This is a genomic window from Nocardioides sp. NPDC004968 (genome assembly GCF_040608935.1).
Taxonomy (GTDB): domain Bacteria; phylum Actinomycetota; class Actinomycetes; order Propionibacteriales; family Nocardioidaceae; genus Nocardioides.
Genome location: NZ_JBEXJF010000044.1, coordinates 1 through 44,970, shown reverse-complemented (window position 1 = coordinate 44,970; position 44,970 = coordinate 1). Strand labels below are relative to the sequence as shown.

Sequence of the window (44,970 nt, the reverse complement as noted above, 5' to 3'; positions counted from 1 at the left end):
GTCCGGGCCTTCGTTTCGGAGTAGCGGGGACAGGATTTGAACCTGTGACCTCTGGGTTATGAGCCCAGCGAGCTACCGAGCTGCTCCACCCCGCGTCGCAAGAACAACACTACCCGCGAACTGACCCGAACCCCAATCTCGGGCGCCTGGCTCTCGTCGAGCCCGAAATCACGAAGGCCCGGACCTTTCGGTCCGGGCCTTCGTCTTGGAGTAGCGGGGACAGGATTTGAACCTGTGACCTCTGGGTTATGAGCCCAGCGAGCTACCGAGCTGCTCCACCCCGCGTCGCAAGAAGAACATTACACGGGAGGGGAAACGAACCCCTAATCGGAGAGGTCCTCAGCCTCCGGAGATGAGGTCGGCGGCCTGGTCGACCTTGTCCTGAGCCTCGGCGATGAGGCGCTCGCGCTCGGCGTAGTCGCCGGACTTGCCGGCCTCGTCGGCCTGGGCGAACAGAGCACGCGCGTCCTCGAGGAGCTGGCCGACCTCGCCCGGTGAGTCACCGGAGGGAGGTGGGTTGGTCTCGGCTGGTTCCTCGTCGGGATCGGAGGCCGTCGGAGGCGTCGGCGCGGCGCCGGTCAGCGCGACCTCGAGGGCCTCGTTCAGCGTCGTACCGTAGCCGACCCGTCCGTCGTAGGAGACCAGCACGAAGGCCAGCTGGGCATACCCCGAGGTCGAGGCGGTCGCTCGGCGGGCGTAGATCGGCTCGACGTACAGGAGGCCGTTCTTCGCCGTCGGATAGGTGATGACCTGGCCCCACACCGGCGCAGATCCGGAGCGGTTGAACGAGGCGACCTCGTCGGCGATCGCCTTGTCCGTACGGAACTCGTTGGAGACCATGCCCGGACCCTGGGTGTCCTCGGGGAAGCCGGTGGTGATCCGGATCTTCCCGTAGTTCTCCGAGGTGGCGTCCGAGTCCACCGACATCATCGCCGCCAGGTTGGGACGGTTGTAGGGCACGAAGGCCGACGTCAGCGACCACCGAGCGGCCTCCGAGCCGTCGGAGAGGAACATCCGGTAGGGCGTCTGCTGGTGGTTGTCGTCGTTCGGGTCCTCGGGTACGGCCCAGCGCTCGTTACCGGAGAAGAAGACGTCCGGGTCGGAGACGTGGTAGCGCGCCAGCTGGTAGCGCTGCACCTTGTAGAGGTCCTCGGGGTAGCGAAGGTGCTCCATCAGCTCCTTCGGGACCGACGACTTCGGCATCACGGTGCCGGGGAAGGCCGCCTCCCACGTCTGCAGGATCGGGTCCGCCTCGTCCCACTCGTAGAGGGTGACCGTGCCGTCGTACGCATCCACGGTCGCCTTCACCGCGTTGCGCATGTAGTTGATCTCGTCGGTCGGCAGCGTCTGCACCCCGGTCGAGGTCTGGGTGGCGTCGTCGGTCATCGAGGCGAACGAGTCACGCGCGGCCTGCGGGTAGCGGTCGGTGGTCGTGTAGCCGTCGACCACCCACTGGATCCGCCCACCGACGACGACCGGGTAGACGTCGTCGTCGAGGGTCAGCCACGGCGCCACCTTCTGCACCCGCTCCTTCGGGGAGCGGTCGTAGAGGATCTCGGAGTTCTCGTTCACGCGCGAGGAGAGCAGGAAGTTCGTGGAGCCGAACTGGATGGCGTACATCAGCTGCCGGAAGTTGGAGCCGATCGGGACACCGCCGGCACCCTCGTACGTCGTCCTGGTCTCGCCGTCCTCGGAGTTGTAGTCGAGCTCGACCGGGTTGCCCTTGCCGGCCTTTCCGACGATCGAGTACTCCGGCGAGTCCTCGCCGAAGTAGACCTTGTCCTGGAACTTGCCCTGGCCCGAGGTCAGGTCGTGCTGGCCGGTGCGGTCGCCCTCGGCCCACTGCATCTGGTTCGACTCGGTCTTGTCGTCGGCTCCGCGCATGTTGGCGTAGGAGGCGATCACTCCGTTGGAGTGGGTGTAGACCGTGTGCAGGTTGGTCCAGGTGCGGTCGGAGTCGGAGATGCCGGCCTGGTTGAGCTCGCGTACGCCGAGCACGACCGCCCGCTCCTTGCCGCCGACCTCGTAGGTGGAGATGTCCAGCGGCTCGTGCACGGAGTAGTAGGAGCGACCCTGCTGGACCTGCTCGAACTCGCGGTGGACCACCGCGGGGTCGACGATCGGCAGCGAGGAAGCGGTCTCGTCGAGCTGCTCGGGCGAGGCGCCGTCGGCCTCAGCCTGCGAGGTGTACTCGGTCACCTCGAGGTCGTCCTTGGCGATGCCGTAAGCGTCCTGGGTGGCCTTGATGTTGGCGGCCAGGTAGGGCTTCTCCTTGTCCTGCTCGCTCGGCCGGACCTGGAAGCCCTGCACGACCGCGGGCCAGATCATCCCGATCAGCAGCACCGAGATCGCGAACAGTGAGATCGCGATCGACGGCAGCTGCCAGCTGCGCCGCCACATGTTGAGGATGAACAGCACCCCACAGATCACCGCGATGCCGAGCAGGATCTGGTTTGCCGGGAGCACCGCGTGCTCGTCGGTGTAGGTCATTCCGTCCAGGCGGGGCCCGGAGCCGTTGACCAGGTCGTAGCGGTCGACCCAGTAGTCGAGCCCCTTGACCAGCAGGATCATCCCGAGCATGGCGCTGAGCTGGATCTGCGCGGAGCGGGTGAACCGATCGCGCTGCGCGGTGAGCCGGATCCCGCCGTAGACGTAGTGCACGATCATCGCGCCGATGGTGCCGAGGATCAGCCCGGTCAGCGCGAAGTTGACCAGGTAGTGCCACCACGGCAGGTCGAAGACGTAGAAGCCGATGTCCTTGCCGAAGAACTCATCGGTCTTGTCGAAGTCGTGCCCGTGGCGCCACATCAGATACGTACGCCACTGGCCGGCGCCCGAGAAGCCGGCGAAGATCCCCGAGACCCCAGCGACGCCGACCAGGAGCCAGGTGCGGATCGGGGCGATCGCGTCGCGGTAGCGGTCCAGGCCACCGATGTCGTCGGCCGGGTGGAAGTAGGGACGGGTGCGGTATGCGAGCGCCGCGGGCAGCCCGATCATGATCGCCATCAGCACGAAGAAGATGACGAAGAGTGCCGTACGCGTCCAGAAGACCGTGCCGAAGACGCTGCTGAAGTCGATCGCGTCGTACCACAGCGCGTCGGTGTAGATCGCCGCGAACGCGCTGATGCCGAAGAAGAGCACGATGACCGAGACGGCCGAGATCGCCAGCCATCGGTTGCGGCCGGTGCTCTGTGTGCGCGCCGGCGCCTGTGCCGGGTCGTCGTCGTCGAACAGACTCATGCGTCAGCCTCGCTGTCTGGGTTCTCCTCAAGAGTGACACGCAGCAGTTCGAGGAGCTCGGGGACCAGGTCGACGCCGCCGATGACCGACTGGTCGTCGTCGTGCGCCTTCAACCGCAGAGCACAGTACGTAGCACCAGCACGTGTCGCGCCGGCCACGATGCGTACCTCTTGCCGGTCGGGGTGCGCCTTGGCGAACTCCGCGGCCGCCTCGGCGTCGTCGGGGATCTTGCCGTCGGCGTCGGGCGGCAGCACGAGGCGCTCGACCACCGCTGCGCAGCCGGTGACCCCGGCGGGCCAGGCGGTCGTCTGGAGGACCTCCTCCAGCTGGGTCGTCACCGGCACCTGGTCCTGCTCGATCGGGGTCAGCGACCCGTCCTGATCGGGAGCATCCAGGCCCATCATCGTGGCGAGCGCGGGCTCGGCCTCGACCAGCGCGGCGGTGTCGACGAGCGCGAAGAGCCTCGCCGGTCCGTCCCAGCCTTCGCCGGCGACGTGGGCCTCGATCTCGAGGACGGCCGTGGCCAGGGCAGGGTCGGTCTCCAGGTCGAGACCGCGGCTGAGCTCGGGCGTGGGCTCAGGGGTGTCGTTCACTTCGTGCTCCCACAGGTCGGCAGCTTGGCATTCGGGTCCTCGGTCCAGGTCTCGATCGCCTTGACGGCGTCGTCGAGAGTCTCTACACGGGTCAGGCGCATGTCACCGTTCTCGGCGCCCTCGACGTCTTGGCAGTTGCCGGCAGGCACCAGGAAGAGCTCGGCTCCGTCCGAGGCCGCACCCGGGATCTTCTGCTGGATCCCGCCGATCGGGCCGACGTTGCCGTCACCGTCGATGGTGCCGGTGCCGGCGATCTTCTTCTCGCCGGTCAGCGGCCCCTCGGTGAGGGTGTCGTAGACCGAGAGCGCCATCATCAGCCCGGCGCTCGGTCCGCCGATGGCCGGGTCGAGGGTGATCTTGACGTCGTAGGGGAACTCGTAGGTCGCTCCCAGCGAGACGCCGATGAAGGCCTTGCCGTCCTTCTCGCCGGTCTTGATGGTCTCGGTGAGCGTCTTGCCCTTGCGCTCGATGGTCAGCTCGACCGTGTCACCGGGCTCGACCTTCTGCACCTCCGCGACGACCTCCTCGGGGGTGTCGACCGCCTTGTCGCCGACCTTGGTGACCACGTCGTCGGCCTTCAGCTTGCCGGCGGCCGGCGCGTCCTCGGTCACCTCGGCGACCGAGACCTCGTCGACGTCCTCACCGAGCTTGGTGAACGCCGCGGCGATCGCCGCGTCCTGGGCGCTGGCCATCTGCACCTGCCCGGCCTCACGGTCGTCCTCGACGGTGCCCTGGTCGGGGTAGGCGACCTCGCGCGGGTAGACCGCTTCGGTGTCGCTCATCCATGCGCCGAGCAGGGTCCAGAGCCCGAGCCTTGCCTCGCGGGTGGTCTCGGAGACCGTGGTCATCCGCAGCTGCCCCTCGTCGCGGTAGCTCTTGTGGCCCTCGACCTGGACGATGTCCTTGCCGTCGAACTCGCCCAGGACGTTCACCGTCGGCCCGGGGCTGTAGATCGTGAAAGGCAGCGGAACGACCCAGGCGATCACGATCAGGGCAACCACGAGCGGCAGGGCGACAAGGCCGGCCAGGGTGCGCTGTGTCATAGCGTCACCTTCTCATTCAAGACCAAGTGCACACTAAGAGGCATCGCGGTTGACACGGACCGCGACTCCGGTCGACCTGTCGGGCGGCGGCTGAGGCGCTGCGTACCTTCTCGAGCGCTCGCGCGTCTTCTCCTTCTCGAGCGCGATCCCGAGGCGGCGTACGACCTCTTCGCGGTCCTGCTCTCGCCCCTCACGTCCGAGGAACGCGACCCAGGCCATCGCCAGCACGGTGATGACCGCAGACGGTACGAGCCAGAGCAGGATGTCCACGTACGCAGCCTATTTGGTCGTGCCAACGCCGCGCATCAGGGCGCGCCGACCCACTCGTCGGTGCCGTCGGTGAAGACCTGGTGCTTCCAGATCGGCACCTCGGCCTTGAGGGTGTCGATGAGGTCGCGGGAGGCGGCGAAGGCCTCGCCGCGGTGGCCGGAGGCGGTGGCCACGATGACGGCGATGTCGCCGATGTCGAGGTGACCGGTGCGGTGGACGGCGGCGAGACCCGCGACGCCGTGGTCGGCGGCCACCTTCTCGGCGACATCCGCGAGGCGGGCGAGGGCACTCGGATGGGCCTGGTAGTCGAGGCCGGTCACGCCCTTGCCCCCGTCGTGGTCACGTACGCGGCCGACGAAGAGCGTCACCCCGCCGGAAGCGTCGTCGTCGAGTGCGGCCAGCACCTCGGTGACATCGAGAGGGGTCTCCCTGATGTCGAGAAGCTTGACGGCGCCATTCTTCGGTTCAGCCATGGAAACAGCCTAGTGCTTGCTGACAGCGGGCTTCCGTAACCGCGTAGGCTGGACACATGAGTCAGACCCCAGGTGGCCCCGACGAGCCGGAGGAGCCGGAGAACCCCTTCAAGGGCACGCCCTTTGAAGCGTTCTTCGGTGGTTTTCCCATCGGCGGCGTTGGCGGAGGCCCCGGCGGCATGCCTGACCTGAGCCAGATCTTCGGTCAGATCCAGTCGCTGCTACAGCCCTATGACGGCCCGCTGAACTGGGACGTCGCGATGGACCTCGCCCGCAAGGTAGCCGCGTCCTCGCCCGACCCGACGCCTTCACAGAAGCAGAAGGACGCGGTCGCCGACGCGATCCAGCTGGCCGACCACTGGTTGGAGGAGACCACGTCGTTCCCCTCCGGCGTGAAGTCGGCCACCGCCTGGTCGAAGGCCGAGTGGCTGGTCAACACGCTGGACGCGTGGAAGCCACTGATCGAGCCGGTCGCGGCCTCGACCGCGGCCGCCATGAGCGGCCAGCTCCCCGAGGACATGAAGGCCCAGATGGGCCCGATGATCGGGTTCGTCGGCAAGGCGATGGGCGCGTTGTACGCGAACCAGGCCGGCACCGGCCTCGGCCATCTCGCCGGCGAGGTCATCTCCGTCTCCGACATCGGCATCCCGCTGACCGAGCCCGGTCAGGCCGCGCTGCTGCCGGTCAACGTCGAGCCCTTCGCCGAGGGCCTGGGCGTCAGCACCGACGACGTGCTGCTCTTCCTGGCCCTGCGCGAGGCCGCCCACCAGCGGCTCTTCGCCGGTGTGCCGTGGCTGCGTGACCACGTGGTCTCGGCCGTGACCGACTACGCGCGCGGCGTCGAGCTCAACATGGAGGCCATGCAGCAGCGCATCGAGGAGCAGATGCGCGGCCTGGACCTCTCCGCGATGCAGGACCCGTCCCAGCTGCAGAACATGTTCGAGGAAGGCATGTTCGAGGTTCCGGACTCGCCCGCGCAGAAGGCGGCGCTGGAGCGGCTCGAGATCGTGCTGGCGCTCGTGGAGGGCTGGGTCGACGAGGTCGTCGCCCTGGCCACCGCCGAGAGGATGCCGGTCGCGGCGCAGCTGCAGGAGGCCGTACGCCGACGCCGCGCTGCCGGCGGTCCGGCCGAGCAGACCTTCGCGACCTTGGTCGGCCTCGACCTCCGGCCGCGGCGACTGCGGGACGCGGCTGCCCTGTGGGGCTCGCTGCGCACCCGTCAGGGCATCGAGGCGCGCGACGGCGTCTGGATGTCCCCGGCGCTGCTGCCCACCTCGGCCGACCTCGACGACCCGCTCGGCTTCCGTGAGGGCGCCGAGGCGCCTGATGTCGACTCGATCGACTTCGACGAGGAGCTCAAGAAGCTGCTCGGCGGAGACGCTGACGAGTGAGTCTGCACGCTGACGCGGTCGCGATCCTGCGGGCGTGGGACGCTCCGTCCGCTCCCCAGGAGACCTTGCGGCAGCGCTACGTCTCCCATCTCGAGGCCGAGCCCACCGGGGTCTTCAAGTCGTGCGTCCCCGACCACCTGACGGCCTCGTGCGTGGTGCTCTCCGACGACGGCTCCTCGGTGCTGCTGACCCACCACCGCAAGGCGCGGCGCTGGTTCCAGTTCGGTGGTCATCTCGAGCAGGACGACGCGACCCTGTGGGCGGCCGCCGCCCGTGAGCTGCGTGAGGAGTCCGGCGTGCCGGACCTGGTGCCGCTGCCCGGGCTGGTGCAGCTCTCCGAGCACCCGGTCCCGTTCTGTGCGCCGTCCGGCGACGTCCACCACCTCGACGTACGCTTCATGGCCGTCGCTCCCGCCGGTGCGGTTCCGGAGGTGAGCGAGGAATCGCTGGACGTACGTTGGTGGCCGGTCGACGCGATCCCCGAGCCCGAGGACAACCTGCTCGAGCTCATCAAGCTCGCCCAGGCTCGCCTCTAGCGCCGACCTCCCGGGGTCGTGCCGAGCGCCGTGTGGGCGGTCGGACGGCGGCTGACGGCTAGCGCGGAGGGCGGTTCACCGGCGTACCTGACGACGTCGCGGGTCAGATGGCTCTGGTCGGCGTAGCCGTGACGGGCGGCGACCTCGGCGACCGGCAGCGTGCCGAGGCGATGTATCGAGCTTGTCGAGATGTCTGCGGCGGCTCGCTCGAAACGTATGACACCGGCAGCTGCCTTCGGGGTGAGCCCGACGGCGCGCTGGAAGCAGGTCGTGACGTACCGGTGGCTCCATCCGGTCTCGGTCACGAGGTCCCGGATGCGCGCCTGACCTCCGGATTCGGTGATCCGGTCCCACAGCCACGACACCAGCGGATCGACCGGATCGCCAGCCACACCACCGGCCCTTGCCAGCAGCGCGGACTGGACCAGGTCGAGCCTCGGTCGCCAGGTGCCGGCCGCTGCGAGCCGCTCCGAGAGAGACGGCCCGAGCTGCGGAATCAGGTCTTCGGCCGCGATCACCCTGCCGGCCACCTCCTGACCCGGGACACCGAGCAGCCGGGAGACACCGAGCGGCGTCAGATAGACCTGCACGCACGCATGACTGCGCCCGGACCGGGTCGAGACCGGCCCGGGCATGAAGCCGGAGAGGAACGACCCGTACGTCCCAACGCCCTCCCCCGCGGCGACCTCGACGATCTCGAACGGGTCTCCGAAGGAGAGGACCAGCGGCAGCAGGGTCCCGGCGGGCTGGCGCCGCTCGAGCGGCACGGCCGACTGCTCGCGGAAGCCCACGATGCCCGCCACCAGACCCTGCAGCCGAGGGTGGGTGGGCAGTCGTACGACCTCGGGAGTCACGCCCGTCATGTATCGATGATCGCCGGTCGATTTCGTTCAAGCCAGCCGATTCGAGCAGGGCGCAGGCTGTCGTCATGCGAAAACTGGCGATCGTGGAGTTCTTGAGCGTCGACGGAGTCATGCAGGGACTGGGCTCCCCCGACGAGGACCGGGAGGGTGGCTTCGAGCACGGCGGGTGGGGCGCGGCGTACGGCGCGGCACTCGGGGAGGTCCTCTCCCCCGACATCGGCGCCCAGACCTCGGCGTACGTCATGGGCCGGCGGACCTACCAGAAGATGGCGGAGTTCTGGCCGACCCAGCCCGACACGAACCCGATGGCGGCGAGCCTCAACTCCGCCCCGAAGTACGTCGCGACCCGCACGCTCGACGACCTGGCCTGGAGCGGTGCGAGCGTGCTCGAGGGAGACGTCGTCGATGCGGTCGCCGGCCTCAAGACCGAGGGGCAGGGGACCATCGTCACGCTCGGGAGCGGTGATCTCGTCCGTCAGCTGATGAGTGCCGGGCTCATCGACGAGCTACGGCTGTTCGTGCATCCGTTGCTGCTCGGCACCGGCAAGCGACTCTTCGGCGATCTGCCGTTTCCGTGCTCGCTCCGGCTCGAGGACATCGCCTCGACGAGTCTCGGCACGGTCGCGCTCACCTACGCCGTGGGTCAGTCGATCTCTTCGGCCCCTTCGACATCGTCGTCCTCCTCGCCCGGAGGGGCGGGGAGCTTGGCGGCTGCGGACCAGCCGGCCAGGTAGCCCTTGGCACGCTCGGCCTGGGGATAACGGTCGACCCACGCCCAGAACGCCTCGTTGTGCTTGGCCTCGAAGAGGTGGGCGAGCTCGTGGACGAGGACGTAGTCGACGACCCAGCTCGGCATGCCACGGAGCCGGTCGCTGAGCCGGATCGAGCGGTCACCCGGGGTGCACGAGCCCCAGCGGCTGTTCTGGTTGTCGACCCAGCGTACGGAGTCGGGCTTGGCCAGGCCGCCGAAGTACTGGTCGCTCAGCGCGGCGGATCGCCGCATCAGATCATCGTCACTGGGCTTGCGACGCTTTTCGGCCTTCTCCAGGCGGGCGACCATCTGTTCGACCCACTCGGCCTCCTCGCGCTGGGACATCGCAGCCGGGATCATCACGATGATGCGGTCGCCGTCACGGTAGGCAGAGACCGTACGCCGACGCCGCTTGCTGCGTCGCACCTCGATCTCCGGGCCGTCCATAGGTCAAGAAACTACCTGTTCGCCCAGGCCAGCAGGCGATCCCGAGGCCAGGTGTTGATGATCCGTTCCTCTTCGATACCCGCCGTTTCGGCTCGTTCGCACCCCAGGACGAGGAAGTCGAGCTGCCCCGGAGCGTGTGCGTCCGAGTCGATCGAGAAGAGGCAACCGGCGTCGCGGGCGAGCTCGAGGAGCTTGGTCGGCGGGTCTCTCCGCTCGGGCCGGGAGTTGATCTCGACCGCGACCTCGTGCTCGGCGCACGCCTCGAAGACCTTGCGGGCGTCGAACTGGCTGCCGGGCCGGGTGCCGCGGTTGCCGGTGACCAGCCGGCCGGTGCAGTGACCGAGCACGTTCATCCGAGTCGTGGAGACCGCCGTGACCATCCGCTTCGTCATCTGCTCCTTCTCCATCTTGAGCTTGGAGTGGACGCTGGCGACCCGCAGCTGGAGCTTGGCGAGCATCTCGTCGCTCTGGTCGAGGCTGCCGTCGTCGAGGATGTCGACCTCGATCCCCTTCAGCAGGGTGAACCCGTGTCCGGCGAGGTGGTCGTTGACCGCGTCGACGACGCCGAGCTGGCGCTCCAGGCGGGCGGCGCTGAGACCGTTGGCGATCGTCAGCCGCGGGCTGTGATCGGTGAGCACGAGGTACTCATGGCCCAGCTCGATCGCGGTGAAGGCCATCTCCTCGATCGGCGACCCGCCGTCGGACCAGTCGGAGTGGCTGTGCAGGTCGCCGCGGAGTCTGCTCCGCAGCTTCTCGCCCGCTCCGGCAGCGGTCAGCGGACCACCGTGGACGCGCTCGGTCTCCTGCAGCCGCTGCGGAATCTCGCCGCGCGCGGCCTCGGTGATGACCTTGGCCGTGCTGGCCCCGACCCCGCTCAGCTCGGTCAGCGTGCCCTCGGCCGCCCGGCGGCGTACGTCCTCCTCGGAGAGGGGCAGGATCGCTGCCGCCGCGGCTCGGAACGCCTTCACCTTGTAGGTGTCCTCGCGCCCGCGCTCGAGCAGGAATGCGATCCGACGCAGGGCTGCGACGGGGGACAACGGCTCGCCTACCAAATCTTCCTCCAACTATTTTTGCCTTCATAACCGGTGGAGAATGCTTTTCCCAGGTCAAGGTCCTGATTCAACCGAATATTCTCCTTCCGGTCACTTGGTTACTCACAGGAAAGCGCTTGTCTTCCACCGGCTGTCCCCAAGCAAAGCGGGGTTGTCCACATCTTGTCCACAAGCAACGCGGAGTGGCACGTTGACGCGCTCCCACATCCTCTTTAAGTTCGATGTCAGTGGGACCCCCGGCGCCGCCGGACGGCCTTCGCAAGGGGAAGGCGAAGGACGATCCAGGCACCGGGGGTCCCTCCAGTTTTGGGTGGCCTCCGCGACCTCGGCGAGCGCCTTCGACAGACCTTCGATGCTTCCTCGAAAGCCCCGAATCCCCCGGTATGACGCCAACACGCCGACACTCGCTTGATAGCCCGTGTTGCCGCAGGAAGCGCCGCGTGTCGTAGGGTCGAGTTGGCTCGTCATGACGAGCTTCCGACGGGCTTCCCTGACAACCCCGTCGCGACGACCAGTTACATATAGGCAAGGAGGCCGTCATGGCGGAGACCTGGAGCGGCGAGTTCTACTGCGTGAAGTGCAAGGAGAAGCGCGAGGCAACCGGTGAGATCCGGGTGAACGACAAGGGCACCAAGATGGCCAAGGCCGTCTGCCCCGTCTGCAGCACCAACCTCAACCGCATCTTGGGCAAGGCCTGATCACTGAGCTCATCCTGAGCCCACGCGGCGGCGTCCCCGGCATGTCCGGCGGCGCCGCTGCCACGTTTTGCCGAAGCGTCAGCCCCGTCGGCCGAAGCGTCACCCGAGTGCCGACTCGGCCGACGCAGGTGACGCCTCGGCAGGTTATCCACAGGCATTGTGGATTGTCGGTGCAGGAATTCCAGCGTGGTGTGAGACTCCCCGGCATGAGCACGCGCTACCGGATTCGGCCGGGGTATGTGGCCGTACGACGTGATGAGACCCGACTCCAGATCGGCATCGACCCGCCACGGCGGGCGATCGTGCAGGACGGCGTGGAGGTACGCCGCCTGCTTACCGACCTCGCCGCCGGCCGGGCGGTCGAGCCCGACCACCTGCCCGGGCGGCACGCGATGCAGCAGCTCGGCAACGCCGGTCTGCTCATCGACGCGGACGGCGGCGACCGGCCACCACCGGTGGGCTTCGACGGTCCGCCCGCCCCGCTCTCGGCGGCACGGGCGCTGATCGGACCTGCGCCGGCAACGCCGAGCATCCCGGACATCGTCGTGCTCCTCTCCGAGGGACCGCTCGACCGCGAACGAGCGGACGAGCTGGTGCGCGAGGGCCGGGCACACCTCGTCGTCGAGAGCGGACCCGACACCTGGACGGTGGGCCCGCTGGTCGTCCCCGGGGTCACCGCGTGCCTACGCTGCGTAGACGCGGCCCTCGCCGAGGAGGACGAGCGGAGGGCCGTGGTCGTGAGCCAGCTCGTCGGCAACGAGGTGCCGAGCGACGCGCTGCTGCAGTCGCTCGCGCTCTCCTGGGCCGTACGCGACGCCCGCACCTACCTCGCCGGACGCACCCCGGCCTCGTGGTCGGCGTCGGTGGTCCTCGCCCGTGACGACGCGCCCACCGTCCGGCCCTGGCTGCGGCATCCCTACTGCGGATGTGCCTGGGACCTGATCGCCTCTGCCGGCACGGCGGCGGGCGAACCGGCTTGACCTGCGCCGACGCCTCCGGCACCCTTGCGGACATGGTCACGAAGAGCGCGCTGCGACGACGAGGCATGGGTCTCTGACCCCGCCCTCGCGTCAGCCTGCCCTCTTCACCTCCTAGGACCACTCTCGTGCACGAGCACACTCTTGCCCTGTCCGCATACCTGCAGGACGCCGTCGTCGCCTGCTTCGGCGACGCCTACGCCGGTATCGATCCCGAGCTGCGGCCGGCCACCCGGCCCGAGTTCGGCCACCTCCAGTCCAACCTGCCGCTGCGGCTGGCAGGTCCGCTCGGCCTGCCGCCGCGGGAGATCGGCGCCCGCCTCATCGACGCCGTCGATCTGGGCGCCATCTCGACCAGCTCGATACATCGCCTCGGCACCCTCGACTTGGCCGGCGCCGGGTTCCTCAACATCACCTGGTCCCCGGCCGTGCTCGGCGCGGTCGTCGGCGACCTGCTGACCGACCCCCACCTGGGCGTACCCACCCCGGAGAGCCTGAATCGGGTCGTCGTCGACTACTCCTCCCCCAACGTCGCCAAGCCGATGCACGTCGGCCACCTGCGCTCCACGGTCATCGGCGACTCCCTGGCCAGTGTGCTGGCCTACGCCGGCCACGACGTCGTGCGGCAGAACCACCTCGGCGACTGGGGCACTCAGTTCGGCATGCTGGTCGAGGAGCTGCTCGGCGAGGGTCTCACCGACCCGGCGACGGTGGCCGACCTGGGCATGACCGAGCTGCTCGCGCTCTACCAGCGGGCCAAGGCGCGCTTCGACGACGATCAGGGTTTCGCCGGCGCCGCCCGGCAGCGGGTGGTCGCGCTCCAGTCCGGCGAGCCGACCACCCTCGCGCTCTGGCATGCGCTCGTCGACGCCTCGATGGCCGAGTTCGAGGCCACCTACAGCCGGCTCGGCGTACTCCTCACCGATGACGACTTCGACGGCGAGAGCCGCTACAACCCGCAGCTTCCGGGCGTCGTCGAGGACCTTCGGGCATCGGGTCTGCTGACCGAGTCGGCCGGTGCCCAGGTCGTCTACCCCGACGGCTTCACCGGCCGTGACGGCGCCCCGCTGCCGCTGATCGTGCGGAAGGCCGACGGTGGGTTCGGGTACGCCGCCACCGACCTCGCCACGATCCGGCACCGCGTCGACGACCTGGCCGTGGACCGGGTCGTCTACATCGTCGACCACCGGCAGAGCCAGCACTTCGAGATGGTCTTCGCCGTCGCCCGCGCCGCCGGCTGGCTGCCCGACTCGGTGGAGGTCCAGCACATCGGCTTCGGCACCGTGCTCGGCCCCGACGGCCGGCCGTTCAAGACCCGCTCGGGCGAGACGGTCTCGCTGACCGCCCTGCTGGACGCCGCCGAGGAGGCCGCCGCGGCCAGCTACGCCGGCCCCGGGGTCGTACGCGCCGTGGCCAACGCCGCGGTGAAGTACGCCGACCTCTCCAACAATCTGGCCCGCGACTACGTCTTCGACCTCGCCCGGATGTCGGCCACCACCGGCGAGACCGGCCCGTATCTGCAGTACGCCCACGCCCGGGTGTGCAGCATCCTCGCGCAGGCTCCGCAGCAGACGTACGCCATCAACACCCTGTTCCACCCGGCCGAGCAGCGGCTGGCGCTGGAGCTGACCGGCTTCGCGACGGTGGTTGCCAAGGTCGCCGACACCTTGGAACCGCATCACCTGACCGCGTACCTCTATGGCCTGGCGACCGCCCTGACGGCGTTCTACGAGAACTGTCCGGTGCTCAAGGCGGAGGGTGAGGTCAGGCAGACCCGGCTCGCATTGTGCGAGGCGACCCGGCGAGTGCTGTCAGAGGGACTCAGGCTCCTCGGGATCGAGGCGCCGCAGAGGATGTGAAGTGGGGTCAGGCCCACCAGTCGGAGTCGAGCTTGGCTTCCATGGAGCGCACGTGACGTCGCGAGCAGGCCTCGCAGAACGACTTCGAACGCCCACGCTCAACCGCGGTGGTCCACGCGAGGAGGCGGTTGGGGTCGGCCTCGTAGCATCCGCAGAAATCGCAGGTCTTCATGGCTCAACGATAGGTCGAAATCCTGCGCTTCAGAGGGTGCAACACCGAAATTCTGCATCACCTGAATGTCAGCGCCGTGTTACCTCCGGGAAGGCAGGACACAGGCGGTGTCGAGGCCCAGAACGTGGTTGAGGCGGCCGAACGCCAGCCACGATCCGAGGCACATGCTCAGCTCGACGATCTCGGCATCGGTGTAGTGGGCCGACATCCGGTCCCAGAAGTCCTGGTCGATGCCGTGGTGGTCGATCGCGTAGCGTTCGGCGAACTCGGCGGCGAGCCGGGTGCGGTCGTCGAAGGCGTCCGTCGTACGCCACTCCTCGACCGCCTCCGCGAACGACTCCTCGACCATCTCGCCGTCTCGCTCGGTGCGCCAGTCGAGGCAGAAGACGCAGCCGTTGATCTGCGCGATCCGCAACCGGGCGGCCTCGAACTCGCGGAGCCCGAGCGTGGTGTGCTCGTAGACCGCGAGCGAGAGGCCGGCGGCAGCCGGACCGATTCCGGGGACCATCTCGCCCCAGACGTACTCGATCGGATCCCGCCCGTCGGGAACGTCGACGATCATGCGGTCACACCTTCCTGGGCGGCCTTGGCCGCGCCGAGCTTGCCGGTCGCCGGACGCAGCGGTACGTCGAGCGCGTCGTAGAGGCCGGGGGCCGAGTCGACGAGCCACTCGATCGCGCCGACGAGCCGTCCGACCGCGGTGGCGTTGCCGCCCGCCGCCCGGTTGCCGGCCTTGTCGGTCGCCTCGACCGTCACCTCGATGCGTGGGTCCCCCTCGATGATCACCCGGTGGGCGCCGTCGCCGTCGGGTGGCGTCGGCCAGTGCGGGGCGCATGAGGGATGGATGCGGGTGACGTGCTCGACGACGATGAGCGGCTCCCCGGCGACGATCCCCTGGACCTCGAAGCGCACCGCACCCTGGGTGCCCTTCTCGAAGTCGCCCATCGACGCGGTGGTCACCGTCTCGTCCAGCGGCAGCCGCTCGACGGTCTCCCGGATCTCGTCGAGCTCGACCTCGAGGCCACGGGCCAGCAGCCTGACCTGGCCGCCCCACACCATCGTCGGGACGGTCTCAGCGAGCATCGGGGCGTCGTAGTCGATCGGCTGGCCCATCCCGACGAGATAGCGGACGGAGTCGGGCTGGTCGTAGGTGGAGTAGTCGAAGATCTCCTGGCAGCGGACGACGTCCACGGTGCTGCCCAGGCCGCTGACGAGCAGCGGCAGTACGTCGTTGCCCCACCCCGGGTCGACACCGGAGACGAAGAGCGACCCGCCGCCCTCGGCGATCGCGGCCAGCACCGGCTCACGCATCTCCGGCGGAGCGTTGCGCTGGTCGTAGAGCGCGTAGAGGGCGGGCGTGACCACCACGGCCCCGGTCCCGAGCGCACGCACGATGTCGGCGAGAGCCTCGTCCGGGCGGATGTCGCCCGATGCGGCGTACACCACCGCCTGCGGACGTGTCGCGAGCACCGAGTCGATGTCGTCGGTGGCGGCGACGCCGAGATCACGGCCGAGCTCCGCGAGGTCGCCCGCGTCCCGGCCGACCTTCTCGGGGTCGTGGACGAGAACGCTCGTCAGCTCGAGTCGTGGATGTGCGTCGACCGCGCGGATGGCGAGTCGACCGATGTTTCCCGTGCCCCAAACGCATGCGCTGACCATGCGATCTCCCTTGCCGGTTGCCCTGTTGGTTTGCGTTGCCCGATTGCGTGAATGTTGCGAATCTGTGACACCCCCACCGGCATACTAGAACATGTTCTAGCAATCAGTGATGAAGATCAGTGATGAAAAGGGAGGTCATCTTGAGCAACACACCACGAGAGGACAGGTCGCGGGGCCTGTCACGCCGAGGGTTCGTGCTCGGCGCGGGCTCACTGGCTGGTGTCGGGATGCTGGGAGGAGCATTCGGAGCCAGCCCGACATGGGCATCAGCTGCGGCGTCGTCGATCGGCAACGGCGCACAGGTCCCGGTGCTGGTCATCGGCACCGGCTACGGCGGCTCGGTCGCGGCCCTGCGCCTGGCCCAGGCCGGCATCAACGTCCACATGGTCGAGATGGGGCAGGACTGGGCCACAGTCGCACCAGGGAGCGACGGCAAGATCCATCCGAAGATCACCAGCCCAGATCACCGCGCCTTCTGGATGCGCACCCGAACCAAGCAGCCGCTCAGCAACTTCCTCGGGTTCCCCATCGACACGAACATCACCAAGCATGCCGGCATCCTGGACGCCGAGGACTTCGCCGGAATCTCCGTCTACCAGGGACGCGGCGTCGGCGGCGGCTCGCTCGTCAACGGAGGCATGGCCGTCACCCCGAAGCGGGAGAACTTCGGAGCCGTCCTCCCCTCGGTCGATGCCGCGGAGATGTACTCCACCTACTACCCGCGGGCCAATGCCGCCCTCGGCGTCGGATCCGTCGACCCCGACTGGTTCGAACGGACCTCCTACTACCAGTACTCACGCGTCGGCCGGAAGCACGCTCAGCGCTCAGGCTTCGCGTGGACGTTCGTCCCGGACGTGTACGACTGGAACTACATGATGGCCGAGGACAACGGCAGCGTCCCGAAGTCGGCGCTGGCCCAGGAGGTCATCTACGGAAACAACCACGGCAAGAGGACGCTGCCGAAGACGTACCTTGCTCAGGCGGCCGCCACCGGGAAGGTCACCATCTCCTCTCTGCACCGGGCCACCTCGGTCCGGCCCGCGGCAGCCGGTGGGTACGACGTCGTCCTGGAGCAGATCAACACCGCCGGCGACGTGGTGGCGACGAAGACGGTCAACGCGGGCAAGGTGTTCTTCGCGGCCGGCAGCGTCGGCACGAGCAAGCTGCTGGTGAAGATGAAGGCGACCGGCGCGCTGCCCGCACTGAACGGCGACGTCGGCCAGGGATGGGGCGACAACGGCAACGTGATGGTCGGGCGGGCGAACCACATGTGGGACCCGACCGGTGACGTGCAGTCGACGATCCCGTGCTCCGGCATCGACAACTGGGACGCCGGCGGCGCCTTCGCCGAGGTCGCGCCACTGCCTGCCGGTCTCGAGACGTTCGCGTCCTTCTATCTCGCGATCACCAAGACCCAGCGCCGGGCAGCGTTCAGCTACAACTCGGCCAGCGGCAACGTCGACCTGTCCTGGCAGACCGCGTGGAAGCAGGACTCGATCACGATGGCGAAGACCATCTTCGACAAGATCAACAAGAAGGAGGGGACGATCTACCGCACCGATCTGTTCGGCACCAACAAGATCTGGGGCGACCACCTGACCTACCACCCGCTGGGCGGCGCCGTCCTGAACAAGGCGACCGACAACTACGGCCGGCTGCACGGCTACGACGGTCTCTACGTCATCGACGGAGCGCTCATCCCAGGCAACACCAGCGTCAACCCGTTCGTCACGATCACCGCCCTCGCGGAGCGGAACATCGAGAGGATCATCGCTACCGACCTCTGACCCGAATGGGGACAGAAACATAGGACCGGCCAGTCCGAGGGTTTCTCGGACTGGCCGGTCATCTTCCACACCCGCGATCAGAGGGGTGAGGTCTGGGGTCCCATGGGGGACTTACAGCGCGCGGGCAAGAGCCAGCTTCGCCTGGACGGCGGCTCGCTCGGCCTTGCGGCCCAGGCGAGCGGCCTTGACGAGGGCATGGCCTCGCCGCAGTTCACGCGCCTCTCCCAGGCGCGCGGACATTTGCGCGCGCGCCAGGTCTTCGTAAAGCAAGTTCATCTGAGTGCTCCGTACTCGGTTGGTGTTCATGTCTGTTTGCTTCTCCTGCTGGTCAGCGGGCTCCGGCGCCCATGGTCATCACGATCGGGTTCATGGCTGTTGGCCTTTCGTCGTTGAAACGGCTGCTGGTGTTGAGGTGCTCGGTCGTTCAGGCGGCGTCCTTGCGGGGCCGGCCACGGGGCCGCTTGCGGGGGATCACCTTCCCCTGCAGGAGCAGCTGGCCGCCCCAGACGCCCCAGGGCTCACGCCGGTCGAGGGCGCTGGCGAGGCAGAGCGGCTGCACGGGGCAGGTCGCGCAGAGCGTCTTGGCGAACTCGACGTCGGCGGGAGACTCGGCGAACCACAGCTCCGGGTTGTTGACCCGGCAGGGCAGCTGGTCCTCGTCGTAGCGGTTGGCGCGGTCGTGGAGAACGCCGAGAGTGACCTCGGGCTCGAGAATGCTGGTCATATGTACACCTCCTTTGTGACTGATCGCGGGTTTTGAGAAACAGAAAGGCCGCGGATCCCGGGTTTCGGGTTCCGCGGCCTGGAGGCTGCTGTGACTACGTGGTTCTACGTAGTCGGACAGCTCCAGGCTCGAATCCCGTGGGACTTGACCTTGATGGCATCCGCCTGCGGGGACACGAGTCCCTCGAAGCGCGTGCCGTAACCGGCGCCCATAAAGGCACCGGCAGCCGGGGTGGCCCAGGTCGGGCTGGACAGCTCGGGGTGGCCGCACGCGGACATGGCGATGCCATTGATCGGCGTCTGAATCATGTTGAGCTTCATCGGGGCCACCTCCTTCGGGGCTGTCGGGCGCGCCTCATCGGCGCGCGGCTTTACTTGATGAAAGAACAGTAACCGGCCGGACAGGTCGGCCGCAAACGATTAAACCCGTTGATTTCGACGAATTTCCGTGAAGGACTTTTAGGCCTCGGCGGAGATCACCTGAAGGACTTCCGAGCCGTACGTCTCCACCTTGCTGCGGCCGATGCCAGCGATGCGCTGCAGATCCTGGAGCGTGCCCGGCTTCTGTTCGGCGATCTGCTCCAGGGTCGCGTCGGTGAAGACCACGAACGCCGGCTTGCGGATCTCCTCGGCGGTCTCCTTGCGCCACTGCTTCAGCCGGGCGTAGAGCTCCTCGTCGTAAGGCGCGTCGCAGCCCTCGTGACGGCCAATCCGCTTCTCGGCCGCCGAGCCGAGCGGGCCGCCGCAGGCCTTGCACATCCGCGCCTTCCCGGAGCCGGGGCGACGGGTCGGCGCCGCGGACCGAGCCGGTCGCAGCGGGTCGAGGAACCGCGACGGCCTGCGCCGCGCGGCCTGGCCCGGCTGGCGTGCCAGCGCCCAGGACAGGGTCAGGTCCACCCGCGCCCGGGTGAGGCCGACGTAGAGCAGCCGACGCTCCTCCTCGATCTCGGCCGGGGTCGGCTCCTCGCCACGGAGGATGAACGGCATCGTGCCGTCCTGGAGGCCGACCAGGAACACCGAGTCCCACTCCAGGCCCTTGGCGGCGTGGAAGGTCGCCAGGGTCACTCCCGACGGGACCGGTGCGTGCTGTTCGGCCGCACGGCGGTCGAGCTCGGCGACGAGCCCGGCCAGGTCGCCGCCGGCCGCGGAGAAGGTGCGCGCCTGGTCGATCAGCGCCTGCCATGACTCCCAGCGGTCGCGGGTCTGCCCCCGGCCCTCGGGCGGCTCGGAGGTCCAGCCCATCCCGGCGAGGATCCCGTGGACCGACTCCAGCAGCTCGTCGCCGATCACGGCACCCTGGCCGCCTCGCGCCGCACCGCGGATCCGGGTCACCGCCTCGCGGACCTCGGGCCGGTCGAAGAATCTGGCGGCCCCGCGCAGGACGTACGGGATCCGGCGCGCGGTGAGCGCGTCCTCGTAGGCCTCCGACTGGGCGTTGATCCGGAACAGGATCGCCATCTCGTTGTAGGGCTTGCCGGACTGGTGCAGACGCAGGATCTCGGCGGCGACGCCCTCGGCCTCGGCGACCTCATCTGGCTGCTCGACGTGCTCGACGGCCGGCCCGGAGTCGCGCTGGGCCTGCAGCTGGACACCGGCGCTCGGCGTACCTTCCAGGATCTTGTTGGCGGCCTTCACGACCTGCGGCGAGGAGCGGTAGTTGCGGACCAGCTCGACCGATGTGGCGCCGGGGTGCTTCTTCGGGAAGTCACGCAGGTAGGCGGCGTCGGCTCCGGCGAAGGTGTAGATCGTCTGCGCCGGGTCGCCGACGACGCAGAGCTCGCTGCGCCCGCCCAGCCACAGGTCGAGCAGCGCCGACTGGAGCGGCGAGACGTCCTGGAACTCGTCGACGGTGAACCATTTGTACTGTCGCCTGACCTGCGCCGCGACGCGCTCGTCATGCTCCAGGAGGCCGGCGGTCAGGAGCAGCACGTCCTCCATGTCCATGCGCGCCTGGGTGCGTTTGACGTCCTCGTAGGCCGCATAGATGTGTCCGACCATCGCCGGCGTCAGCCCGCCGACCTCCCGGCCCCGAGCCTCGGCCGACTTCGGGTAGTCGTCGGGGTGGACGTTGGAGACCTTCGACCACTCGATCTCCGAGGCCAGGTCGCGCGCCTGGGCCTGGTCGACGTTGATCCGCTGGCGCTGCGCGGCCGCGCGGATGAGCGGGATCTTCGACTCGGTCAGGTTGGGCAGCTCGGTGCCGTAGACCTTCGGCCAGAAGAACCGCAGCTGGCGCAGGGCCGCGGAGTGGAAGGTGCGCGCCTGGACCGCGCCGGCGCCCATCGCCCTCAGCCGCTGCCGCATCTCCCCCGCCGCCCGGGTGGTGAAGGTGACCGCGAGGACCTCCGGGGGCGCGTAGACGCCGGTGGCGACGCCGTAGGCGATCCGGTGGGTGATCGCCCGTGTCTTGCCGGTCCCCGCACCCGCCAGCACCCGGACCGGACCCCGCAGTGCCTCCGCCACCCGGCGTTGCTCAGGGTCGAGGGCGGCGAGGAGGGACTCGGGGGTCATGGGCGGGGCAGGGTTCAATTGGGAATGGCTCCTCGGGGTGGGAACGTTATGCCTTGCAGGCCAAGACTATTGGCTCGCACCGACAGTTCTGAATGAGGAGAGCCCCCGATGAGCAGCTTCACGATGTACACCACACCCTGGTGTGGATACTGCCAGCGACTCAAGGGTCAGCTCGGCCGTGAAGACATCACCTTCGACGAGGTCGACATCGAGCAGGTCCCGGAGGCCGCGCAGATCGTCGAGCAGGTCAACGGCGGCAACCAGACCGTCCCGACCCTCGTCTACTCCGACGGCACCGCGATGACCAACCCGTCGATCGCTCAGGTCAAGGCGAAGCTCGCCGAGCTGGTCTGACGCCGGTCACCACGAGCCGGGCAGCTCCCCGCCGTACCACTCCTCGACCAGCGAGCGGCTGATCGAGATGCCGCTGGGCAGCTTGATCTCACCGCTCTTCGCGACCGCGGCGAGATCCGCGCGGGTGAACCAGCGCGCCTCGCGGATCTCGTCCTCGTCGACCGTGATCTCGGTCGACGCCGCGTGCGCGAAGAAGCCGAGCATCAGGCTGGCCGGCAGCGGCCAGGGCTGGTTGCCGAAGTAGTCGACCTGCCCGACACGTACGCCGACCTCCTCGGCGACCTCGCGGCGGACCGCGTCCTCGAGCGACTCCCCCGGCTCGACGAAGCCGGCGAGGGTGGAGAAGTTGGGCGCGGGCCAGCGGGTGTGGTTGCCGAGCAGGCAACGCTCCTCATCGCTCCCGGGCTCCCCTGACGTCACCAGCATGATCACCGCCGGGTCGGTGCGCGGGAAGATCACGTGTCCCTCCGCGCAGGCCAGCTCGTGACCGGCTGAGCGCGGTTCGAGGCTGCCGCCGCACCGGGAGCAGAACCGGGTCGCCCGGTGCCACTCGGCCAGTCCGATCGCGTGCATCAGGAAGCTCGCCTCGGTCGTGTCGGCGAGCAGTGCGGGGAAGAGCCCGCGCAGATCACGCCACGTCTCGCCGGCCTCCTCGCGACCGGTGAGCACCGCGAACCGGGCACCTTCGGCGGTGTCGCCGAGGAGCAGCCGGATCCCCTCCGGCGAGTCCCCCGGCGTACGCCACCTCACGCCGGTCCTGCCTGACGGCTCGACCCTGTTGCCGGCGACCACGAGGACCCTCGTGGTCTCGTCCGACCAAGCCTTGTCGACCCAGCCGTCGTCGGCGCGCAAGTGGCCGGAGCGGTCGTGGGGATCCTGAATGATTCGCAGATGGATGGGCAGCTTCGGGGAGTCCACCCGTCAGAGCCTATGAGGTGGGTATATGTTCCGCCGCGTGGATCGGTTCTGGCGCATCGCCGCTGTCGTCTCCGTCGTGGTCGCTCTGGCGATCAACGTCTACATCGCCTGGGGCTCCAACCTCTCGTTCATGTACGACGAGATCGGCACCGTCATCCACGGACGGACCGTCCTCGGACTCGACTCGCCGCAGCTGAACACCCCCGGTTACTACCCCGGGTGGGGCGTGCTGCTGGCGCCGTTGTGGCTGGTCACCTCCAACGTCTTCACGTTCTACCAGCTGGCGATCGTCGTCGGTCTGGTGATCAGCATGCTCACGATCTGGCCGCTGGCTCGGGTCGCGGTGCGGCTCAGCGGGGTCACGCCGGCGCAGGGTGTGGTCGCCGGCGCCATCGTGATGGCCCTACCGCCGCGCGCGATCCAGGCCGACTACATCCTCTCCGAGCGGCTGGTCACGCTGCTCGTCGTCCTGGCGACCCTGGCCGCGTTCCGGCTATGGGAGAAACCGACCTACCGCGGCGTACTCCTGCTCAGCCTGCTCACCGGGCTCGCGCTCTTCTCCCATGCCCGGATGCAGGTCTTCGTCGCGGCGGTCGCGCTGTGGTTGATCTTCTTTCTTGTACGCAGGTGGCAGATCGCCCTCGTCGGACTGGTCGCCACTGGCGTGCTCGCCGTGATTGCCAACAAGGCCGCGCTCTGGTTCCACGCGCAACTGGTGCCGTGGAAGTTCATCCAGGCGCAGGGCTTCTTCGAGAAGGTCACCCAGGCCAACCCCCGGTACTGGGTCGACACCTTCGCCGGCGAGGCCTGGACCCAGATGATCGGCAGCTTCGGCGTCGTGGTCGTCGGCCTGGTCGTGGTGACCGCCCTGTTCTGGAAGGAGCTCCGCTCACGACAGGTGGGGCCGGCCGGGTTCGTGCTGATCGCGGCCGGGTCGATGTACGTCCTCAGCTGCCTGAACTGGGGCAACGAGTACTCGCTGTTCACCATGGAGTGGCGGCGCTTCGACTACTGGATCTACGGACGCTACATCGACCCGGTCTTCGCGGTCCTCGTGCTGGCCGGGGTCTGCGCGGCGATCCAGGCCGTACGCTCCCGTGCGGTCCTCGTCTGGACCTGGGTGATCGTCGCCGGGATCTCGCTGGTGACCATCCTCGTGGTCGCCCCCGACGCACCCACCTGGGCCTACACCACCCCGGCACACATCCCCGGCGCGATCCCGTGGTGGTGGGCGCTTCCGGGCGGCGAGTTCCCACAGCCGGGGCCGATCCCGTCGTTCACCAACGACAACCGCTTCTGGCTGATCGCGACCCTGTGCGCCCTGGTACCGCTGGCGATCTGGACGCTCCTCGCCGCCCTCTCCCGGCTCAGCCCTCGGCTGAGCTCAGCGAGAGCTGACCGAGTACGCGCCGTGGTCGTCACCGCGCTCGTCCTGGTCGTGGGCACCGCCGGGTCTGCCGTCGCCGACGTGGCCTCCGACAAGTTCCACGACCACTTCGACCACGCCACCCCGGTCGTCGACGACCTGCGCTCGATCCTCGCCGAGCACCCCGACGCGGTCGTCGCCTACGACGACAACTGCCCCCGCCGCCCCTCGGCGATGAACTCCGAGCGCAACTGGCTGATGTGGTGGATGCTGCCCACCATCGTCGAGCGCGAGTGGGAGTGGGGCGACGACATCGTCTTCTCCTGCCCCTCCGGCGAGCCGGCGTTCGTCACCGGTGCGGTGATGCTGCGCGAACGTCCGTTCCCACTTGCCACCGTCTGGATCATGCCCGGTGACCTGCTCGACTCGTTGCGTGAGTCGGGTGAGTTGCCGGAGGTTGCGCGGACGGTGAAGTAGTTGATCCCCACGTCGGTTCGGGTTGGTGTCTTGGTCTGGCGTTTGGATTGGGACTGATCTTTCGGGCTGGGCTGGGCCGCCGACCCGTTCTTCGAGGGTCTTCTCGACCTGCCCCGGAGTAAAGGACGGCCTTCGGCCGCCGGCTACGCCGGCCGCTTCGCGGTCCTTGACACCGGACCACGTCGAGAAAGAATTTGGCTGGCTATCGGGGCGGCGGCCCGAGTGTGGCCACGGCACACTCACCCACGGCAGGTGACCGCTCCACACCTACAGCAGACATGGGTCTCCGCGTGAAAGAAAAGTTTCTTTCACCCCACCAACCCCACCCCAGTCGAGGCAGCATCTTGAGACGAGTTTCTTCCGCACAACCCACCTGACCGACGCAGACGCGACGACCACCCAAGATCCCAAGCCCCCACCCAACCCAAACCTCCGCACCAAACCCCTGCCGCCGACCCGATAACCAGCCAAAATTCTCGACGGAGCCCGGTGTCAAGGATCGCCGAAGGCGACCGGCGAAGCCGGCGGCCGAAGGCCGTCCTTTACTCCGGGGTTCGACGAGAACACCCTCCAAGAACGGGTCGGCGGCAAACAGCCCCCGAAAAACGGGTCAGCGACCCCCGCCCAAGATCCTCTCCAACTCCTCCCGATCAGAAAGAGCAGAAGGCTCGACAAGCCGTCCAGACCGCACGTAGTAGAACGCCGCCCGAACCCGCGACAACGGCACTCCCATCAGCTCAGCCCACCCAAGCCGATAGAGAGCCAGCTGGAGCGGGTCGGCGTTCTGGGTCTGGTTGGTCTTCCAGTCGATGATCAGGAAGCTCCCGTCGGGCTCCTGATAGACGGCGTCGATCCGGCCGCGTACGACCTGACCTGCCAGGACGATCGCGAAGGCCGCCTCGACCCGGTACGGGGGCCGGTCGGCGAACGGGCCCTGTTCGAAGGCGGCGATGACATCCTCGAGACCGGACTCGTCCTCGATGCCGTGGTCGGCGCGACCGGGCAGGTCGTCGGGGTCGAAGAGGTCCTGCTGGCCGAAGCGGGCCTCGACCCAGGCGTGGAACCGGGTGCCGAAGCGGGCCTGGGAGGAGGGCTTGCGGGGCATCGGGCGAACCAGGTCGGCAGCGAAACCGAGCGGGTCGTCGCGCAGCTTCGACATGGCGGTGGCCGAGAGCGACGACGGCAGCGGAACGACCACCTCCGGAGCGCGCTCGCGCTCCGCCTCGGTGAGCAGCCGCTCGATCTCCTCGTCCCACTGGTTCACCGTCTCGAGCAGGGTGAGGTCGTCGAGATCGTCGGGTCCCGGAGTCACCTCCCGGACCAACCTCGCCGCCTCCAGACGGCGCTCCACCTCTGGAGTGTGATGGTTGATCGGCCAGGGCAGGTCGACCTCCTGCGCGGCGTAAGGACTCTCCTCTTCGCCCTTCACAACGACCTCGGCCCACCGGTCGGGCTTGGCGCCCCACTGGAGCAGCGCCTCGCGGGTCCTCTCCACGTAGACCGACGGCCCACGCCCCTCCTTGAGCGAGGGTGACCAGCGCCAGCACGAGACGAACTGGATGTGGCGGGCGCGGGTCCAGGCGACGTACGCCAGCCGGAGCTCCTCGACGCGCTCGTGCTCCTTGCGCTCGGCGAGGAGCTCGTCGATCGAGTCGGCGTCGTGGCCGTGGAGCTGCGGCAGATCGGCGCGGTCCCCGCGGAGGGCAGCGGGCATCACCGACGGGACGGTCAGCCACGACGAGCGCGTCTGGCCGGTCGGGAACTTCTTGTGGGTCACCCCGACCAGGAAGACGACGTCCCACTCCAGGCCCTTGGCGCGGTGGACGGTGAGCAGCTTGACCGAGTCGGCCTCCGAGGGCGTGGCGACGTCGAGGCCCTGGCCGTATTCGTCCTCCGCCTCGAGGTAGGCCAGCAGCGCGGCGAGGGTGACCTGACCGTCGAGACCCTCGAAGTCGGCGACCGCCTGGACGAAGAGGTCGAGGTTGTCTCGCCTGGCCGAGGCTGCCGGGGAGACCGAGGCAGCCAGCTCGACATCGATGCCGGTGACGTCGATGATCCGCCGGACCAGGTCGAGGAGCGGCTCGTTGACCGCCCGGCGCAGCCCGCGGAGCTCGTCGGCGAGGAGCTTGAACCGCTCCCTGGCCTGTGGGGAGTAGTCATAGTCGGAGGTGTCGCCGGGATCCTCCAGCGCGTCGTTGAGAGAGGGGATCTCGGTGGGGTCGGTGCCCTCGACCGCCGCCTCCAGCTGCCGCTCGATGTCGGCGAACTCCTCCGCGCCGCCGATGACGCCGGCCAGGTCGCGGGAGCGTCGACCCAGGATGGCCAGGTCGCGCGGCCCGATCGCCCACCGTGGACCGGCGAGCAGCGTGAGCAGCGCGGCGTTGGCGGTGACATCGTGGAGCAGCTCCATCGTGGCCACGACCTCGGCCACCTCGGGCAGCCGTAGCAGCCCCTTCAGGCCGACGATCTCGACCGGGATCTCGCGAGCGGTGAGCGCGTCGAAGACCGCTGCCGCCTGCGAGTTGTCCCTGGTCAGCACGCCGATCTCCTTCCACTCCCCGACCGCCTCATGGGCCTCGGTCACCTTGTCGGCGAGCCAGAGCAGCTCATCGTCGTACGTCTCGTGGACATGCACTCGCACCTCACCATCCCGCGCGCCCTCGGCGGCGACCAGGCGCTCCTTCTCGCGGCCCTCGTAGAGCTGGGCGGCCAGATGGTTGGCGGTGTCGAGGATGCGGGCGTCGGAGCGGCGGTTGACGGTCAGGGAGTAGGCGGGGCGTCTCCCGTCCTTCGCCGGGAAGTCGCGGCCGAACTCGAGGATGTTGCTCACCGAGGCACCGCGCCAGCCGTAGATCGCCTGGTTGGGGTCGCCGACGGCGGTGACGGGGTGTCCGTCGCCGAAGAGGCGGGCGAGCATCTGGGCCTGGGCCACCGAAGTGTCCTGGTATTCGTCGAGCAGCACGACCTTGAACTTCCCGCGCTCGATCTCGCCGACCTCGGGCGTCTCCACGGCCAGCCGAGCGGCCAGCGCGATCTGGTCGGAGAAGTCCATCAGCCCGAGCCGGTCCTTGAGCCGCCGGTAGCCGTCGACCAGGTCGAGCAGCTCGTAGCGCTTGTCGATCGCGTCGATCGCCTTCTCGACCTTGGTCAGCTTGGTCTTGACCCGTTTCCCGTCGGCCAGCTGGGCGTTGAGGTCGGCCACCTCCAGCGCGAACAGCGACCGCTCGTTGCGGTCGTAGGCCCGCAGCGTGGCGGGGTCGACGAGGTGCTCGGAGAGCTCGGAGTCGAGCGCGAGCAGCTGCTGGACGGCCAACTTCGGGTAGTCGGTCAGCTTCTCCACCGGGTGGGTGTGCCGGGCCACCGCTCGAGCCGCGAGCTGGTAGCGGGTCGCGTCGGCGATCAGCCGGGTGTCGGGCTCGTGGCCGATCCGCAGCCCGTGCTCGGAGAGCAGGCCGGAGGCGTAGGAGTGGTAGGTCGAAACGGTCGGCTCGGTGGGCTCGTCGTCCTCCTCACCGGGCCGCGGCGGACCCTCGCGCCGCTCGGGCCACAGCCCCGCCTTCTGCAGCGACTCCCGGATCCTGGTGGCCAGCTCGGCGGTCGCCTTCGTGGTGAAGGTCAGACCGAGCACCTCCCCGGGGAGTACGCGGCCGGTGGCGACCAGCCAGACGACTCGAGCGGCCATCACCGCGGTCTTGCCGGATCCCGCGCCGGCGATCACCACGGCCGGCTCCAGCGGAGCCGTGATCGCGCGGAACTGCTCCTCGCTGTAGAGCCAGTCGTGGCCCATCAGCTTGGCGAGCTCTTCGGGGGTCTCGACCTTCATCGCGGTGCTCGTTCCGGCGTTCATGACAGCACCGAGCCCGAGGTCTGCGCCGGGCAGAGCGCGACGAACTGGCACCGGTCGCACTGCTTGCCGGGCCTGGCCACGAACTCCTCGGCCCGGACCGTTGCCACCGCCTTCTCCAGCTGGGCGACGATCTCGGGCGGCTCGGGTGCCTGCACCTGCACCTTCGGCAGCTCGCTCCCCGAACCCGCGGGATGGCGCAGCTGGATAAGCTCCGCTCCCCCGGAGGTCGCCCCGGGCGCGAGCTCGGACGCGGCGCCGTGCTCGACGGCCAGCTGGTAGAGGCCGAGCTGGCCGTGCTCCTTGACCTCCTGCGCGGTGGGCGGATACTTCCCGGTCTTCAGGTCGACGACGACGATCCGGCCGCTCTCGTCGAGCTCCAGGCGGTCGGCATAGCCGTTCAGCCGCACCGTCTCACCACTGGGCAGCGAGACCTTCGCGGTCAGCTGTTCCTCGAAGCCGATCACGGTCCGTGCGCCGGGGCGCCGGTGCCAGGTCAGGAACCTGGCCAGCACGTCCTGGACCGCCTCGCGCTCGCGGGCAGCGGACCACGGCGTACGGAACTCGAGGCGGCCCCAGACCTCGTCCACGAACGGCATCAGGTCCTCGACGGTGGCAGCGTCGAGGTCGCCGCGGGCGAGCTGCTCGGCGATCGCGTGCACGACCTTGCCGAACCCCTGGCTCGAGGAGTCGGTGACGGCCCCGCCCGCTTCGCGGGCCAGGAACCACTGCGCGGGGCAGGTCAGGATCGCCTCCAGCGCCGACGCGCTCAGCGTGATCGGACGGCCCTCGGGACGCACCGCGGCCGAGGCGTACGTCGGGGCCCGAAGCCCCCACCAGGTCGACGGGTCGGCCGCGAGCGCGATCCGCTTGCCGCGCACCTCGGTGGCGGCCAGCTTCTGCAGCCTTCTCGCGGCCGCCTCGCGCAGCGCGTCGGGCTGCGCCGGATCGGCGGCGGTGCGGCGCAGCTCGGCGATCAGACCGGCCAGCGACAACGGTCGAGTCGGCCGGCCGACGCGGTGACGGATCTGGTCCTCGCGCAGGCCGAGCTCGTTGATGAACCGCGACGGCTGGTCACCGTCGTCGTCGGGCGACTTCACCGCGGTCACGACCAGCCGGGACCGGGCGCGGGTGGCGGCGACGTAGAAGAGCCGGCGCTCCTCGGCGAGCATCGCCGAGCGGGTCAGTGGCGGCAGCAGCCCGCCGTGACGGCCGTCCGGCAGCGCCGGGGCGATCCGGTCGGGGCCGAGGAGCGAGTCGCGCCGGCGCAGGTCGGGCCAGGCGCCCTCCTGGACGTGGGCGACGACCACGAGCCCCCATTCCAGCCCCTTGGAGCGGTGGGCGGTGAGCAGCCGCACCGCCGAGCCGCGTACGCCCTTGTCTGCCAGGGTGTCGGCCGGGATCTCCTGGGCACGAAGCGTGGCCAGGAAGGTCTCCACCGAGGTGAACTCCTGACGACCCTCGATCTTGGCGGCGGTGTCGAAGAGCGCCACGACCGCGTCCAGGTCACGGTGGGCCAGCCGCGCCGCCGCGCCACCCGACTCCACCTGCGCCCGCAGCCGCTGCCCCCACTCGGCACCGTCCCACAGCGTCCACAGCACCTGCTCCGCCCCGGCCCCCTCCTTCAGCGCGACACGCGCCTCAGCGAGAAGAGCCGCGAGCCGGCGTACCCGCCCCAGCACCCGCTCCTCGCCCCCGCTGGTCGAGCCGCCGGAGCCGCTAGGCGGAGGCGTGTCGAGACCAACACGGTCCGCTTCGGCGCGCGCATCGACTGTGTTGGTCTCGACACGCTCGCTGGCGCTCGCGGCTCGACCGACGGCGGAGACCAGCAGCGACGGATCGAGCACGGCGCGGCGTACGAGATCGTGCGCGGCGACGTCGGGGAACCTCGCCCGCAGGGTGCGCGTGAGCGCGCGGACGTCGGTGGCGTCGAGGCCGCCGAGAGGACCGGTGAGCAGCTCCTCGCAGCGGTCGGGGCGTACGTAGCGCTCGTCGAGGTCGGACTCGACGTCGGCGTCGACGACGATCCCGAGAGCGTCGAGGAGGACCGCGGCGGCGGGCTCGCGGACCAGCGGCGTCTCGTCGGCGGCGACCTCGACCGGTACGCCGGCGGCGGTCAGCGATCGGCGCAGCTGCGGGATCGAGGTGCGGCCCGAGCGCACCAGGACGGCCATGTCGGACCAGTCGATGCCGTCCTCGAGATGCGCGCGGCGGAGCAGGTCGGCGATGTGCTCGGTCTCGGCGCGATCGGTGTCGAAGGTGAGCACCTCGGCCCGGCCGGGGTCCTGAGCCAGCGGATGCGGGTTGCGGAAGGTGTCGTAGGCCGCGGCCGGGATCGAGCCGCGCACCGAGATGCCCGCCGCGATCGACCGCGACGCCCGCAGCAGCCGCGACCCGAACCGGCGGGTCGTCCCGAGCGCCACCACCGGCGCGTGCCGACGCTCCCGGGTCAGGAACTGCGAGGGGAAGTCGAGGATCCCGTTGACGTCCGCGCCCCGGAACCCGTAGATCGACTGGTCGGGGTCACCCACCACGATCAGGTCGCGCCCGTTCCCGGCGAGCGCCTGCAGCAGCGCGACCTGGCTCGGGTCGGTGTCCTGATACTCATCCACGAACACGCAGGCGAACTCGGCCCGGAGCTCGGCCGCATGCCGCTCGGCCTCGATCACCCCACGCATGATCAGGTCGGGGTAGTCGATCGCCGACTGCGCACCGAGCACGTCGAGATATTGCTCCAGGAACCACCCGGCCGCGACGAACTCCTCGATGCTCTCCTCCCGGCCGAGCGCCACCAGCTGGTCGGGGTCGAGCCCACGCTCGCGCGCCCGCGCGATCACGGTCTGCACCTCACGCGCGAACCCGCGGGTGCCGATCGCCATCCGGAACCGCTCCGGCCACCTCACCGACTCCGGGTGGTCGGCCAGCAGCTCCTGCAGCACCACATCGGCCTCCGGTGCGGAGAGCAGGGTCAGCGGGGCGGCGTAGAGCTCGGCCGGTGCGTAGCGGCGCACCAGCCCGTAGGCGAAGGAGTGGAAGGTCGAGGAGACCGCCCCGGACAGCGTCCGCCCCAGCCGCGCGGTCACCCGGTCGCGCAGCTGCTCGGCGGCCTTGCGGGAGAAGGTCAGCGCGAGCAGCTGGTCAGGACGTACGCCGCGGTTCTCGATCCGGTCGACCACCGCCTCCACCAGCGTGGTCGTCTTGCCGGTCCCTGGTCCGGCCAGCACCAGCAGCGGTCCGCCGGGATGCTCCACGACCGACCGCTGGTGCTCGTCGAGCACCGGCACTGCGGCAGCACTCGGCGGCGGGGCAAGGCGGTAGGCGACACTCACGAGTCCCACCCAATCAGACGGCGCCGACAGTTTCAGGCGTCCCCTCGGACGTCATGTCCAAGACGCATCCTCACCGCGACGACGTCGTCGAGGTCGAGGCCCTCCGCCTTCCGGACGACCACCTTCAACGGCAGCAGATAGGTGCCGTCCTTGGGGAAGAGCGCGGTGGTGAACGTGGTCGCGCCGATGGTGGCGGTGACGGCGACCTGGCCCCAGTACTCCAGGCCCCGGGCATCCTCCTTGAGGTCCTCGGCGTCCTCGACGGGCATCGGCACGTAGTAGAACGGCGCCGGTCCGCGCCACTCGATGACGGCTCCTTCGAACGCGTACTCCATCTCCTACTCCGCAGTGCCTGATTCTGGGGCGAGCTCGAAGTCGTCGAAGTCGAACCCGGGTGAGACCACGCAGGAGACGAGCGCGTCCTCGGTCGAGGGGACCGTACGCTGCCACACCCCCGCCTGCACGACCGCCTGCGGCACCTGGCCGGCGGCGACGTCGACCCCGACGAGCACGGTCTCGCCTTCGACCGGCGCCGAACCGGCGCCGCCGAACTGGAGCGACACGACGCCGGTGTGCGCCAGCCAGATCTCGTCCGAGGTGACGCGGTGCCACGCGGACGACTCCCCGGCCAGGAGCCGGAAGTAGATCAAGGTCGCGGTCGGGCGCACCCGCCCGTCGGGCAGGGTGACGGTCTCGGCGGCAGCCCAGGTCTGCCGGAACGCCCCGCCTTCGGGGTGCGGCGCGAGGTCAAGGGCGGAGGTGATGGAGTCAGCGGTCACCCGGCTCATTGTGCCGGGTCTCGTTGGCCGGGTCGTCGGGGAAGCGCGGGTCGCCGAGCAGGTACTGCCAGATCAACCCCGGCTTCTTGTGCGGCAACGGCTTGGGACCACCGACGGAGCGGTTCTCGACCGCGTCCCAGACGGCGTCGACGGGACGGGCCACGCGGCGTACGACCTTTCCAGGCAGACCCGTGTGCGGGAGGTGGGGATGTGGACGCGAAGGTGCCCTCCGCTCGGCCGCGGCCATCCGCTCCGCGATCAGGAGAAGCTCGTCGTCGGAGGCTTCCTCGGCGAGGCGCGAGACCAGCTCGCCCTCCCTCTCCTCCTGGTCGATGAGCGCCTCCTCGACCTCGCCCCACAGCGTCGGCCACCGATGGGTGGTCTCCCAGGTGGAGCCGTACTCGTGCGCCTTCACGTGGAAGAGCAGCACCTCCAGGTGCCGCGCCATGGGGAGGTAGTCATGGACCAGAGCGGCTCCGCCCTCGCAGTGAGCGGAGACCGCCGGCAGCAGTGCCTCGTCCACCGCGTGCAGGTGGCGGGACGTACCGGCGTTGAACTGGTCGATCGGCGGGCAGCCCCGGCGGGTCTGCTCCGGCCTGGCGATGATGCTCCGAGCGTGGGCCAGGCGCCCAGCGAGCTCGTCGTGCTTGCGTCGCAGCTCTTCCTGCAACACGGTCGTGGTGGCCATCTGCCTCACCTCGGCTGCTAGGGATCCACCCTCCAGAATGCGCTCCTTCTCGGCCCGGCGCAACAGGCAAATCTGCGATCAGACGTCGGCGGGCCGCTCGTTGTAGACCCCGGCCACATCCTGACCGCTCAGCGCGGCGATCGCCTCCATGACCTCGTCGGTGAGGGACCGGCGGGCCTTGCCGAGAGGTACGCCGTCGAAGCGCCCGGCCACCTGGATCGGCTGCCCGAACTCGACGGTGACCTTCGCCAGCCGCGGCAGGCTCGACCCGACCGGCTGGAGCTCAGCGGTCCCCCGCAGGCCCACCGGCACCACGGGCACGCCGGCGGTCAGCGCCAGGTGGGCCACCCCGGTGCGTCCGCGGTAGAGCCGGCCGTCGCGCGACCGGGTGCCCTCCGGGTAGATCCCGAACGCCTCACCCTTGTTGAGGACCTCCAGAGCCACCTCCAGCGAGCCGAGCGCGGCCTGCGGGTCGTCGCGGTCCACGGGCAGCATGCCCAGGCCCTCGAACCACGCCCGCTGGGCAGCACCCTTGAGGCCGGTGCCGGTGAAGTAGTCGGACTTGGCCAGGAAGTGCACCGGCCGGGGCGAGACCGACGGGATCACGATCGAGTCGGCGAAGCTGAGGTGATTGCTGGCCAGGAGCACGCCACCGGTGCGCGGGACGTTCTCTGCCCCCGTCACCGTGGGACGCCAGACGGCCCGTAGAAGGGGTGGCACGACGGCGTGGAGGACGCGATACATCACGTGCTCATCGTAGGCGGCAGCCACAGCGCCGCGCGCAGGTCCACCGCCCCCGAGACGCGGCGCGGGGTGCCCTCCTCGAGATACGCCTGCCGCGCCTCCTCGCCGTGGGAGGCGGGGAGCGAGCCATCGGCCCGCACCACCCGCCACCACGGCATTCCCGCGCCCTCGCGCGCCATCACCGAGCCGACCTGCCGAGGCCCGCCTCCGAACTCGTCGAAGAGGGCATCGGCGATCGCGCCGTACGTCGTCACCTGGCCGCGTGGGATCTGCTCGACAAGACGCAGAACGGCTTCTACGTACGCCTCCCGGTCCGTCATGCCGGGCACATTAGCGCGGTGCTACAGGATGGGGCTGAACGGCTCCGTGCCCTGGACCAGACGCAGACCGGAGATGCCCGAGTTCGCCTGGGCGTACTTCAGCTCGAGGTCCATGTCGCCGATGTTGTTGGACCCGGCGAGCGGAAGCAGACCCAGGGTCGACAGCGTCCCGACCGCCTTGCCGTCGGCGTTCAGGAAGCCGGAGCCGGAGTCACCGGGGATGCCGGGGGTGAGGTTGTAGAGCGGGTGCGACCAGCGGGTGCCGTTGACGCTGTCACCGAGCGAGAGGCCGATCTTCGGCGAGAGCAGGTCCAGGTCGGCGCGCACCGAGGAGTTGCCGTAGGAGTAGACCTTGTCGCCGGCGACGGTGCCGTCGGTGTCGATGCCCGTCGGACCGCCCCAGATGGGCACGCTCGGGTTGACCTTGCCGACGTCGGCGGCGTTCACCTTGACCAGGGCGAAGTCGTTGTAGGCGCAGGTGTTCTCGTCCTTCGTGCCCGACTTCTGCATGGTCAGCCAGGACGAGTACGCCAGCTTGCCCTTGCCCAGCACGGTGCCCTCGCTCAGCAGGGAACCGCCCTCGTTGAAGGTGACCTCGGTGCCCAGCGGAAGCGACTTGGCGGCACACCCGTTGGTGTCCGTGGCCTCACCGAGACCCGCGCAGTGGGCGGCGTAGCCGACGTAGACGTTCGCGGCGGAGTCGGCGAAGACGAAGTTGGCGGTGCACTGGGCACCACCGGTGTACATCTGCACGCCCGGGGTGATGGTGGCCGTGTCGGCCGGGGCCCAGGCGTGGGCCGCGGACGGGATCAGGGCCGGGACGAGCGCGGCGGTCAGGGTGCCGGCGGCGACGGCTGCGGCGCGGCGTACGGAACGGCGAGTGCGGAGCATGTGGGGGCCTCGGTCTGTAGGTGATGTGACTCACAAGTAACGAGGCTCGACTGCCCTGGGTTACGGGACGGCGACCACCACGGTGTTGCCCTGGAACGAGGTGCCGTCCCAGTCGTCGCACGTCACCACGACCAGCCTCGGCTCGCCGTCGGTGTCGAAGAGCCTCTCGCTGCGCTTGGCGACCTGCTCCTTGGAGAGGTCGCGCACCGACCGGACGGTGTAGCTGAACTCCTCGTCCTTGGTCCGCACGACGATCTCGTCGCCCTCGTTCACCTCGCCCAGCCGGTCGAGGATGCCGCCGCCGTTGTGCAGGGTGTGGCCGACGATCAGCACCGAGCCGTCATCCGCCCCGGGCTTCGCGCCGCCCTTCCACCAGCCCATGAGCGAGGCGTCGGCGGGCGGGGTGAGCGTGCCGTCCTCCATGGCCAGTGGCACCACGTCGGCATGCACGTTGAGCGACTCGATCGAGACGCCGCGTACCTTGCCCTTCTTCTTCGGCACCTCGGCCAGCGCCTCGGCCGGGATCGAGGAGGTCGTCCCAGGCGGGGTCGCGTTGGTCTTCTTCGCGTCGTCGAGCTTGGTGTAGTAGTCGTAGGCGGCATAGCCGAGCACGGCGACCGCGACCACGAGGACGACGACGAAGATCTCGCCGAGGAAGGTCCTCAGGCTGGGTTGACCGTTGCTCACTCGGCCGAGCGTGCCACAGCCTCAGCCCGTTTGCGACGTACGGCCAGTCCGGCCCCCGCCCCCATCAGCAGAGCACCGACGCCGGCGAAGACATAGGACGGAGGTACGCCAGGGGTCGGGTCCGCGACGTTCGATTCCAGCCTCTCCGGGTCGATCGCAGAGCCTACGGCCGCGCCGGAGGCCGGCTCCGGGGCTTGATCGCTCGCGTTGGCAGGGGCACCGAGAAACAGTCCGCCGGCCAGGGTGGCACCGGCGAGCGTCGCGCTGAGACGAGCGCGTGTGGACAACGTCGAATCCTCCGAGGTTCGGGCATTGATGCAACTCCGCCCCCCGCAGCTGCGATCGCAAAACTATCGGTATCGCCACGTACAGATAAAGCCAGCGGCGGCCCCAGAGGAGCCACCGCTGGCCAACAGTTCAGTAATGCTCAGCTGTACCGATTCAGTACGAGGGCTGCGACGGGTCGATCTGGTTGACCCATGCCACCACGCCACCACCGACGTGGACCGCGTCCGCGTAGCCGGCGCCCTTGGCGATCGCGAGCACCTCGGCGCTGCGTACGCCGCTCTTGCAGTGGAACACGAGCGGCTTGGCACCGTCGCCGGTGAGCTCGGCGACCTGCGGGATCGCGTTGCCGTTGAGGAACTCGCCCTTGGGGATCAGGACGGCGCCAGGGATCTGGTTGATCTCGTACTCGTTCGGCTCGCGCACGTCGACGAGGACGAAGTCACGGCTGCCCTCCTCGCGCTCCTTGATCATCTCGGAGAGCTGGTTGACCGAGATGGTCGAGCCGGCCGCGGCGTCGGCCGCCTCGGTGGAGATCGCACCGCAGAAGGCGTCGTAGTCGATCAGGTCGGTGACCGTCGGGTTCTCGCCGCACAGCGCGCAGTTGGGGTCCTTGCGGACCTTCAGCTTGCGGTACTCCATCTCGAGTGCGTCGTAGATCATCAGCTTGCCGACCAGCGGCTCGCCGATGCCGGTCAGCATCTTGATGGCCTCGTTGACCTGGATCGAGCCGATCGAGGCGCAGAGCACGCCCAGCACGCCGCCCTCGGCGCAGGAGGGGACCATGCCCGGCGGCGGGGGCTCCGGGTAGAGGCAGCGGTAGCACGGGGCGTCGTCGGTCAGGGTCGGCGCGAACACCGACGCCTGTCCGTCGAACCGGTAGATCGAGCCCCAGACGTACGGGATGCCCAGGAAGTACGCCGCGTCGTTGACCATGTAACGGGTCGCGAAGTTGTCGGTGCCGTCGACGATCAGGTCGTAGCCGGTGAAGATCTCGCGCACGTTGTCGTTGTCGAGCCGCACGTCGTGCAGCACGATGTTGACGTACGGGTTGACCTCCTTGATCGCCGCCGCGGCGGATTCGGCCTTCGGCTGGCCCACCGTCGACTGCTTGTGGATGATCTGGCGCTGCAGGTTGGACTCGTCGACCTCGTCGAACTCGACGATGCCGAGGGTGCCGACGCCTGCCGCGGCCAGGTAGAGCAGGGCGGGCGAGCCGAGACCGCCGGCGCCGATGACCAGCACCTTGGCGTTCTTCAGGCGCTTCTGCCCGGCCATGCCGACGTCGGGGATGATGAGGTGGCGGCTGTAACGGCGCACCTCGTCGATCGTCAGCTCGTCAGCGGGCTCCACGAGCGGGGCTAGGGACACAACTGCTCCTCAGTTCGGGCGTACGTATGCCTACTTGAACACCGCAGGCACTCCTCCATGTTCCCTCATCCGTGGACGAGGCAACGACGCGTCCCGCGATCCGAGTACCAGCGGGTAGGCTGCTGGGGTGACCACGCACCAATCCGAGCTCGACCCCACTCGACCGCGAGGGGCGAGACTGCCCCGGACGGAACGACGAGCCCAGCTTCTCGATTCCGCCCTCGAGGTCTTCGTCGCCTACGGCTTCCACGCCGCCGCGATGGATGACATCGCCGAGAGGGCAGGGGTCTCGAAGCCCGTTCTCTACCAGCACTTCCCCGGCAAGCTCGACCTCTACCTGGCCCTGCTGGAGAAGTCCGCGAACGAGATCATCGATCGCTGCCGGGAGGCCTTGGCGTCGACCGATGAGAACAAGGAACGTGTGGCCCGCACGGTCGAGGTCTTCTACGACTACGTGGCCTCCGAGTCCGGCGCCTTCCGGCTCGTCTTCGAGTCCGACCTCACCAACGACCCCGCCGTACGCGAGCAGGTCGACCGGGTCACCAACGAGTGCGCCGAGGTCATCGCCGAGGTGATCGCCGAGGACACCGGCTTCGCTCCCACCGCCTCCCACCTGCTCGCCGTGGGTCTGGTCGGCCAGATCCAGGTCAGCGCTCGCTACTGGCTCCACAACAACGGCGAGCTCTCCCAGGCCGACGCGGCTCGTCTCGTCGCCGGGCTCGCCTGGCGCGGCATCGGCGGCTATCCCAAGACTGATTGATTCCGCTCGTAGCGCAACGACGGGGTTCCTCACGGTCCGTGTGAGAGGATTCCGGAGCATTGATCGACCCATCGCAAGGAGGACCCGTGGAGGTCAAGATCGGCGTCCAGCAGGCCGCCCGTGAGCTCGTCGTAGAGACCGAGGAGTCCAGCGAATCGGTGGAGAAGCTCATCGCCGACGCCCTCGGCGGCGGCGCTGTGCTCGCTTTGACCGACAGCAAGGGCCGCAAGGTCATCGTCCCGACCGAGAAGCTCGCCTACATCGAGATCGGCCCGGCCAAGGTCGGCAAGGTCGGTTTCGCCGGCTGAACGACTCCGGACTGTCACTACTCAGGGATGGCCCTGATTCCGGTGGCGAACTTCCGAGTTTGGGCCATGTTGTCCGTGCATTCCAGTCCCAACAGGTGCAATATCAAAAGATGGGCGCATTCATGGCGCCACTCACAACCTGAAGGGAAAAGGGCATGATCTCAACGATCCTCGTCACCCTCATCGGCGGCGTCATCATCGGGGCCCTCGGCAAGTTCTTCGCGCCGGGCGATAAGGACAACATTCCGTTCTGGCTGACGATTGTCTGCGGTATCGGCGGCATGCTGATCGGCAGCTTCATCTACTGGTTCGTCTTCGGCCAGAACAACGGGCCGTTCGACGGCCATGCGGCTACGTGGGACAACGCAACCAACGGCATCGACTGGTGGCGTCACATCTGGCAGGTCGTGATCGCCGCCGTTCTGGTGGTCGTCGCCTCCGGTGTCACCGGAAAGTCCAAGGCCTGAGCCTCGTCCAGGTCACCTCGAAGCGGTCCCGCCCCCTGTGGGCGGGGCCGCTTCTGTTGTGCGGTGGCACCGGCCCCGTGCCGGCGCCTCACCAGTTGGGCTGCGCCGGCGGCTCCGGCGGGACCACGTCCGGCGGCCGGATGACGTAGACGATCCGGCCGGAGCGGGCCCAGGCACGGTCGAGCTCGCCGAGGTCGTACGTCGCCCGCACCTCGGCATCGCTGACGATCCTGTGGGAAGCGGGGTCGTGGACGACTGGGTCGCCACCCTCGTCGAAGCCGGTCAGCACGAGCAGATGACCGTTGGTGACGTACCCGGCGCCGGTCAGCTCGCCGGCCTGGTGCGAGACGGCCAGCACGAGCGGGATCCCGGCCTCGAGGAACCGGACTGCCTCGGCGAAGGAGCGGAGCCTGGTGACGTACGCGACCAGCCCCCGGGCGCCCGCATAGGCGGTGTTGAAGGCCCAGTTGCCGGCGCCACCGAAGGACTCGTCGTAGACCTCCCGGACGGTGAACGGCACCTGCGGGTCGGGGGTCTCGTAGTCCACCCAGGCCGTCTCGGCGGGCGTCGGCCCGGCGCCCCAGAAGTCGGCGATCATCGCGGTCGAGGCGGCGCTGCACCAGGACTGCCCGCCACCGTCCCAGTGTGGATAGCGGTCACGGTGGAGCTGCTGCGAATAGGCGGGTACGCCACCCACCACCGTCCCGCGAGGCACGGCCCCCGGGGCCGGCGCCGAGTCCCGGGCGTCGGCCGAGACGATCGCCCCGAGCAGGCTCGCCCGCGGCTGGCTCCCGGCGGGGCCGTGCAGGCTCAGCCGCAACGAGAACTGCGTGAACCTGCGCCCGTCCCGCCCCAGGATGGTGTCGTCCGAAGCGACTGCGACCGGGTCGTCCTGACCGGCGACGGAGGTGGAGGTGAAGGCCGGGTCCGAGGACCAGCGAGCGAGCACCAGCCAGCCGCTCCGCTCCCCCGACTCGGCGACCACCTGAGCCGCGACCTCCACCCAGGTCCCGGGTGGGGTCACAACGTTCCAGGAGGCGACCAGCTCGTCGAAGCAGAACCCGGGGCGGACCTCGGAAGACGTCCACACACCGGCTTCGGGGACGATCTGCGTCCCTGCCCAGCCGGTCCAGCGGATGTCAGTGCTCAAGCCCGAGCTTGCCCATTCGCTCGACGTGACGCTGGGTGAGCCGGGTGAGCATCTCGCCGATGGCGCCGAGGTCGAGACCGGGGAGGTGGTCACCGGCGATCAGCTCGCTGAGCCCCTCGCGGGTGGCGGCGACCTGCTGCGCCTGGGTGATCGCCTCGCCCATGAGGCGACGGCCCCACAGCGCTAGGCGTCCGCCGATGAGGTGATCGGCCTCGATGCCGGCCCGCACCCGGTCGACGATGAAGTCGGCCCGCCCGGCGTCCTCGAGGGTGGTGACCACGAGCTTGTGGGTGTCCTCGTCGAGGAAACCGGCGACCTCGCGGTAGAAGTCGTTGGCGAGCCCGTCACCGACGTACGCCTTGACCAGCGACTCCCACCAGTCCGCGGGCTTGGTGTGGATGTGGAACTCGTCGAACCCCTCGCGTAGCGGCTCCATGGCCGCGTACGGGTCGGTGCCGAGCTCCACCAGCCGGTCGAGGACCGGCTGGATCTTGGCGTGCTGGGCAGCCGCCATCGCGAGCAGAGCCGTCTTGTCCTCCAGCGAGGGCGCCATCTTGGCGTCGTCGGTCAGCCGCTCGACAGCCGAGACCTCGCCATAGGCGACCGCTCCGAGAAGGTCGATGACGGCGGCCTTGTAAACAGGATCACCGAAGGGATCCTGAGGACCCGTGAACTCTGACGATGCAACCACGGGAGAACCCTACCGATAGAATGCCTTTTGACCGACCCAGCGCCGCTGTAATGCACTTCATATCGCGGTGGTCTGGTTCCCGTATGTGCGCGGCGTGGCACTCGCTTGGCAAGCTCGAGACACCCGTGAGTCGCTCGCCGCATTCGATGAGACAAGCGAGTAGCGACGAATCATGACAACGTTCAAGGAGCTCGGGGTTCATCCCGAGATCTGCGCTCCCCTCGAGCGCAAAGGCATCACCACCCCCTTCGCCATCCAGGAGATGACCCTCTCGGTCGCCCTGCAGGGCACCGACCTGATCGGCCAGGCCCGCACCGGCTCCGGCAAGACGCTGGCCTTCGGCATCCCGGTCGTGCAGCGCAGCGTGTCCCCCAAGGACCGCGACTACATCGACCTTCCGCAGGGCAAGCCGCAGGCTCTGATCGTGGCTCCGACCCGCGAGCTGGCCATGCAGGTCTCCGCCGAGATCTCGATGATCTCCGAGGACCGCGGCCTCCGCGTGCTGACCGTCTACGGCGGCGCGGGCTACGACCCCCAGCTCGACGCGCTGGAGAAGGGCGTCGACATCGTGGTCGGCACCCCCGGCCGCCTGATCGACCTGGCCAACCGGAAGGTCCTCGACCTCTCCCACGTGCACGCCCTCGTCCTCGACGAGGCCGACGAGATGCTCGACCTCGGGTTCCTGCCCGACGTGGAGAAGCTCGTCACCCTCACCCCGGAGACCCGCCAGACGCTGCTCTTCTCGGCCACCATGCCGGGTGCGATCGTGGCGCTGGCGCGCTCCTACATGCGCCACCCGATGAACATCCGCGCCGAGTCCGCGAGCGAGCGCGAGACGGTGCCCGCCACGGCGCAGTTCGTCTACCAGGCCCACGACCTCGACAAGCCCGAGATGATCGGCCGCCTGCTGCAGTGCGAGGACCACGACAAGGTCGTCGTCTTCGCCCGCACCAAGCGGCAGGCGCAGCGGGTGGCCGACGACCTCGCCGAGCGCGGCTTCCCGGCCTCTCCCCTGCACGGCGACATGCAGCAGGCCGCCCGCGAGCGGGTGATGCAGAAGTTCCGTGACGGCAAGGTCGAGGTCTTGGTGGCCACCGACGTCGCCGCCCGCGGCATCGACGTCACCGGCGTCTCCCACGTGGTCAACTACACGACCCCCGACGACGAGAAGACCTACGTCCACCGCATCGGCCGCACCGGCCGCGCCGGCGCCTCCGGTGTCGCGGTCACGTTCGTCGACTGGGCCGATCTCCACAAGTGGAAGATGATCAACAAGGCTCTCGACCTTCCCTTCGACGAGCCGCAGGAGACCTACTCCTCCTCGGAGCACTTCCTCCACGACATGGGCATCCCGAAGGGCACCAAGGGCCGGGTCAAGGCCGCCGCGCCCGCGAAGCCCAAGGACAAGGACTCCGACAAGGACCGCGAGAAGCGCGAGCGCGCTCCCCGCAACCGCGACCGTCAGCGCACCCGTTCGCGCGGCGGCCAGGTCGTCGACAAGTCCGCCGCTCCGGTTGCTGCCGAGTCCGCTGAGTCGACGAAGCCCGCCGACGGCGAGGCCAAGGCCGAGGGCTCCGCACCGCGTCGCCGCCGGCGCCGCCGCTCGTCGGGCGGTTCCGCGCCCAAGACCGACGCCTGAGCCTGTCTAAGGGATCACAACCACCTTGGTGCCGAGCCGCGCGAAGCGCCACATCGCCTTCGCGTCCGGCTCGGCCTGGCGGATGCACCCGTGCGACAGCGGGGTGCCGAGCTGAGCGCGGCTCTGCACGCGCTTGCCCTTGTCCACCGGGATGTTGTGGAAGCCGATCGCGGCGCGGGGGCCCTTGGTGAAGCGTACGAACCACTTCATCCGGCCCGAGTCGTCGATCCCCCTCGCGTGCTGGGAGCGGGAGAAGACCTTGTAGGTGCCGGGCTCGAGGTTGTCGTAGATGCTGCCCGAGACCGGATACGTACGCCGCGTCCGGTCGGCCGCGGACACGATCCAGACCCGCTGCCGGCTGATCGAGAAGACGGCCCGGCGACCGGTGCCGGAGTCGTCCGGAAGCACCTTCTCAGCGGCGGCGATCCGCGCATCGATGTGACGGTCGATCGCGGCCTCACGCTGGCTTTCGTGCGGCCAGACCGGGGTGCGTGCCCCGGCGTCCGCGCCCAGCTTCATCCCGCTGTCGGCCACGCTGGGCCGGCCGTTGGCCACCGGCTCGGCGATGACCTCGATCCCGACGAACAGACCGGCCGACGTCAGCAAGGACGCGGCGAAGAGCATCTTGGTGCGCCGGAGAGGCCGAGATCTCATGTGGCGCGCAGTGCGGCTCACTTCTTCATCACGCGCCCGAGTCCCCCTACGAAATCCACGTCGAACATCATCCAAACACGTATCACCGCAAGTCAACTGTCACACGACAGACAGAAACCGTGATTCCGCGTACGAACCGACCGCCCGGCGCCTGGATCCCCCGCGCGACCGGTGGTGGCAGGATTGCCTCATGTCGAACCCCACCTCCCTGGTCACCGGCGCAACCGCCGGCATCGGACTCGCCTTCGCCCAGCAGCTCGCCGCCCGCGGACACGACCTCGTCCTCGTCGCCCGTGACGAGGAGCGCCTCGACGGCGTCGCCAAGGACCTGACGGACGCTCACGGCATCGGCGTCGAGGTGCTCCGCGCCGATCTGACCGACAGCGCCGACCTGGCCAAGGTCGAGGGGCGCCTGGCCGACGCCGACCGTCCGGTCGACCTGCTGGTCAACAACGCCGGTCACGGCCTCAAGCACCGCTTCCTCGACAACACCGCCGACGAGGAGACCGCGATGGCGGAGGTGCTCATCATCGCCCCGCTGCGCCTCTCCCACGCCGCGCTGGGCGCCCAGGCGGCCCGCGGCCACGGCGGCATCATCAACGTCGGCTCGGTCGCCTCGTACCTGCCTCGCGGCACCTACTCGGCCGCCAAGGCGTGGATCAACTCCTTCACGGAGTGGGCCCACAACGAGTACGCCGGCCAGGGCATCAAGGTGATGGCCCTGCTGCCGGGGTTCACCAAGACCGAGTTCCACGAGCGCCTCGGCTCCGGCTACGACTCGGCCCCCTCCTGGATGTGGCTCGACGTCAACGATCTGGTCCGCGAGGCTCTCGACGACTACGACGCCGACAAGACCTTCTCGATCCCGAGCAAGCGCTACAAGGCCCTGGCCACCATGGCGCGGGTCGTCCCGTCCGGCGTACTCCAGAAGTTCCAGTCGCTGGGCCGCAAGTAGGCGACTCAGCAGGTAGTCAGAGACCTTCCGGCCCGTTACCGCCCGGTAGACGGGCCCGAAGGTCTCTGACTACCCAGCGCGGGCCCTCAGGTAGCGCTCGCGTTGCCAGTCCGCCAGCGCTCGGCGCATCTCGACGGTGTGGGTGGGGGTCCACCAACGTGGCGGGTCGATCGTCCACCGTCGGTCGGCCATCGGTGTCCGGCTTGCTCGCGCCCGTGCCTCGTGCGTCCTTCTGATGAAGTCAGCGGGGTCGCGGCGGTCGGCGGCGACCATGGTGACGTACTCCAGGCCGACGCGCCGGAAGGCGCCCTCACGCCGCAGGTCCTTGGCCCGCTGCTTGCCCGCCAGGTGCAGGGCACCGTCGTACTCCGCAACCACCCCACGCTCCAGGTCCAGGACATCCGGAGTTCCGATGTGGCGGCCATCGAGGTCGAAGACCGGACGGTTGCTGACCACGCCCGCGATCCCCATCCGCACCTTGAGAGTGAGTCGCAGATCGGTCTCCGACGGCGACCACACATTCTCGTCGGCAAGCGAGATCGCGCGCCTCAGGCGATCGATGCCGGTCCAACCGCTGAGCGTCTCGGCATAGGCCGCCATCTCCGCCAGTGAGATCAGGTCGCTGGCCGCGACGAGATCGAGCCAGCGTACGGCCGACAACGGCGTCTCCGCTCTACGAACCTCGAACGCCACCGACCGATGCGGATCCGTGAGCACCACCCCGTCCACGACCTGACGCGTTCTCGGCAGCATGCGCTCCTTGCTCACCTCGACCCCCGCCTGCACACGCGCCTGCGATCCCGGGCTGAGGATGGTCACCGGCAGCTCGCTGCCGTCCGCGTCGCAACCGTCGACCCAGCGCACCCGCTGCCATGCCAGAGCGGCCCAGCCCGTCACCGCGCCGTCCGCAGGCACCACCGCGGAGGCCTCGAGAACGCGCTGCTGCGGTGAGTCCGGGACGTACGCAGGCACGTAGAGCCCCCGCGACGACCGCCGCCACGCCCGCCCCCTCGCCTGTTTGGGCGTCGGCCCGAGCACACCCGAGGGATCCGTCCGCACAGGACGAACCAGCCCAGGCCGCCCGAGAACGTCGGGCGGCCTGAAGTGAGAGGCACGAGAAGCCACGCCCTCATGATGGCCGCGACCACCGACATGTTGCCGGCCACCGGGTAGTCCGAGACGTTTCGGCCCGTTACACCCCCGGAAACGCGCCCCCAACACAACGAAAAACCCACACCACCGGTAGCG

45 protein-coding genes and 2 tRNA genes are annotated in these 44,970 nt (G+C 69.0%); 14 read left to right on the top strand and 33 right to left on the bottom strand.

Translation table 11 applies throughout. From position 1 onward, the window contains the following. Nucleotides 1–21: 21 nt before the first annotated feature. The 7 genes from ABZU72_RS25695 to ABZU72_RS25665 form a co-directional block, all read right to left on the bottom strand. Nucleotides 22–95 (bottom strand) — tRNA-Met (locus ABZU72_RS25695). Between the two features lie 116 nt (nt 96–211). Next, nucleotides 212–285, bottom strand: a tRNA-Met gene (locus tag ABZU72_RS25690). A gap of 54 nt (nt 286–339) precedes the next feature. After that, nucleotides 340–3,240 (bottom strand): UPF0182 family protein, encoded by a 2,901-nt coding sequence (locus ABZU72_RS25685; protein WP_355021611.1) that lies wholly within the window; start codon nt 3,238–3,240, stop codon nt 340–342. Beyond that, on the bottom strand, nt 3,237–3,833 hold the full coding sequence (locus ABZU72_RS25680; RefSeq protein ID WP_355021610.1) for a PPA1309 family protein: 597 nt from the start codon (nt 3,831–3,833) through the stop codon (nt 3,237–3,239). The genes ABZU72_RS25685 and ABZU72_RS25680 overlap by 4 nt, the downstream gene beginning before the upstream one ends. Then, a complete protein-coding gene (locus tag ABZU72_RS25675; protein ID WP_355021609.1) occupies nt 3,830–4,876 on the bottom strand; it encodes a PDZ domain-containing protein in 1,047 nt (348 codons plus the stop codon). The genes ABZU72_RS25680 and ABZU72_RS25675 overlap by 4 nt, the downstream gene beginning before the upstream one ends. 33 nt (nt 4,877–4,909) lie before the next feature. Beyond that, nucleotides 4,910–5,146 carry a hypothetical protein gene (locus ABZU72_RS25670; protein ID WP_160027430.1) on the bottom strand — a complete coding sequence of 79 codons (237 nt, stop codon included), beginning with the start codon at nt 5,144–5,146 and terminating at the stop codon, nt 4,910–4,912. 35 nt (nt 5,147–5,181) lie between these two features. Continuing rightward, entirely contained in the window at nt 5,182–5,619 is a 438-nt protein-coding gene (locus ABZU72_RS25665; protein ID WP_355021608.1) for a molybdenum cofactor biosynthesis protein MoaE, read from the bottom strand. 56 nt (nt 5,620–5,675) lie between these two features. Here ABZU72_RS25665 and ABZU72_RS25660 point away from each other — a divergent pair, with 56 nt between their 5' ends. After that, a complete protein-coding gene (locus ABZU72_RS25660) occupies nt 5,676–7,010 on the top strand; it encodes a zinc-dependent metalloprotease (RefSeq protein ID WP_355021607.1) in 1,335 nt (444 codons plus the stop codon). Further along, a complete protein-coding gene (locus tag ABZU72_RS25655; protein ID WP_355021606.1) occupies nt 7,007–7,546 on the top strand; it encodes an NUDIX hydrolase in 540 nt (179 codons plus the stop codon). Before ABZU72_RS25660 ends, ABZU72_RS25655 begins: the two co-directional genes overlap by 4 nt. On the opposite strand, the gene ABZU72_RS25650 is transcribed toward ABZU72_RS25655, so the two are convergent. Then, nucleotides 7,543–8,409: a helix-turn-helix domain-containing protein gene (locus tag ABZU72_RS25650; protein WP_355021605.1), complete on the bottom strand. Its 867-nt coding sequence runs from the start codon at nt 8,407–8,409 to the stop codon at nt 7,543–7,545. The two genes, ABZU72_RS25655 and ABZU72_RS25650, sit on opposite strands and share 4 nt — an antisense overlap. A 65-nt stretch (nt 8,410–8,474) precedes the next feature. On the opposite strand from ABZU72_RS25650, the gene ABZU72_RS25645 reads away from it, so the two are divergent. Continuing rightward, nucleotides 8,475–9,143 carry a dihydrofolate reductase family protein gene (locus tag ABZU72_RS25645; protein WP_355021604.1) on the top strand — a complete coding sequence of 223 codons (669 nt, stop codon included), beginning with the start codon at nt 8,475–8,477 and terminating at the stop codon, nt 9,141–9,143. Here the strand turns inward: ABZU72_RS25645 and ABZU72_RS25640 are convergent. Further along, nucleotides 9,053–9,607 carry a M48 family metallopeptidase gene (locus tag ABZU72_RS25640; protein WP_355021603.1) on the bottom strand — a complete coding sequence of 185 codons (555 nt, stop codon included), beginning with the start codon at nt 9,605–9,607 and terminating at the stop codon, nt 9,053–9,055. The two genes, ABZU72_RS25645 and ABZU72_RS25640, sit on opposite strands and share 91 nt — an antisense overlap. An 11-nt stretch (nt 9,608–9,618) precedes the next feature. After that, on the bottom strand, nt 9,619–10,644 hold the full coding sequence (locus ABZU72_RS25635) for a PHP domain-containing protein (RefSeq protein WP_355021602.1): 1,026 nt from the start codon (nt 10,642–10,644) through the stop codon (nt 9,619–9,621). Nucleotides 10,645–11,198: 554 nt separating this feature from the next. Here ABZU72_RS25635 and ABZU72_RS25630 point away from each other — a divergent pair. The 3 genes from ABZU72_RS25630 (at nt 11,199) to argS (ending at nt 14,193) form a co-directional block, all read left to right on the top strand. Next, on the top strand, nt 11,199–11,357 hold the full coding sequence (locus ABZU72_RS25630; RefSeq protein WP_091051197.1) for a DUF5679 domain-containing protein: 159 nt from the start codon (nt 11,199–11,201) through the stop codon (nt 11,355–11,357). 206 nt (nt 11,358–11,563) lie between these two features. Then, on the top strand, nt 11,564–12,337 hold the full coding sequence (locus tag ABZU72_RS25625; protein WP_355021601.1) for a hypothetical protein: 774 nt from the start codon (nt 11,564–11,566) through the stop codon (nt 12,335–12,337). A 158-nt stretch (nt 12,338–12,495) separates the two neighbouring features. Further along, nucleotides 12,496–14,193 (top strand): arginine--tRNA ligase, encoded by a 1,698-nt coding sequence (argS, locus tag ABZU72_RS25620; RefSeq protein ID WP_355021612.1) that lies wholly within the window; start codon nt 12,496–12,498, stop codon nt 14,191–14,193. A 7-nt stretch (nt 14,194–14,200) separates the two neighbouring features. On the opposite strand, the gene ABZU72_RS25615 is transcribed toward argS, so the two are convergent. The 3 genes from ABZU72_RS25615 to ABZU72_RS25605 form a co-directional block, all read right to left on the bottom strand. After that, nucleotides 14,201–14,365: a hypothetical protein gene (locus ABZU72_RS25615; RefSeq protein WP_168381087.1), complete on the bottom strand. Its 165-nt coding sequence runs from the start codon at nt 14,363–14,365 to the stop codon at nt 14,201–14,203. Between the two features lie 79 nt (nt 14,366–14,444). After that, complete coding sequence (locus ABZU72_RS25610; protein WP_355021600.1) at nt 14,445–14,927, bottom strand: carboxymuconolactone decarboxylase family protein; 483 nt, start codon at nt 14,925–14,927, stop codon at nt 14,445–14,447. Next, nucleotides 14,924–16,024, bottom strand: a complete 1,101-nt coding sequence (locus tag ABZU72_RS25605; RefSeq protein ID WP_355021599.1) for a dihydrodipicolinate reductase — start codon at nt 16,022–16,024, stop codon at nt 14,924–14,926. Before ABZU72_RS25605 ends, ABZU72_RS25610 begins: the two co-directional genes overlap by 4 nt. 140 nt (nt 16,025–16,164) lie before the next feature. On the opposite strand from ABZU72_RS25605, the gene ABZU72_RS25600 reads away from it, so the two are divergent. Continuing rightward, nucleotides 16,165–17,811 (top strand): GMC oxidoreductase, encoded by a 1,647-nt coding sequence (locus ABZU72_RS25600; RefSeq protein WP_355021598.1) that lies wholly within the window; start codon nt 16,165–16,167, stop codon nt 17,809–17,811. A gap of 111 nt (nt 17,812–17,922) precedes the next feature. Here the strand turns inward: ABZU72_RS25600 and ABZU72_RS25595 are convergent, their stop codons facing one another. From ABZU72_RS25595 to ABZU72_RS25580, 4 genes are all read right to left on the bottom strand, one after another. Beyond that, nucleotides 17,923–18,087: a hypothetical protein gene (locus tag ABZU72_RS25595; protein ID WP_229788002.1), complete on the bottom strand. Its 165-nt coding sequence runs from the start codon at nt 18,085–18,087 to the stop codon at nt 17,923–17,925. Nucleotides 18,088–18,235: 148 nt separating this feature from the next. Continuing rightward, the gene (locus tag ABZU72_RS25590; protein ID WP_355021597.1) at nt 18,236–18,535 is read right to left on the bottom strand and encodes a WhiB family transcriptional regulator; all 300 of its coding nucleotides are present in this window, start codon (nt 18,533–18,535) and stop codon (nt 18,236–18,238) included. A gap of 104 nt (nt 18,536–18,639) precedes the next feature. Next, a complete protein-coding gene (locus tag ABZU72_RS25585) occupies nt 18,640–18,855 on the bottom strand; it encodes a hypothetical protein (protein WP_355021596.1) in 216 nt (71 codons plus the stop codon). Nucleotides 18,856–18,993: 138 nt separating this feature from the next. Continuing rightward, the gene (locus ABZU72_RS25580) at nt 18,994–21,045 is read right to left on the bottom strand and encodes an ATP-dependent DNA helicase UvrD2 (RefSeq protein WP_355021595.1); all 2,052 of its coding nucleotides are present in this window, start codon (nt 21,043–21,045) and stop codon (nt 18,994–18,996) included. Between the two features lie 108 nt (nt 21,046–21,153). Here ABZU72_RS25580 and ABZU72_RS25575 point away from each other — a divergent pair, with 108 nt between their 5' ends. Beyond that, complete coding sequence (locus tag ABZU72_RS25575) at nt 21,154–21,399, top strand: mycoredoxin (protein ID WP_045551315.1); 246 nt, start codon at nt 21,154–21,156, stop codon at nt 21,397–21,399. A 6-nt stretch (nt 21,400–21,405) separates the two neighbouring features. On the opposite strand, the gene nudC is transcribed toward ABZU72_RS25575, so the two are convergent. Continuing rightward, nucleotides 21,406–22,317, bottom strand: coding sequence for an NAD(+) diphosphatase (gene nudC / locus ABZU72_RS25570; RefSeq protein WP_355021594.1), 912 nt, complete (start codon nt 22,315–22,317; stop codon nt 21,406–21,408). Between the two features lie 37 nt (nt 22,318–22,354). On the opposite strand from nudC, the gene ABZU72_RS25565 reads away from it, so the two are divergent. Next, nucleotides 22,355–24,160: a hypothetical protein gene (locus tag ABZU72_RS25565; protein WP_355021593.1), complete on the top strand. Its 1,806-nt coding sequence runs from the start codon at nt 22,355–22,357 to the stop codon at nt 24,158–24,160. Nucleotides 24,161–24,770: 610 nt separating this feature from the next. Here the strand turns inward: ABZU72_RS25565 and ABZU72_RS25560 are convergent. The 11 genes from ABZU72_RS25560 to moeZ form a co-directional block, all read right to left on the bottom strand. After that, on the bottom strand, nt 24,771–28,007 hold the full coding sequence (locus ABZU72_RS25560) for an ATP-dependent DNA helicase (RefSeq protein WP_355021592.1): 3,237 nt from the start codon (nt 28,005–28,007) through the stop codon (nt 24,771–24,773). Then, nucleotides 28,004–31,333, bottom strand: coding sequence for an ATP-dependent DNA helicase (locus ABZU72_RS25555; RefSeq protein WP_355021591.1), 3,330 nt, complete (start codon nt 31,331–31,333; stop codon nt 28,004–28,006). The genes ABZU72_RS25560 and ABZU72_RS25555 overlap by 4 nt, the downstream gene beginning before the upstream one ends. Nucleotides 31,334–31,365: 32 nt before the next feature. Next, on the bottom strand, nt 31,366–31,668 hold the full coding sequence (locus tag ABZU72_RS25550; RefSeq protein WP_355021590.1) for a DUF1905 domain-containing protein: 303 nt from the start codon (nt 31,666–31,668) through the stop codon (nt 31,366–31,368). A 3-nt stretch (nt 31,669–31,671) separates the two neighbouring features. Then, nucleotides 31,672–32,121 carry a cupin domain-containing protein gene (locus ABZU72_RS25545; protein ID WP_355021589.1) on the bottom strand — a complete coding sequence of 150 codons (450 nt, stop codon included), beginning with the start codon at nt 32,119–32,121 and terminating at the stop codon, nt 31,672–31,674. Then, nucleotides 32,102–32,800 carry a hypothetical protein gene (locus tag ABZU72_RS25540; RefSeq protein ID WP_355021588.1) on the bottom strand — a complete coding sequence of 233 codons (699 nt, stop codon included), beginning with the start codon at nt 32,798–32,800 and terminating at the stop codon, nt 32,102–32,104. Before ABZU72_RS25540 ends, ABZU72_RS25545 begins: the two co-directional genes overlap by 20 nt. A 78-nt stretch (nt 32,801–32,878) precedes the next feature. Next, nucleotides 32,879–33,484 carry a lysophospholipid acyltransferase family protein gene (locus tag ABZU72_RS25535; RefSeq protein ID WP_355021587.1) on the bottom strand — a complete coding sequence of 202 codons (606 nt, stop codon included), beginning with the start codon at nt 33,482–33,484 and terminating at the stop codon, nt 32,879–32,881. 59 nt (nt 33,485–33,543) lie between these two features. Then, entirely contained in the window at nt 33,544–33,864 is a 321-nt protein-coding gene (locus ABZU72_RS25530) for an MGMT family protein (RefSeq protein WP_350659408.1), read from the bottom strand. Nucleotides 33,865–33,885: 21 nt separating this feature from the next. Next, the gene (locus ABZU72_RS25525) at nt 33,886–34,755 is read right to left on the bottom strand and encodes a hypothetical protein (protein WP_355021586.1); all 870 of its coding nucleotides are present in this window, start codon (nt 34,753–34,755) and stop codon (nt 33,886–33,888) included. 60 nt (nt 34,756–34,815) lie between these two features. After that, the gene (locus tag ABZU72_RS25520) at nt 34,816–35,442 is read right to left on the bottom strand and encodes a class F sortase (protein ID WP_355021585.1); all 627 of its coding nucleotides are present in this window, start codon (nt 35,440–35,442) and stop codon (nt 34,816–34,818) included. Then, a complete protein-coding gene (locus ABZU72_RS25515; RefSeq protein ID WP_355021584.1) occupies nt 35,439–35,729 on the bottom strand; it encodes a hypothetical protein in 291 nt (96 codons plus the stop codon). The genes ABZU72_RS25520 and ABZU72_RS25515 overlap by 4 nt, the downstream gene beginning before the upstream one ends. A 154-nt stretch (nt 35,730–35,883) precedes the next feature. Beyond that, on the bottom strand, nt 35,884–37,098 hold the full coding sequence (moeZ, locus tag ABZU72_RS25510; RefSeq protein ID WP_355021583.1) for an adenylyltransferase/sulfurtransferase MoeZ: 1,215 nt from the start codon (nt 37,096–37,098) through the stop codon (nt 35,884–35,886). Between the two features lie 127 nt (nt 37,099–37,225). On the opposite strand from moeZ, the gene ABZU72_RS25505 reads away from it, so the two are divergent. From ABZU72_RS25505 to ABZU72_RS25495, 3 genes are all read left to right on the top strand, one after another. After that, nucleotides 37,226–37,858, top strand: coding sequence for a TetR/AcrR family transcriptional regulator (locus tag ABZU72_RS25505; RefSeq protein ID WP_328529078.1), 633 nt, complete (start codon nt 37,226–37,228; stop codon nt 37,856–37,858). Between the two features lie 86 nt (nt 37,859–37,944). Next, on the top strand, nt 37,945–38,166 hold the full coding sequence (locus ABZU72_RS25500; RefSeq protein WP_091052608.1) for a DUF3107 domain-containing protein: 222 nt from the start codon (nt 37,945–37,947) through the stop codon (nt 38,164–38,166). Between the two features lie 155 nt (nt 38,167–38,321). Further along, nucleotides 38,322–38,633, top strand: a complete 312-nt coding sequence (locus tag ABZU72_RS25495; protein WP_160027379.1) for a hypothetical protein — start codon at nt 38,322–38,324, stop codon at nt 38,631–38,633. Between the two features lie 88 nt (nt 38,634–38,721). On the opposite strand, the gene ABZU72_RS25490 is transcribed toward ABZU72_RS25495, so the two are convergent. Both ABZU72_RS25490 and ABZU72_RS25485 read right to left on the bottom strand, forming a co-directional pair. Beyond that, on the bottom strand, nt 38,722–39,783 hold the full coding sequence (locus tag ABZU72_RS25490) for a C39 family peptidase (protein WP_355021582.1): 1,062 nt from the start codon (nt 39,781–39,783) through the stop codon (nt 38,722–38,724). Then, nucleotides 39,773–40,474, bottom strand: a complete 702-nt coding sequence (locus ABZU72_RS25485) for a ferritin-like fold-containing protein (protein ID WP_355021581.1) — start codon at nt 40,472–40,474, stop codon at nt 39,773–39,775. Before ABZU72_RS25485 ends, ABZU72_RS25490 begins: the two co-directional genes overlap by 11 nt. 172 nt (nt 40,475–40,646) lie before the next feature. On the opposite strand from ABZU72_RS25485, the gene ABZU72_RS25480 reads away from it, so the two are divergent. Further along, complete coding sequence (locus ABZU72_RS25480; protein WP_355021580.1) at nt 40,647–42,113, top strand: DEAD/DEAH box helicase; 1,467 nt, start codon at nt 40,647–40,649, stop codon at nt 42,111–42,113. A 6-nt stretch (nt 42,114–42,119) separates the two neighbouring features. Here ABZU72_RS25480 and ABZU72_RS25475 read toward each other — a convergent pair whose 3' ends face one another. Continuing rightward, entirely contained in the window at nt 42,120–42,767 is a 648-nt protein-coding gene (locus tag ABZU72_RS25475) for a L,D-transpeptidase (RefSeq protein WP_355021579.1), read from the bottom strand. A gap of 190 nt (nt 42,768–42,957) precedes the next feature. Here ABZU72_RS25475 and ABZU72_RS25470 point away from each other — a divergent pair, with 190 nt between their 5' ends. After that, nucleotides 42,958–43,722, top strand: coding sequence for an SDR family oxidoreductase (locus tag ABZU72_RS25470; RefSeq protein WP_355021578.1), 765 nt, complete (start codon nt 42,958–42,960; stop codon nt 43,720–43,722). A 69-nt stretch (nt 43,723–43,791) separates the two neighbouring features. Here the strand turns inward: ABZU72_RS25470 and ABZU72_RS25465 are convergent, their stop codons facing one another. Then, nucleotides 43,792–44,694, bottom strand: coding sequence for a hypothetical protein (locus ABZU72_RS25465; RefSeq protein WP_355021577.1), 903 nt, complete (start codon nt 44,692–44,694; stop codon nt 43,792–43,794). Between the last annotated feature and the right edge of the window lie 276 nt (nt 44,695–44,970).

Bases quoted from the DNA above. Each gene is read 5' to 3' on its own strand.
- ABZU72_RS25615 (WP_168381087.1), bottom strand. From the start codon at position 14,365: ATGAAGACCTGCGATTTCTGCGGATGCTACGAGGCCGACCCCAACCGC.
- ABZU72_RS25630 (WP_091051197.1), top strand. From the start codon at position 11,199: ATGGCGGAGACCTGGAGCGGCGAGTTCTACTGCGTGAAGTGCAAGGAG.
- ABZU72_RS25580 (WP_355021595.1), bottom strand. From the start codon at position 21,045: ATGACCCCCGAGTCCCTCCTCGCCGCCCTCGACCCTGAGCAACGCCGG.
- ABZU72_RS25610 (WP_355021600.1), bottom strand. From the start codon at position 14,927: ATGATCGTCGACGTTCCCGACGGGCGGGATCCGATCGAGTACGTCTGG.
- ABZU72_RS25560 (WP_355021592.1), bottom strand. From the start codon at position 28,007: ATGAACGCCGGAACGAGCACCGCGATGAAGGTCGAGACCCCCGAAGAG.
- ABZU72_RS25495 (WP_160027379.1), top strand. From the start codon at position 38,322: ATGATCTCAACGATCCTCGTCACCCTCATCGGCGGCGTCATCATCGGG.
- ABZU72_RS25550 (WP_355021590.1), bottom strand. From the start codon at position 31,668: ATGGAGTACGCGTTCGAAGGAGCCGTCATCGAGTGGCGCGGACCGGCG.
- ABZU72_RS25470 (WP_355021578.1), top strand. From the start codon at position 42,958: ATGTCGAACCCCACCTCCCTGGTCACCGGCGCAACCGCCGGCATCGGA.
- ABZU72_RS25645 (WP_355021604.1), top strand. From the start codon at position 8,475: ATGCGAAAACTGGCGATCGTGGAGTTCTTGAGCGTCGACGGAGTCATG.
- ABZU72_RS25590 (WP_355021597.1), bottom strand. From the start codon at position 18,535: ATGACCAGCATTCTCGAGCCCGAGGTCACTCTCGGCGTTCTCCACGAC.
- ABZU72_RS25685 (WP_355021611.1), bottom strand. From the start codon at position 3,240: ATGAGTCTGTTCGACGACGACGACCCGGCACAGGCGCCGGCGCGCACA.
- ABZU72_RS25605 (WP_355021599.1), bottom strand. From the start codon at position 16,024: ATGGTCAGCGCATGCGTTTGGGGCACGGGAAACATCGGTCGACTCGCC.
- ABZU72_RS25660 (WP_355021607.1), top strand. From the start codon at position 5,676: ATGAGTCAGACCCCAGGTGGCCCCGACGAGCCGGAGGAGCCGGAGAAC.
- ABZU72_RS25625 (WP_355021601.1), top strand. From the start codon at position 11,564: ATGAGCACGCGCTACCGGATTCGGCCGGGGTATGTGGCCGTACGACGT.
- ABZU72_RS25595 (WP_229788002.1), bottom strand. From the start codon at position 18,087: ATGAACTTGCTTTACGAAGACCTGGCGCGCGCGCAAATGTCCGCGCGC.
- ABZU72_RS25585 (WP_355021596.1), bottom strand. From the start codon at position 18,855: ATGAAGCTCAACATGATTCAGACGCCGATCAATGGCATCGCCATGTCC.
- ABZU72_RS25650 (WP_355021605.1), bottom strand. From the start codon at position 8,409: ATGACGGGCGTGACTCCCGAGGTCGTACGACTGCCCACCCACCCTCGG.
- ABZU72_RS25525 (WP_355021586.1), bottom strand. From the start codon at position 34,755: ATGCTCCGCACTCGCCGTTCCGTACGCCGCGCCGCAGCCGTCGCCGCC.
- ABZU72_RS25640 (WP_355021603.1), bottom strand. From the start codon at position 9,607: ATGGACGGCCCGGAGATCGAGGTGCGACGCAGCAAGCGGCGTCGGCGT.
- ABZU72_RS25545 (WP_355021589.1), bottom strand. From the start codon at position 32,121: ATGAGCCGGGTGACCGCTGACTCCATCACCTCCGCCCTTGACCTCGCG.
- ABZU72_RS25675 (WP_355021609.1), bottom strand. From the start codon at position 4,876: ATGACACAGCGCACCCTGGCCGGCCTTGTCGCCCTGCCGCTCGTGGTT.
- ABZU72_RS25480 (WP_355021580.1), top strand. From the start codon at position 40,647: ATGACAACGTTCAAGGAGCTCGGGGTTCATCCCGAGATCTGCGCTCCC.
- ABZU72_RS25665 (WP_355021608.1), bottom strand. From the start codon at position 5,619: ATGGCTGAACCGAAGAATGGCGCCGTCAAGCTTCTCGACATCAGGGAG.
- ABZU72_RS25475 (WP_355021579.1), bottom strand. From the start codon at position 42,767: ATGAGATCTCGGCCTCTCCGGCGCACCAAGATGCTCTTCGCCGCGTCC.
- ABZU72_RS25575 (WP_045551315.1), top strand. From the start codon at position 21,154: ATGAGCAGCTTCACGATGTACACCACACCCTGGTGTGGATACTGCCAG.
- ABZU72_RS25530 (WP_350659408.1), bottom strand. From the start codon at position 33,864: ATGACGGACCGGGAGGCGTACGTAGAAGCCGTTCTGCGTCTTGTCGAG.
- ABZU72_RS25540 (WP_355021588.1), bottom strand. From the start codon at position 32,800: ATGGCCACCACGACCGTGTTGCAGGAAGAGCTGCGACGCAAGCACGAC.